This is a genomic window from Helicobacter sp. T3_23-1056, assembly GCF_053654535.1.
On record NZ_JBSIUU010000016.1, the window covers coordinates 1 to 57671 of the forward strand.

Annotated in this window: 55 protein-coding genes and 1 pseudogene (1 of these 56 running past the window's edge); 22 read left to right on the forward strand and 34 right to left on the reverse strand. The window is 39.2% G+C overall.

The window, feature by feature from the left end:
• Nucleotides 1-109 precede the first annotated feature (109 nt).
• The 10 genes from ACWIUO_RS08970 to ACWIUO_RS09015 form a co-directional block, all read right to left on the reverse strand.
• Nucleotides 110-3529 (reverse strand): hypothetical protein, encoded by a 3420-nt coding sequence (locus tag ACWIUO_RS08970; RefSeq protein ID WP_454177561.1) that lies wholly within the window; start codon nt 3527-3529, stop codon nt 110-112.
• Between the two features lie 393 nt (nt 3530-3922).
• Nucleotides 3923-5482 (reverse strand): amidophosphoribosyltransferase, encoded by a 1560-nt coding sequence (gene purF / locus ACWIUO_RS08975; protein ID WP_454177562.1) that lies wholly within the window; start codon nt 5480-5482, stop codon nt 3923-3925.
• Between the two features lie 28 nt (nt 5483-5510).
• Nucleotides 5511-6968 (reverse strand): ArsS family sensor histidine kinase, encoded by a 1458-nt coding sequence (locus ACWIUO_RS08980; protein WP_454177563.1) that lies wholly within the window; start codon nt 6966-6968, stop codon nt 5511-5513.
• 297 nt (nt 6969-7265) lie between these two features.
• The gene (gene arsR / locus ACWIUO_RS08985) at nt 7266-7931 is read right to left on the reverse strand and encodes an acid response regulator transcription factor ArsR (protein WP_454177615.1); all 666 of its coding nucleotides are present in this window, start codon (nt 7929-7931) and stop codon (nt 7266-7268) included.
• A gap of 1007 nt (nt 7932-8938) precedes the next feature.
• Entirely contained in the window at nt 8939-9472 is a 534-nt protein-coding gene (locus ACWIUO_RS08990) for a CiaD-like domain-containing protein (RefSeq protein WP_454177564.1), read from the reverse strand.
• The gene (locus ACWIUO_RS08995) at nt 9463-9714 is read right to left on the reverse strand and encodes a hypothetical protein (protein WP_454177565.1); all 252 of its coding nucleotides are present in this window, start codon (nt 9712-9714) and stop codon (nt 9463-9465) included. The genes ACWIUO_RS08990 and ACWIUO_RS08995 overlap by 10 nt, the downstream gene beginning before the upstream one ends.
• An 85-nt stretch (nt 9715-9799) precedes the next feature.
• A complete protein-coding gene (leuB, locus tag ACWIUO_RS09000) occupies nt 9800-10879 on the reverse strand; it encodes a 3-isopropylmalate dehydrogenase (protein ID WP_454177566.1) in 1080 nt (359 codons plus the stop codon).
• Nucleotides 10880-10924: 45 nt separating this feature from the next.
• Complete coding sequence (locus ACWIUO_RS09005; RefSeq protein WP_454177567.1) at nt 10925-11551, reverse strand: 3-isopropylmalate dehydratase small subunit; 627 nt, start codon at nt 11549-11551, stop codon at nt 10925-10927.
• Between the two features lie 97 nt (nt 11552-11648).
• Nucleotides 11649-12683, reverse strand: coding sequence for a hypothetical protein (locus ACWIUO_RS09010; RefSeq protein WP_454177568.1), 1035 nt, complete (start codon nt 12681-12683; stop codon nt 11649-11651).
• A 36-nt stretch (nt 12684-12719) separates the two neighbouring features.
• The gene (locus ACWIUO_RS09015) at nt 12720-13568 is read right to left on the reverse strand and encodes an HDOD domain-containing protein (protein ID WP_454177569.1); all 849 of its coding nucleotides are present in this window, start codon (nt 13566-13568) and stop codon (nt 12720-12722) included.
• Between the two features lie 684 nt (nt 13569-14252).
• On the opposite strand from ACWIUO_RS09015, the pseudogene ACWIUO_RS09020 reads away from it, so the two are divergent.
• Nucleotides 14253-14468: pseudogene (locus ACWIUO_RS09020) on the forward strand (transcriptional regulator); the annotation flags it as partial.
• 418 nt (nt 14469-14886) lie between these two features.
• Here the strand turns inward: ACWIUO_RS09020 and ACWIUO_RS09025 are convergent.
• The 6 genes from ACWIUO_RS09025 to ACWIUO_RS09050 all read right to left on the reverse strand — a co-directional run bounded on the left by ACWIUO_RS09025 (nt 14887) and on the right by ACWIUO_RS09050 (nt 21127).
• Entirely contained in the window at nt 14887-15465 is a 579-nt protein-coding gene (locus ACWIUO_RS09025; RefSeq protein WP_454177570.1) for an isochorismatase family protein, read from the reverse strand.
• Nucleotides 15466-15691: 226 nt separating this feature from the next.
• Complete coding sequence (locus ACWIUO_RS09030; RefSeq protein WP_454177571.1) at nt 15692-16888, reverse strand: acetate kinase; 1197 nt, start codon at nt 16886-16888, stop codon at nt 15692-15694.
• 371 nt (nt 16889-17259) lie between these two features.
• Complete coding sequence (locus ACWIUO_RS09035) at nt 17260-18342, reverse strand: glycosyl transferase family 90 (RefSeq protein ID WP_454177572.1); 1083 nt, start codon at nt 18340-18342, stop codon at nt 17260-17262.
• 112 nt (nt 18343-18454) lie between these two features.
• Nucleotides 18455-19531 (reverse strand): LptF/LptG family permease, encoded by a 1077-nt coding sequence (locus ACWIUO_RS09040; protein WP_454177573.1) that lies wholly within the window; start codon nt 19529-19531, stop codon nt 18455-18457.
• 3 nt (nt 19532-19534) lie between these two features.
• Entirely contained in the window at nt 19535-20530 is a 996-nt protein-coding gene (gene pth / locus ACWIUO_RS09045; protein ID WP_454177574.1) for an aminoacyl-tRNA hydrolase, read from the reverse strand.
• A 60-nt stretch (nt 20531-20590) separates the two neighbouring features.
• Nucleotides 20591-21127: a 50S ribosomal protein L25/general stress protein Ctc gene (locus ACWIUO_RS09050; protein ID WP_454177575.1), complete on the reverse strand. Its 537-nt coding sequence runs from the start codon at nt 21125-21127 to the stop codon at nt 20591-20593.
• Nucleotides 21128-21463: 336 nt separating this feature from the next.
• On the opposite strand from ACWIUO_RS09050, the gene ACWIUO_RS09055 reads away from it, so the two are divergent.
• The 5 genes from ACWIUO_RS09055 to ACWIUO_RS09075 all read left to right on the forward strand — a co-directional run bounded on the left by ACWIUO_RS09055 (nt 21464) and on the right by ACWIUO_RS09075 (nt 25383).
• Nucleotides 21464-21985 carry a hypothetical protein gene (locus ACWIUO_RS09055; RefSeq protein ID WP_454177576.1) on the forward strand — a complete coding sequence of 174 codons (522 nt, stop codon included), beginning with the start codon at nt 21464-21466 and terminating at the stop codon, nt 21983-21985.
• Nucleotides 21982-22620, forward strand: coding sequence for a tetratricopeptide repeat protein (locus ACWIUO_RS09060; RefSeq protein WP_454177577.1), 639 nt, complete (start codon nt 21982-21984; stop codon nt 22618-22620). The genes ACWIUO_RS09055 and ACWIUO_RS09060 overlap by 4 nt, the downstream gene beginning before the upstream one ends.
• Nucleotides 22620-23984 (forward strand): pentapeptide repeat-containing protein, encoded by a 1365-nt coding sequence (locus tag ACWIUO_RS09065; RefSeq protein WP_454177578.1) that lies wholly within the window; start codon nt 22620-22622, stop codon nt 23982-23984. The genes ACWIUO_RS09060 and ACWIUO_RS09065 overlap by 1 nt, the downstream gene beginning before the upstream one ends.
• A 12-nt stretch (nt 23985-23996) precedes the next feature.
• Nucleotides 23997-24677 carry a tetratricopeptide repeat protein gene (locus ACWIUO_RS09070; RefSeq protein ID WP_454177579.1) on the forward strand — a complete coding sequence of 227 codons (681 nt, stop codon included), beginning with the start codon at nt 23997-23999 and terminating at the stop codon, nt 24675-24677.
• A gap of 262 nt (nt 24678-24939) precedes the next feature.
• Nucleotides 24940-25383 (forward strand): DUF1104 domain-containing protein, encoded by a 444-nt coding sequence (locus ACWIUO_RS09075; protein ID WP_454177580.1) that lies wholly within the window; start codon nt 24940-24942, stop codon nt 25381-25383.
• A gap of 560 nt (nt 25384-25943) precedes the next feature.
• Here the strand turns inward: ACWIUO_RS09075 and ACWIUO_RS09080 are convergent.
• From ACWIUO_RS09080 to ACWIUO_RS09140, 13 genes are all read right to left on the reverse strand, one after another.
• Nucleotides 25944-26486 (reverse strand): ankyrin repeat domain-containing protein, encoded by a 543-nt coding sequence (locus ACWIUO_RS09080; RefSeq protein ID WP_454177581.1) that lies wholly within the window; start codon nt 26484-26486, stop codon nt 25944-25946.
• Nucleotides 26487-26596: 110 nt separating this feature from the next.
• Nucleotides 26597-27346, reverse strand: a complete 750-nt coding sequence (locus ACWIUO_RS09085) for an ankyrin repeat domain-containing protein (RefSeq protein WP_454177582.1) — start codon at nt 27344-27346, stop codon at nt 26597-26599.
• A 131-nt stretch (nt 27347-27477) separates the two neighbouring features.
• Nucleotides 27478-28227, reverse strand: coding sequence for an ankyrin repeat domain-containing protein (locus ACWIUO_RS09090; RefSeq protein WP_454177583.1), 750 nt, complete (start codon nt 28225-28227; stop codon nt 27478-27480).
• A 121-nt stretch (nt 28228-28348) separates the two neighbouring features.
• On the reverse strand, nt 28349-28999 hold the full coding sequence (locus ACWIUO_RS09095; protein ID WP_454177584.1) for an ankyrin repeat domain-containing protein: 651 nt from the start codon (nt 28997-28999) through the stop codon (nt 28349-28351).
• Nucleotides 29000-29039: 40 nt separating this feature from the next.
• Nucleotides 29040-30512 carry an Asp-tRNA(Asn)/Glu-tRNA(Gln) amidotransferase subunit GatB gene (gene gatB, locus ACWIUO_RS09100; RefSeq protein WP_454177585.1) on the reverse strand — a complete coding sequence of 491 codons (1473 nt, stop codon included), beginning with the start codon at nt 30510-30512 and terminating at the stop codon, nt 29040-29042.
• Nucleotides 30513-30555: 43 nt separating this feature from the next.
• On the reverse strand, nt 30556-32244 hold the full coding sequence (locus tag ACWIUO_RS09105) for a glycosyltransferase family 8 protein (RefSeq protein WP_454177586.1): 1689 nt from the start codon (nt 32242-32244) through the stop codon (nt 30556-30558).
• Between the two features lie 44 nt (nt 32245-32288).
• Nucleotides 32289-32474 (reverse strand): hypothetical protein, encoded by a 186-nt coding sequence (locus ACWIUO_RS09110; RefSeq protein ID WP_454177587.1) that lies wholly within the window; start codon nt 32472-32474, stop codon nt 32289-32291.
• A gap of 20 nt (nt 32475-32494) precedes the next feature.
• A complete protein-coding gene (locus ACWIUO_RS09115; protein WP_454177588.1) occupies nt 32495-33967 on the reverse strand; it encodes an insulinase family protein in 1473 nt (490 codons plus the stop codon).
• Nucleotides 33968-33969: 2 nt separating this feature from the next.
• Nucleotides 33970-35016 (reverse strand): dehypoxanthine futalosine cyclase, encoded by a 1047-nt coding sequence (locus ACWIUO_RS09120; RefSeq protein ID WP_454177589.1) that lies wholly within the window; start codon nt 35014-35016, stop codon nt 33970-33972.
• Nucleotides 35017-35102: 86 nt separating this feature from the next.
• A complete protein-coding gene (locus ACWIUO_RS09125) occupies nt 35103-35498 on the reverse strand; it encodes a hypothetical protein (RefSeq protein WP_454177590.1) in 396 nt (131 codons plus the stop codon).
• Between the two features lie 2 nt (nt 35499-35500).
• Entirely contained in the window at nt 35501-38095 is a 2595-nt protein-coding gene (gene bamA, locus ACWIUO_RS09130) for an outer membrane protein assembly factor BamA (protein ID WP_454177591.1), read from the reverse strand.
• A gap of 396 nt (nt 38096-38491) precedes the next feature.
• Nucleotides 38492-38629 (reverse strand): hypothetical protein, encoded by a 138-nt coding sequence (locus tag ACWIUO_RS09135; protein ID WP_454177592.1) that lies wholly within the window; start codon nt 38627-38629, stop codon nt 38492-38494.
• Between the two features lie 41 nt (nt 38630-38670).
• Complete coding sequence (locus ACWIUO_RS09140) at nt 38671-38883, reverse strand: hypothetical protein (RefSeq protein ID WP_454177593.1); 213 nt, start codon at nt 38881-38883, stop codon at nt 38671-38673.
• Here ACWIUO_RS09140 and ACWIUO_RS09145 point away from each other — a divergent pair.
• Entirely contained in the window at nt 38883-39098 is a 216-nt protein-coding gene (locus ACWIUO_RS09145; RefSeq protein WP_454177594.1) for a hypothetical protein, read from the forward strand. The genes ACWIUO_RS09140 and ACWIUO_RS09145 overlap by 1 nt on opposite strands.
• Nucleotides 39099-39207: 109 nt before the next feature.
• Here the strand turns inward: ACWIUO_RS09145 and purN are convergent, their stop codons facing one another.
• From purN to argF, 5 genes are all read right to left on the reverse strand, one after another.
• Nucleotides 39208-39855, reverse strand: coding sequence for a phosphoribosylglycinamide formyltransferase (gene purN / locus ACWIUO_RS09150; RefSeq protein ID WP_454177595.1), 648 nt, complete (start codon nt 39853-39855; stop codon nt 39208-39210).
• 32 nt (nt 39856-39887) lie between these two features.
• The gene (locus tag ACWIUO_RS09155) at nt 39888-41375 is read right to left on the reverse strand and encodes a (Fe-S)-binding protein (RefSeq protein WP_454177596.1); all 1488 of its coding nucleotides are present in this window, start codon (nt 41373-41375) and stop codon (nt 39888-39890) included.
• Complete coding sequence (hemN, locus tag ACWIUO_RS09160; protein ID WP_454177597.1) at nt 41372-42787, reverse strand: oxygen-independent coproporphyrinogen III oxidase; 1416 nt, start codon at nt 42785-42787, stop codon at nt 41372-41374. The genes ACWIUO_RS09155 and hemN overlap by 4 nt, the downstream gene beginning before the upstream one ends.
• Nucleotides 42788-42903: 116 nt before the next feature.
• Nucleotides 42904-43419 (reverse strand): DUF2603 domain-containing protein, encoded by a 516-nt coding sequence (locus ACWIUO_RS09165; RefSeq protein WP_454177598.1) that lies wholly within the window; start codon nt 43417-43419, stop codon nt 42904-42906.
• A complete protein-coding gene (gene argF, locus ACWIUO_RS09170; RefSeq protein WP_454177599.1) occupies nt 43392-44507 on the reverse strand; it encodes an ornithine carbamoyltransferase in 1116 nt (371 codons plus the stop codon). Before argF ends, ACWIUO_RS09165 begins: the two co-directional genes overlap by 28 nt.
• 300 nt (nt 44508-44807) lie before the next feature.
• On the opposite strand from argF, the gene ACWIUO_RS09175 reads away from it, so the two are divergent.
• The 15 genes from ACWIUO_RS09175 to ACWIUO_RS09245 form a co-directional block, all read left to right on the forward strand.
• Nucleotides 44808-45407, forward strand: coding sequence for a DUF502 domain-containing protein (locus ACWIUO_RS09175; RefSeq protein ID WP_454177600.1), 600 nt, complete (start codon nt 44808-44810; stop codon nt 45405-45407).
• A gap of 104 nt (nt 45408-45511) precedes the next feature.
• The gene (gene mqnP / locus ACWIUO_RS09180; RefSeq protein WP_454177601.1) at nt 45512-46510 is read left to right on the forward strand and encodes a menaquinone biosynthesis prenyltransferase MqnP; all 999 of its coding nucleotides are present in this window, start codon (nt 45512-45514) and stop codon (nt 46508-46510) included.
• Nucleotides 46511-46614: 104 nt separating this feature from the next.
• The gene (locus ACWIUO_RS09185) at nt 46615-47577 is read left to right on the forward strand and encodes a hypothetical protein (RefSeq protein ID WP_454177602.1); all 963 of its coding nucleotides are present in this window, start codon (nt 46615-46617) and stop codon (nt 47575-47577) included.
• A 38-nt stretch (nt 47578-47615) separates the two neighbouring features.
• Nucleotides 47616-48473 (forward strand): hypothetical protein, encoded by an 858-nt coding sequence (locus ACWIUO_RS09190; protein WP_454177603.1) that lies wholly within the window; start codon nt 47616-47618, stop codon nt 48471-48473.
• 128 nt (nt 48474-48601) lie between these two features.
• Nucleotides 48602-49273, forward strand: coding sequence for a hypothetical protein (locus tag ACWIUO_RS09195; protein WP_454177604.1), 672 nt, complete (start codon nt 48602-48604; stop codon nt 49271-49273).
• Nucleotides 49274-49344: 71 nt separating this feature from the next.
• Nucleotides 49345-49854, forward strand: a complete 510-nt coding sequence (locus tag ACWIUO_RS09200; RefSeq protein WP_454177605.1) for a hypothetical protein — start codon at nt 49345-49347, stop codon at nt 49852-49854.
• A gap of 26 nt (nt 49855-49880) precedes the next feature.
• Nucleotides 49881-50564, forward strand: coding sequence for a tetratricopeptide repeat protein (locus ACWIUO_RS09205; protein ID WP_454177606.1), 684 nt, complete (start codon nt 49881-49883; stop codon nt 50562-50564).
• A gap of 130 nt (nt 50565-50694) precedes the next feature.
• Nucleotides 50695-51903, forward strand: a complete 1209-nt coding sequence (locus ACWIUO_RS09210; protein ID WP_454177607.1) for a restriction endonuclease subunit M — start codon at nt 50695-50697, stop codon at nt 51901-51903.
• A complete protein-coding gene (locus tag ACWIUO_RS09215) occupies nt 51903-52460 on the forward strand; it encodes a hypothetical protein (RefSeq protein WP_454177608.1) in 558 nt (185 codons plus the stop codon). Before ACWIUO_RS09210 ends, ACWIUO_RS09215 begins: the two co-directional genes overlap by 1 nt.
• A gap of 13 nt (nt 52461-52473) precedes the next feature.
• Nucleotides 52474-53220, forward strand: a complete 747-nt coding sequence (locus ACWIUO_RS09220) for a phosphoribosylanthranilate isomerase (RefSeq protein WP_454177609.1) — start codon at nt 52474-52476, stop codon at nt 53218-53220.
• Between the two features lie 151 nt (nt 53221-53371).
• Entirely contained in the window at nt 53372-54037 is a 666-nt protein-coding gene (locus tag ACWIUO_RS09225; protein WP_454177610.1) for a hypothetical protein, read from the forward strand.
• Nucleotides 54038-54056: 19 nt separating this feature from the next.
• A complete protein-coding gene (locus tag ACWIUO_RS09230; RefSeq protein WP_454177611.1) occupies nt 54057-55292 on the forward strand; it encodes a tetratricopeptide repeat protein in 1236 nt (411 codons plus the stop codon).
• A gap of 210 nt (nt 55293-55502) precedes the next feature.
• Nucleotides 55503-56216, forward strand: coding sequence for a hypothetical protein (locus ACWIUO_RS09235; RefSeq protein ID WP_454177612.1), 714 nt, complete (start codon nt 55503-55505; stop codon nt 56214-56216).
• Between the two features lie 98 nt (nt 56217-56314).
• Nucleotides 56315-56821: a hypothetical protein gene (locus tag ACWIUO_RS09240; RefSeq protein WP_454177613.1), complete on the forward strand. Its 507-nt coding sequence runs from the start codon at nt 56315-56317 to the stop codon at nt 56819-56821.
• Between the two features lies 1 nt (nt 56822).
• Nucleotides 56823-57671 carry part of the coding region annotated (locus tag ACWIUO_RS09245; RefSeq protein WP_454177614.1) for an alpha/beta fold hydrolase on the forward strand (this coding region is incomplete at its 3' end). 2634 nt of the annotated region lie beyond the right edge of the window, so 849 of the 3483 annotated nt are shown.

The following is a 57671-nucleotide window of genomic DNA, read 5'->3' on the forward strand; positions in this document are numbered from 1 at the left end:
CCAAAATAAGCCCTAAACCAAATCTAAGCCTAATCGGTCAACAATCCTAAGCCCCTCTCTAAAAAAGCCCAAGATTTACCCCCCATAAAATCAAGCCCAAACCAAAGTTTTACCCATCAATGTAATAAACCTTTTTCTTAGACTTCTTTTCTTTCTTTTTCTTTGATTTTTTGGACTTAGATTTTTTCTTGCCACCTTCGACTATAGAGCGTGCTACGGCGTTGCCATCTTTGTCGGTTACATAGTCGCTCCCGCCAAACCAATACGCGTATTTGAAGTTCAAAGTCGTAGTTACGCCATTAAACCAGCCTTGATATTTTAGCTGTTCGTCTGGGGTGTTGTTTTTGGCAAATGTGCTTGCGTAGAAAAGCCCATCATAGCCGAAACTTAGTTCGTGGTTTTTCTTTATCATCCAGATAAAGTCAAACGCAAAATTCCCATACACCGCAGGGAGCGTAATGATACGATTTTCATCAGGTGGGGTTGCTATTTGCCCGCTACCATCTAGCTTTGTTTCCGTGTGGAGTGGCAAAGTCTGCTTGTTTAGGACATTATATTTTATGCCTAGTTTTAGGTTTGTGCGAAATTTATTCCCCCACATTTTGTAGTAGCGCATACTAGCAGAGATAGCAGGCAAATGCCAATAAGTATTTGTCGTTCTCTCGTGCGGTCCAAAGGCTAAGTGTCCATTATTACCCTCTGGTTTATTGATACCCGTAGGCAAAGCAGCTAGCATATCATAGCTTAGTCCTACTGCGGGGCTTAGGTAGCTATTTCGCTTGTATTGATAAAAAGTAACCCCACCATTTACTTCTGCTCCCACATTCCATATTAGCGGTGTTTCTACGCCTTTTGCGGTTGAGACTAGCTTTAGGTCAAAGATACTATCCGCAGCAGACATTAGCATAGGCAAATCAACCCCGCCCCGAATATTTACTTTGATAAACCCTTCCCACACTTTCGCAGGCACAGAGAATGTTTTGAAATAGTTTAGCCCTGCTTGGAGGCTATGGGTTTGCAATCTAGTATCATTGGTAAGCATTTTTGTATCGATATTTGCAAACTCATATCCCACATACCCGCCAAATATACCATTTGCCCTCAAATTTCTTTGTGTGCCAAAGAGTGCGCCACCTGCATATTCCATAGCCTGTGAGCTACCAAAATCTACATAGCTATGTGTCGCATAAGGCAATGCAAAAAATCGCCAATCCCTACGCCCAGTGTATGGGATAAATATCGCATCTAGTTGGTCTATCAATTCAAAATTATTGTAGCCCTTATCTAGATTTTGCCCTTTAGACTGCTCTAGGGTTAGCTTTGCTAGCTTTTCGCGCACTTTATCGACTTTTTTGGTATTTTTGCGCGTGGTTTTGGAGAATTTAGAGCTACGATTTGTAAGGCGGCTCATATCGTATTGAAGCAAGCGAAGTTCTACTTCTTGGTTGTAATACCTATCGCTATGGAAAGTCTTTGTCGTCATCGTATCTAGGATATTTTGCGTCATAGCATTACGGCGCATATTTGATAGAGCGATGGCACGATAAGCATTTGAAGTGTAGCTATTTCTAGCATCTGCGCGTAGGTAAAATGTCTTATTATCTTTCCATATTATCTCTGTGTCGGTTGAAGAGATGATATTTGCACGAGTTAGATTCTGTCCTTTTGCAGTGCTACCTGATACGACTAGATTTTCTAGTTTGTATTCATTGCCGTCATTTTGGGCTTGATTGCCACCTACGCTTATGGAAAATTTTGCATTGTTATTAAAAGACACAGTAGTTGCGCTTTTAAAATACATTCTCTGTCCGTCATTTGTCTTGCTATTCCAACTATTAGCGTCCTTAGATATGGTTATAGTGTTTTGACTCATATCGCCTATGGTGGCATTGGCGATGGTTGGGGTTATATTTAAAAATAGCTCATTACCCAGCCTAGCACCATCTAGCGTGAGGTTTGTGATAGTGCCTGCATTTAGGCTAGATAGTTGCCCACCTCTTAGGCTAAAATTTGAAATCGTGCCACTAGATGAAATGCTAGAAATCGTAGAATTTGATAAATTGACATTTTGCCAATTATTAAGCACAAGGTTATTTATTCTTGTGTTGGTTGCGTTTAGGGTTTTGCTACTAGCAGAGCCTCCTAGTGTTAGGTTAAGATTGCTAGCATTTACATTATTCATATCTAGCCTATTGCGTTGATTATTAAAATTTGCCATCGTAAGTGAATTACCACCAGTGATGGTTAGATTGCTAAACTCGATGGTGTAAATTGGCGAATTAGCATCAGTCCAACCCCACCAAGTATTACCTGTATAGTTTGTCAGCATACCCACACTCTCAGAGCCATTACAAAGCAGGGTATGGCTAGTATAAAAAGTCCCACTTTTTGTCCCACACCACGCCGCCGCGGTATCTATGCTAAGGCTAGCTAGAATCGCACTTGTGGCTAGGGACAACGCTAGGCGTTTTTTGGGCTTGGTGGTTTGAAAAGCCCCCTCCCTTGCGGAGGGGGTTTGGGGGTGGGTGTCATTGCGAGATTCTGCGCGTAGCGTAGAATCGTGGCAATCTATTTTGCTTATTCTGCATTGTGGATTGCCACGCAAAAATTCGCTTACGCTCTTTTTGCTCGCAATGACGGAAGCAGAATCATTGCCTATAATGTCAGCGGTGGAATCTAAAGAAACCCACCCCCTAGCCCCCTCCGCAAGGGAGGGGGTTTTTGCTTCGGCTAACGCCTCGCAACCCGTTGGGTGAGGGTGGGTGTCATTGCGAGATTCTGCAACTTTGTCAAAAGTTGCAGAATCGTGGCAATCTATTTTGTCTATATTGCATTGTAGATTGCCACGCTCACTGCGTTCGCTCGCAATGACGGAAGCAGAATCATTGCCTATAATGTCAGCGGTGGAATCCAAAGATACCCACCCCCTAGCCCCCTCCGCAAGGGAGGAGGAAACAATGCCATTGCAAGATTTTACATTGTCGTCATTGCGAGCGCAACTTGTTGCGCGTGGCAATCCAAAATAAGCCACCTCCCTTGCGGAGGGGGTTTTTGCTTCGGCTAACGCCTCGCAACCCGTTGGGTGAGGGTGGGTAGATTTTGCATTAGCAAAATTTGCAATCTTGTCATTGAAAGAATTTGCATTGCCGTCATTGCGAGAATTTGCGCTAGCAAATTCGTGGCAATCTATTTTGCTTATATTACATTGTGGATTGCCACCCTCACTGCGTTCGCTCGCAATGACGGAAGTGGAATCCTTACCAACAATGACGGAAGTAGAATCGTTGTCCACAATGTCGGCGGTGGAATCTAAAGATACCCACCCCCTAGCCCCCTCCGCAAGGGAGGGGGGACAAGAAGTGTGCAAATCCGCAATGGAAGCGGAAATCTTGTCATTGCGAGATTTTGCAACTTTTTCATAAGTTGCAAAATCGTGGCAATCTATTTTGTTTATATTACATTGTAGATTGCCACCTATGTTTTTTGTCGTGGATTGCCACGCGTTGCGTTGCAACGCTCGCAATGACAATGCGGAGCTAAAAAGATTTAGCGCGGAGTTACTCTCTCTCTCTCTCTCTCGTTAAGAGATTGTTTGAGACATTCATTTTTGGGGTTAAACATCATTGTGTTCTCCTTATTTTGGCATTTGTTTCATTTTGTAAAAAAACAAAACAAGCAAATGATAGACTAATAAACATTAAACAAACCTTAAACGAAACCCAAAAAATGCCAAAAAATCAAAAAAAAAAAAAACGGCGAAAATTTGTGGGGTTTTTTGGGATTTTTTAGGATTTTCAATAATTTAAGATAGATTTTTGCAATATTTTTTTGGTTTTTAATAAAAAATAAAAAAAGATTTTTATGAAAAATTGTAAAAATCTATGATTTGAAACTAGAAAAAATTAGATTTTGCTAGTTGATTTTATGGATTGCTAGAATGCACAGAATCGATATATTTGCCATCAAAGCAGGCTTGGCAGTAGCTATTTTTGCTACTTGTATGTGGTTTGTCATCATTTAGGCATTGGGTATCATCGATACTTCTTGCCAAACCATCAAGCGATAAAAATCCCAAATAATCCGCCCCGATAAATTGCCTCACTTCCTCTATGGAGTGATTGGCACAGATTAGCTGGGTGATTTGTGGCGTATCTACGCCGTAGTAGCAGGGGCTTATCGTGGGGGGAGAGGATATGAGCATATAGATTTTGTTTGCCCCGCTTTGTCGCAAAATCTGCACGATTTGCTTGCTAGTCGTCCCGCGAACGATAGAATCATCTATCACAATAATATTTTTTCCTTTGATAAGGCTTGCATTTGGGTTTAGTTTTAGCTTGACTTTTAGCTCGCGCGCGCTTTGCGTAGGCTCGATAAAAGTGCGCCCCACATAGTGATTACGGATAATGCCTAGCTCAAAATCTATGCCACTTTGTTTGGCATAGCCTAGTGCTGCTGCCACGCCAGAATCAGGCACGGGGATAACCATATCCGCTTTTAAGCTATGCTCTTTGGCAAGCTCTATGCCTAGCTTTTTGCGCACGGCATAGACATTTCTCCCAAACACATTGCTATCAGGGCGGGCAAAATAAATGTATTCAAATACGCAGGGAGCGGGCTTGGCAGTGGCAAATCGGTAGGATTTGTAAGTGGGGGTTTGGCGTGTTTTGTTTTGTTTTTGTTTGGTAGAATCTACGCTAGATTTTGCATTTTTGTCGTTTTTTTCGCGCTCAAATACAAGCATTTCCCCCGCTTCTATATCGCGGATAAATTCCGCTCCGACTAAGTCAAACGCGCTACTCTCACTAGCTATGATATAGCTTAGTGTGCCGTCTTTGTTGTTGATTTGCCCTAGACTTAGCGGTCGCAAGCCATAGGGGTCGCGTATGGCAAACATTTTTGTGCGAGAGAGAATCACAAGCGCATACGCACCATCAATCTTGCAGATGGATTCTATGATACGCTCTTGTAAAGTGGGCTTGCTAGATTTTGCGATAAGGTGGATAAGCACTTCGGTATCAAGATGGCTTTGGAAAATCGCCCCGCCTTGCGTTAGATTTTCGCGCAGAGAATCTGCGTTTGTTAAGTTGCCATTGTGCGCTATGGCAATCGCGCCTAATGAATATCGCGCATAGATTGGCTGGCATTCGTTTATGCTATCTTCGCCTGCGGTGGAGTAGCGATTGTGTCCTATGGCATTGTGTCCTTTGAGTGAGGATAAAATCTCTGGGGTAAAAACACGCGTAACAAGCCCATCTCGTTTGTGCAGTGAAATTTTTTCATCATCGCTTACGGCGATTCCGCTTGCTTCTTGTCCTCTGTGCTGCAAAGCAAAAAGGCTATAATACGCCAAAATCGGCGCATTTGGCGCGCCAAAGATTCCAACTACGGCGCATTTTTCGTTTAATTTTTGGGGTTCGTTTATGGGGTGGGTTGTAAGGTGGTTTATAGATTTTGTGTTTTGTGGATTTTGTTTGCGTGGCATTGAATGTCCTTAAGTTTTTTGGTTTGATTTAAGAGGATTTTTTGGCTTTGTCTGCGGTGGTGGAATCGCTTGTAGAATCTTTTGCAGAATCTTTTGTGGATTTTTTTGCAAAATCATTTGTAGAATCTGTGGATTTTTGAGGGGTTGTATCTGCTTGGTTTGCAGTATTTGCGGTATTTGCGGTGTTTGTGTGGCTTGGGGGATTTATAGGGCTTGAGGGATTTATAGGGAGGTTGCAAAAGCTCTCTACTATGCAGTTTTTTATGGTGAAATAATTTGTCTTTGTGCCTTTTTCATCTTCCTCGTGGTGATAAGAAATGCTAAAATTTTGCGCATCTAGCGTGTTTTTGATGATATACATTCCTAGCCCAAATCCTTGTGAATTTGGCTTGGCGGAATCTTTAAAATACGGCTTAAAATATTCCTCAAATTCCATTTTTAAGGCGTTTCCGTGATTGGAAATAATCAAATCTAGCCCGTTAGATTCTACCTCTACTTTGCCATCAAAGCTGTATTTGATTCCATTGTCGATTAGATTTTTTACCGTTAGGCAAAATAGCTCAAAATCCGCTTTTATGATTTCATTTGGTGCTTTGTTGTGGATAGGGTTGTTTTCGGCATTGTCGATGAGTAGCATTTTTTGGACGGCTTGCATTAAGTCGTTTAAGAAAAATTCGCTTTTTTTGAGGTTGTAATTTTTGGAGGATAGTTGTTCGATTTTGGCAAACTCATCAATCAATGCGTTTAATCGCTCAAATACGGAGGTGAGGCGGAGTTTTTGGGTTTTGTTGCGCACCATTTCTGCGGTGATTCGCCCCTTTGTGATAGGCGTTTTTAGTTCGTGCATTATGGAGCGCAAAAACAGCGTGCGCGAAGAATTTAGCGCGCTAATGCGCTTGATAGCTTTGTCAAATTCGCTTGCAAGCTCGCCTATCTCATCTTTTTGCGGGATTTCACACTCTACGCTAGAATCCCCTTTGGCAAATCTGCGAATCTGCCTGCGCAAATGAATCATAGGCAACAGGCTTTTTATCACAAGCACAAAGAGAAAGATTAAAACCATTGAGCCAAAAAGTATGATTAGGTAGTAATTTACATAAAAATTTCGCAACGAATCTTTGTAGAGAAAGACTTCATTTTCGCTCGTAAGCAAGATATACATATCGTTGTTTAGCTCGATAGATTTGAGGTATATGCCTTGCGTGTCATAGAGGATTTTGGTGGTGTTTAGTAGATTTTTTTTGAGGCTGTTGTCATTTACTTGTATAAATCCCATTTCTTTTAGGTAGATTTGGATAGCGTCTAGATTTGTCTCTTTGGAAATAATGTGGTTAAAGATGATACTTACGCGCTCATACCGTTGTCTTTCGTTGTCTATGGCGTATCGCTCGGCTTGAAATCGCAAAAAATAAAACGAAAAGGCAAAAAAACTCCCCAGCGCAAACAAAAACAAAATGGTGATTTTAAAAAAGATTGAATGCTTCATAGCATTACGCTCCATTTGTCATTTTTGTCGCTTTAGGGATTGTCGTTGGCTTGGCGTCTTGCTTGTTGTAAATCTTGCAAACATACAAGAATGGTAGGCAAGACGGGCGGGCAAGTCGGTCAAGATGTAGGGTAGGGCGACAAAAAAGCCACAAATAACAACGGCATAAAAAACCGCCATAAAATCTAGCTAAATCTAGCAGAATCCAAAAATGCAGAATCCGACAATATAGAATCAAAAAGCGAGATTTTATGCTTTGCATTTTGCGTTTGGCTTTTTGTGGATTTTTGTCTGTGATTAAAATTCTAGCTTGTAGCCCACACCGCGCACAGATATGATATGTCTTGGCTTTTTGGGGTCGTCTTCGATTTTGGCACGCAATCGCCCGATGATGACATCTATGCTTTTATTTGAGCTTTCGGGGTTGATTGATTCAGACTCGATGGCAATCGCTTCGCGTGAAAAAACATTGCCTTTTTTGCTAATGAGTAGCGTCAAAATCTCATATTCTGCACGCGTGAGTTCTAGCTTTTTGTCGTGGTAGTAGATTTCACGGCTATTTTTTTCTATGTGGAATATTGGATTTGGTTCTTTTGCTTCATCGCGCCCAGCTTTTGAGTGGTATCTGCGGAGTAGGGATTGGATTCTAGCGAGCAGTTCTTTTGGGTCATAGGGCTTTGGCAAGTAGTCATCTGCGCCGTTTTCTAGGGCTTTGACTTTGTCATCGACATCGCTTCTTGCAGAAGAAATGATGATTGGCATATTTTTTTGCTTGGCTACGCGCTTGCAGACTTCAAGCCCATCTAGATTTGGCAATGTCAAATCTAGCAACAGCAAGTCAAAATGCTTCGCGCTTATCGCGCTCATTCCCGTGTATGGCTCATCATAGCTTGTTACCTTGATATTGTGTGATTGTAGGTATTCGCTTAGGATTTCGGATAATTCTACATCATCTTCTATCATCAGCACTTCAAGCGTCCTATCAGGGTAGTTTAGAAGTTCGTCATTTTCTTCGCCATTTTCTGCAATATCATTTGCCTCAATGCCATTTGCTACAACGCCCTCTGCTACAATGCCTTGTGCCACTATATCTTGCGTGGTGTTTTGTGTGTTGTTTTCTTCAGTTTTCATTTGATACCTCTTGTGAGAGAAAATTTGCTAAGCAATCGTAGCAAAATCTAGCTTAAATAATAGCTAGCTTGCAATAAAATAATGAAAAATATGTCAAAAATAAGACAAAAATCCACGCAAAATGCAAAAAACGCCAAAAAAACACATAAAAAAAGAAAAAATGTAGCAAAAAGAAGTCAAAGAGAATCTAAAAATTAAGCAAAAGAAAAGCCTCCCAAATCTTAATCTAAGATTTTAGGAGGCTTCTAAATCAAGGAGTTTTATGAAAAAATCATTTCAAAAGCGTATCTCTAAGCAATTCAAACACTCTAATCAAAATCTTAGATTCCAAAAAAAGAGTTTTGCTAAGATTGCTTAAAAAAGGCTCTTGCTGGAGGGGGAGCAAGAGCCAAAGTAACGGCTGGCGTGGAGGGGGTTAAGCCAACCGCTACTGCCATAAAGGCAAGGGGAATTTTATCGCAAAATTAGTAAATAAGATTAAAAAAAATACATTAAAAGTAAAAAATGTAAAAACAAATGAGCATAAAATAATCCGCACAAACAAAGCCAAAAAAAACCACAAAAACATTTTGCAAACGATTCAACGATTCTAAAAAAAAAGCACGCTATGTCGCGCTTGTCAATGTGCTACCACAAACAAACATACAAAACATACAAAACACGCAAAACACAAAAATCAACGAGCGCAAAATCACGCCAAACCTCACGCAAAGGCATTTTTTTGAAAGTGTTTGATTTTGGAGGTTGTTTCTGTTTTGATTACATTTTGATTCCACTTTGATTTTGTTTTGTTTTTTTTTACAGATTAGCAGATTTAGCGGATTTTGATTTTGCAAAATCTATTTTTTATTGCTTTTTAGAAAATCATCAAGCAAGCATAATTCATATTGCAAAAAATTCACTACCAAGTCAAGTTTTTCTTTAGAATCCTGCATTTGTGGCATTTTTAGCCCCTCAAATAGCACGAGCAATTTTTCCCTTAGCATTTCCAAAAATTCTATATTTGACGGGCTAAATACCGCATCTTGTGGCGCAATCACTTTGCCTGAAGTCGTCTTGCTAGATTGTATTTTTAGCAGTGGTTTTGCCAAATCTTTGCTAAGTCTTGTTGGATTTGTGCTATTTGTCGCATTTGATGATGCCAAGCTAGATTCTTTTACTTCCTTAGATTCTAGCTCATTGCTTGCGTTTAGATTGTCTTTTAGCGCGTTTAGATTCTCGCTTAGCCTAGCATTTAGGCTGATTTCATTATCGCTTGTTTGCTCGCTATTTTCCGCAGAATCTTTTTTGGGTAGATTTTGCGTTGCATTGTCGTGCGCTGCGCCATTTTCCACTTCATCAAGGGCTTGTAAGATGAGATCTTTTAGTTCCATTGTAACAACCACTTTTCAAGTTTTTGATAATCGCTAGCCGTTCTTGCATTTACAAAAAGTTCTAGCTTGTCGCGATTTAGCCCGCTAAAATTGTGCTTTTGTGTCTTTAGTCGCACAAGGGCTGCGCTTGCTTCCATATTGTTTGGGTCTTTTGCCAAAACCCCCTCATATATCATCATCGCTTCTTCTTTGTGTCCCTGTATCTCATAGATACTTGCCAAAGTGTTGGTTTTAAATCCCATCTCAAACTCCTTACAATAGCATTAAATTTTGGTTATTTTACAAAAAATTACGCTTTTTGGATTGTGCTATTTTGCAAATTTTGCGTTATTTTGCAAGTATTTCTGCGATTTTATCGCCCATTTCTTGCGTGCTACATATTTTTTTTGCACCAAATTGGGCTATGTCTTTGGTGCGGTATCCTGCTTTTAGCACCTCTTGTATGGCTTCTTTTATCGCGTTTGCAGGCTGTGGCAACCCTAGCGAAATCTCTAGCATCATCGCCGCGCTTAAAATCGTGGCGATAGGATTTGCGATATTTTGCCCAGCTATATCTGGCGCAGAGCCGTGAATTGGCTCGTATAGCCCGATAGATTCTCCCACACTAGCACTTGGGAGTAGCCCTATTGAGCCTGTGATTTGGCTAGCTTCATCGCTCAAAATATCGCCAAAAAGATTGCTTGTGAGGATAACATCAAATTGCTTTGGCTCGCGCACAAGCTGCATACTTGCGTTATCGACATATTGATGGGTTAGCTCCACGCTTGGATAGGATTTTGCCACTTCATTTACCACTTCACGCCATAGCTCGCTTACTTCAAGCACATTTGCTTTGTCGATTGAGCAGAGTTTGTTGCGCCTAGATTTTGCTAGGGCAAATGCCTTGTGGGCTATACGCTCTATCTCATCGCGTGTGTAAATCATCGTATTATACGCTTTGTTTGCTTCTTTTGCTCGTGGCTTGCCAAAATAGATTCCGCTGATTAGCTCGCGCACGATTAGCAAATCTACGCCTTTGATGATTTCAGGCTTTAGCGGACTAGAATCTAGCAATTCATCAAACACCATCGCAGGGCGCAAATTTGCAAACACCGCTAGTTCTTTTCGCAATGCCAAAAGCCCTGCTTCTGGGCGTTTTGGCTTTGGTAAGTTTTCCCATTTTGCCCCGCCTACCGCGCCAAAAAGAACCGCACTAGAATCTAAACAACCCTTTATCGTCTCTTGTGGCAATGGCTCTCCACACTCATCATACGCTACGCCACCCATCAAATACTCGCCATATTCTAGGGTAAAATCAAATTTTTTTTGCGCGACTTCTAGGACTTTGATTGCTTCCGTGATGATTTCATCGCCTATGCCATCGCCCCTTATCACAGCGATTTTGTGGATTTTAGATTCTGCTTTCACTTTGTTTTCCTTAGTTTAGATTTTAGTTTGTAGCTTTTTTTAGCTTTAGCCATTTTTTCTTAGCCAATCTTTTGCAAACGCCATAAGCCCACCACTTTGCAATAATGCGTGCATAAATTCTGGGATTTCTTTGTAGGCAAATGATTGGTTTGTGGTTAGATTTTGTATTATGCCTTTTTGCGTGTCTATGCGGATTTTATCGCCCTCGTTTATGTGATTTACTTCGTTAGATTCTAGGATTAAAAGCCCCATATTAAAGGCATTTCGATAAAAGATTCTAGCAAAGCTAGGGGCTATCACGCAGGCAATCCCTGCGGCTTTTAGCGCGATAGGTGCGTGCTCCCTGCTACTGCCACAGCCAAAATTCTCCCCCGCGACTATAATGTCGCCTTTTGAAATTTCGCTAAAAAAATCTGGGCGCGCATCTTCCATAATATGTCTTGCTAGGATATTTTCATCGCTTGTGTTTAGGTAGCGAGCGGCGATTATGACATCTGTGTCGATATTATCGCCAAATTTCCACGCCTTACCCTCGATGATTTTTTGGATTTGCTGATTTTGGATTTTTTGGATTTGCGAATCGCTAACAGAATCTATCTTATTAAAATCTGCTTTTTTAGAGTCGCTGATAAAATCTTTTTTTGCTTTTTTTGTAGAATCTTGGCTAGACATTTACTTTTCCTTTTTTGTGTTGTTGCGATTTGTTGCGGTGCATTTGTTGCGTTGTGAAAAATGCTGAAATTATATCATTTTGTGGCTAGAATCTTGGCTAGATTCTGCGCTTTATCTCGCCTTTTTTGGCAAGTGAGTAGAGCATTTTTTTGTGTGATTTTTGGGCTAGATTGAAATCAAAATCAAACACAGGCTCTTTTTTGATAGGCAATTTATTGTCTTTAAAAATTTTGCCATAGCCTAGCGAAACGCCGACAAATAGGTTTGTCCCCGTGCTTTTTATATATTTGCCCTGCAAGATATATAGACTTAAAAATGGCGAAATGCTAAGGTTATTAAACAGCACCGTGTCAAGTCGCAAGTTTAGCTCCATTTCAAAATTTGGGTCGCGCACTCTTGGGTAGTTGCTAAGCAAGTATTGGCGATAATATAGCCCGCTAGCAAAATCTACCCCATCTCTAAAGCTGTATTTTAGCTGGATTCCACTCTCTAGCCCCATACTTTGCACTTGGTTTTTTATGTCGCTAAAATCATCTTCGCCAAAAAGACTTAAATGCAGGTTTTGGATATATTTGCTATCAAAAAGTCGCGCCCCTAGCGATAGTCGCAGGTATTTTTTGCGATAGGGGAGATTTGGGCTGGGGGTAAATTCACTTTGCAGGCTAAGGCTTGCAAAAGGTCCTATTTCCCCGCCTAGTTTTTCGCCTCCGCGTATGTTTTCTAGCTTCCAAATGCGCTGGGTGTAGCCTGTGGATAGTAGGATTTTATCATTGGTTTTGTTGCTTACTCTTGGGGTGTTTTTGGTGGCAAAGACTACGGTTTGTCCGTATTCTGCGAGAAGTGAGCTAAACCATACAAAAGATTGCGAGTAATAATCCGCTAAAAGTTTGCTATATGATTGGAGGACTAGTTGAGAACTACCGCTTAAACGGCTATTTGCAAAGCTAGCGTATTGCTCTTTGTTGCCTACTTGGGTGGTGGTAAAGTTTAGTGAGATTCTGCTTAGCTCGATTTTCCAGCCTATGCGCTCGGTATCGACATCTAGATTTTCGTAGTCTTTTTTGCTAAGCTCCGCGCTAGCGCAAAATGCGACTTCTAGCGCAAAAAGAGATAATAAAAAAAGAAAGCGCAAAAGAATTTACCTAAAATATTGTGCTAAAAAGATAGGCTATTTGTTTGGTGTTTTATCTTTTGGGGCGGGGATATGGGCTACTAGATTGTCCATATCAAAATTTACCCCTTGTTGTTTTGCTTCTTTTGCTAGGGCTATGGCTTCATTTATGTTGTATTCATTGCCACCTTCATAGGGCTCAAATATGCGATTTGTGATGGCTAGCGCGTAGGCACTTTTTTGGATATTTTGCGTGGCAGAATGCGGGCTTGTCGCATATAGCACGGTCTGTATAATCTCATCATCAAACTTCCACAAATCAAAGCAGTAAGCCAAAAACGAAATATGGTCAGTCCCAAAAAATTCCTGCTCTACAAGGGCGATATTCATAAATTCATTATCCTCTAGCATTTTGCGAAATTCTTTGTCCTGCCTAGTCTTAATAAGCGCGATAGAAAACAAAATCATACCAAGTCGCAAAAGCATAGCGCAGGGGACTAGCGTTTGGGCTAGCTTTTTGTCCTCATTGCCTAGCCACGAAGAGATGAAATTGACTTCTTTTGAGCAATTTCCCATAAACAAATCCGTATCAAGCCCGTAGGGAGAGACATTTACTTTAAGATGAGAGCGGATAGAATCTGTCATAACAAGGTTTTTGACATTATCGATTCCAAGCAGGGTAACAACTTGGTTAATCGTAGAGATTTTGCTAGAAAATCCATAATATGCAGAATTTGCAATTTTTAACAAATTTGTCGTAACCATAGGGTCTTTGGAGAGGATATTTACAACCTCGCTTATTTCCATATTTTCGCCATTCTCTGCGATATAATCACGCAGTTTGACAACGGTATCAGACAATGGAGGGAGTTTTTCCTCGATGATGTTGAGAAGAGACTCATTCATTTTAGACTTCCTTATTTTTTGTTTTTGCAAGTTCTTTTTGCAAAAGTCGCAAACCAAATTAGTAGCAATTTTTGCTAACTTTCGCTAGTTTTCGCTAATTTAGTTTTTAGCTAGCTTTGGTTTTTTAACTTTTGGTTTTTAATGTTTGTTTTATTTGCCACAAAAAGCTAAGTTATTTTTTTGATAAACGCCTAGTTTTTTGTGGCTTTGTTTTTGGGATTGCCCCTTTGTGCGAAACTAGTGTAAAACGCCCTAAGTCTTGGATTTATTCAAAATATAGTGCAAGATTTTACCTTATAATCGCTAAACTTACGACAAGATTTTGCACATTTTTGCAAAAATATTGTTGTAATTATTCGTTAGATTGATATAAAAATATGGATTTTTTGGCAAGATTTTGGATATTTTTGTGGTTTTTGTGTGAAATTTTGTTGATTTTTTGTTTATTTTATGCAGATTTTTTAGGGGGTTTGTGTGTTTTTTGGGCGATTGTTTGAAAATCTGTTTTTTGCGATTTTGTTAAATATTCCAAGTTATTTTTATAAAAGATAGATAATTTACAATAACACGCGCAACGATATTTTAGGATTGTGCCAAAATCCATTTTTGTGTATTTTTTGGCAAAAATCTTGTATAATTGCTTTTTGATTTCGGTAAAAAAATACTAAACCTTAAAGGCATTTTATGAAGACTCAATTTAAAACGACAAAACGAGATATGGCAAAACATATTGATGTTGATGTTAGCACTTTGTATAATTGGAGGCGATTTAAGCCAGATTTGTTTCGTATCGTAATGTTAGGATTTAAGTTTGATGAGCTAATCAACGCTTCAAAAGCGCATTATGATGAGTTGAAAGAGTTTGATTGCGTTATCCAAGAGGAAATAAAAAAATATAAACTTCCTAAAAAGAGGGGCGTTTCCACCCCCCCCCCCCCCCCGTTAAACGCACCAAAAACGGACAAAAATCTACGAATTGAGAAAAAAGATAAATAAAAATCACAAATAGCGATGGGCAAAAAACTCGTTTTTTGATTTTGTTGTTTTTGTTGGTTTTTTTTGTTTTGTAGATTTTTTGTTTGCCAGATTGTAGATATTTGTTAAGAGAATGTGTGGATTTTGTTGTGGTAGATTTTGCAAAAATTAAGATTTTGGGATTTTTTAGATTTTGCAAAATTTTTCGTGGCAATTTTTACTTGGCAATCTTTTTCGTGGCTACTTCACAAATTTGCAACTTAGCAAAATTTAACAAAATCAAGCTAGATTTTTAGTCAAAATGTGGTTTCAAGCAAAATCTAGCTTGAAATAAGTTTGATTTTTATTTGATTAGTGCGCTGATTTGCTTAAAATGCTCGTTTTTAGATTCTAGCATCGCGCCAAAGAGGAGTGATTCTACGCACGAGATTTTCGCTCCCTTGCTTCGCATTAGCTCTATGGCGTTTGTATGATTTTCCTTTTTGCGCGAGTTTAGCGCGTCTTGTGCCACCCACACGCTAAGCCCCAAATCTAGCGCGTGAAGCACGCTTTGAAGCACGCAGATATGGCTTTCAATCCCGCAGATTATGAGATTTTTTGCCCCGCCTTGTGTGTTAAGTTGCGCGATAAAGTCCATAATATTCCCATTGCCAAAAATGCTAAAACTTGTCTTTTCTAGCACGCAGATTTTAGAATCTCCCCTATCAAATTCCACGCGTTTATCGGTATTCCCAAGCCCTTTTGGATACTGCTCGGTGATAAGCGTGGGAATGCCTAAAATCTCCGCCCCGCGCAAAAGCGTGTTGGTATTTTTGATAAGATTTTGCCAATCAAACATTAGCGGGATTAGCCTCTCTTGCACATCGATGACTACTAAAAGGCTTTCATTTGGCTTGTATAGCCCGTATTCAAATGGTTTCATTTCTTTGCCTTGTTTAAAAAATGCCTTAAAAAAAGTTGCAAAACGCTAAATGATTTTTTTGTCATACTAAGGCTTAAACAGCAGAAAGTATCCAAAGGTGCTAGAATCATAGCTTTTTTTGGTGGCTTCTGTCGCGTTGTTTGCGACTACTTTTGGATATTTCGGGCTTCGCTCTCAATATGACAATATGCGTGGCATAAATACCCTGTGCTTTAAATTTTAAAATTTAAAGTTTTGAGACAATCGCCTTTGTGTCGCGTGCGATGACAAGCTCCTCATTTGTGGGGATTACACACACTTTGACTTTAGAATCTTTGGTAGAGATTATCGCTTCTTTGCCGCACGCGTTGTTTGCTTCCTCATCAAGTTTCACGCCCAAAAACTCCAAATGCTCCACAATCATACCGCGTATAAATTTCGCATTCTCCCCCACACCCGCGCAAAAGGCAATCGCATCAACGCCTATCATCACCGCGCAATAGCTCCCAATGTATTTTAGCACGCGATACGCAAAGGCAGCGCGAGCGAGCTTCGCCCTCTCATCGCCTTTTAGCTCCGCATCGAGCAAATCCCTAAAATCACTTGAAACGCCAGAGATTCCGAGCACGCCAGATTTTTTGTTTAGGATATTTACGATTGCTTTGGTGTTTAGCCCCTCTCTATCGGCGATATAGTCCAAAATCGCAGGGTCTAAATCCCCGCTTCTAGTCCCCATTATAAGCCCCTCTAGCGGCGTTAGCCCCATACTTGTATCCACGCATTTGCCGTTTTTTACCGCAGAGATGGACGCGCCATTGCCAAGGTGGCAGACAATGATTTTAGAATTTTTATAATCAAGTCCCAAAAACTCCGCCGTGCGCTGTGAGACATATTTGTGGCTAGTCCCGTGAAAGCCATATCTGCGCACTTTGTGCTTCTCATACCATTCATAAGGCACGCCATACATATACGCGCGTGCTTCCATAGACTGATGAAACGCCGTGTCAAAAACCGCTACCATAGGCGTTTTTGGCATTTGCTCGCTACAAGCCTTGATACCCATTAAATGCGCGGGATTATGCAATGGCGCAAGAGCAGAGCAATCCTCAATATGCTTTATCACAATCTCATCAATCAGCACAGATTCTTTGAAATATTCGCCCCCGTGCACCACGCGATGCCCGATAGCAGCGATTTCATCTAGGGATTTGATTGTGCCGACTTTTTTGTCGGTTAGGATTTCTAGCACGGCAGAGATGGCGTTTGAGTGATTGACTAGGTTTAGCGTCTTGCTTACTTTTTCTTCGCCTTTTTTGTAGTTTAGCACGCTTCCTTCAAGCCCGATTCTATCGCAGATTCCAGAGGCTAGGACTTTTTCGCTATCGACATTTATGAGCTGAAATTTTAGCGATGAGCTCCCGCAATTTACCACTAATACATTCATTTTTTCTCCTTTAGTTGTGAAGTAGTTGTCTAGGTGGTTTTAGATTCTTTAAGATTCTTTTAAGACTCCAAAGAATGCCTAAAAAGCAACATAGCAAAATCAAATTGCCAAAACAAATTGCCAAAACAAATTGTTAGGTAATATATTAAAAAATTCCTTTTAACAATGCAAATATTTTGCTTATTTTTTAGAGTAATGTTTTTAAAATGTGTAAAATCTACGCGTTTTTGTAAAAATTTTGCTTACCTTTTTAGAATCTTTTGTTTGAAATCTTTTAGAAAATTTGCAAGATTTTTGCAAGATTTTGATTTTTCCAAAGTTTCTGCCAAATGCTTTTTTGCCAAACGCTTTTTAACAAAATGTTGATTTTGCTAGATTCCAAATAATTCGCGCTCTTCCTTGCTTATATCAAGCTGTCCGCTTAGGGCAAAATATTTTCGCAAAACTAGCAAACAGCAGGCTTCTTCGTAGCGTGGATTTTGAAAATCTTTGCAAAAATTTTGCGCGTTTTTGATAATGTCTAATGCTTCTTTTTCGTGGCTTAGATAGTAGTCTAGCGTGGATTCTACATCGCTGTATTCATCATCTATTTGCGCGTAATGCACCCCTGCGATTAGCCTCCCTTCCATAAACCAGCTTTCAAATTTTGGTTTTGGCATTATGCAAAGTGAGTTTGAGTTCATCGCCCATTTTAGATTGCTTGCTACATCATTTCCCTCCAAACTCAAGATAAATTTGTATTCGCAATGTTTTTGCTTAGAGATTTTGCGTCCTATGAAATCCGCGTTATGTTTTTTGTCGCTTGTGTCGGCTATGTCGCATAGCGGGTGGCTAAAATACATTGACAAAAATTTATTTCTATGGCTCTGATAGCACGCACCGCGAAAGATTAGCTTATCTTTTTTGTCTTTATAAGGGATTTTATCTGCAAAAAAGCACAAATGTCGGCTTTTATCAAGTGGCAATAAAATGCTTTTTGTATTAGAATCCCCCCCCCCCTTAATGATTTTAGAATCTGATTTTGGTAAATCTAATGGGCGAGTTTTGGTTATGGCAGGGGTGTCTAGGTAATAATTTACATCGCCAAATTGATAAGCCCATACAAAGTTATCATTAAAATACCTGCTCCATTGATAAGAATCATAATAATACACGGTTGAGTGCGCGCTAGTGGGGTTGTTGCGTGATAGAAAATCTATATTTGGGGTTTGCAGGCTTAGGGGAGTTTTTGGATTTTGGTTAGATTTGTTTGTGGCAAAAGCATTTGGGGTAGGGAGTGTAAATGGGGTATTTATTTTGTGATAATAATTAACCCGTTTGGCAATATTTTGCAATGTCACATCATCAAAATCTTTGAAAATCTGCTTTATTTTGTGCGATAGATTTGCTTGGCAAAATGCGCGAGGCAGGAGCATTCTTGCGATACCTTGTAGATTGTAGATAAGTTTAGACATAGATTTTTCCTATTTTTAAATTTAAGATTTTGCAAAATCTGTTTTTGCAAAATCGACTTATTTTTGCTTGCAAAATGTTATTTAAAAAATATTTACAAAAAGCAAAATCACGCTACAAAACCACTTTATTTATCCGCGCATAATACCAGCACGCAACGCACGCCAAAATCCCAAGTGGCGCAGGCACAGCAACTTCAGGGTAGATAATATCTGTGATGGCAAATTGACTAAGCGCAAAAAACAATCCCCACACAAGAAGCGCGAAAATAATAAAACAAAAACCAAGCAAGTAAAGATTGACATATCGCCCAAGAGAAGGGGTGTAATAACAAATAATAATTGCCACAAATGGCACAAAAAGCGGGACTAAAATAAGAGAATACAAAATCGCCCTAGCTTTGTCGGTGGAGATATTTTGCGCGCGCAAAAGATGAAAAGAATCTAGCGCGTCTAAAATCGAAATAGAGGGCTTTGCCTGCGCGAAAGAATCTAGCACTTTTGGGTTAAAGTTTTCCAAAATCGGCAGGCGTGGTTGCGTGCTAGAAACAATCCCTAAACCACCTAGATTCCATTTTTTTGGCAAAATCTGCGTCTGTGCGTCTTGTAATACCCAAAAATTATTTTCAAAAAATGCCTTTTTTGCTTGAATAAAGCTTACTAACCTTTTGTCATCATCTAGCGTGAAAACGCGCAGGGAGCTAGCTTGGGCTAGGGAATTTATCGTCCCAAAAAACACATAGTTTTGATGATTTTTGACAAATAAATCTTTTGTCGGCACACTTGAAGAATCTTTGAAAAAAGTCTCTACTTCCTCTTTGGCATACGCAAAAGGCGTGGCATTTAGCCCGATATAGAGGCAAGTAAGTGCGATACTTAGCAGTAGCACGGGGCGCAAAAGAGCGCGCTTAGAGTAGCCGAGTGCTAGTAGGGCGGTGTATTGGTTGGATTTGATAAGCGAGAGGTAGCAAATCGCCATAGACAAAAGCAGTGAAATAGGAAGCGTGAAATTGATAGCATAGGCAAAATCATAAGCAAAAAATAGCACCACAAGGTTTGCGGATTCTGCGAAATTATCGGCGTATTGGAGGCTATCGATGCTGACAAAAAATAATTCTAGCGCGATAAAAATCACCAAAAAATAGCGCAAATAATATCGCCCTATGAAAAAAAATAATCTTAGTCGTGGCATATTTTATCCTTTTTGGTGCTGGTTTGGCACACTAGGTGCGTGGGGTGGATTTTGGGATTTTGCTTCTTTATCTTTATCTTGGGCTTGGGCTTGGCTTGCGTTTATTGCTTTTTTGGGATTATTTTTCGCAGGATTTAGCGTAAATAGATTTTGTGTTTTGGCAAAATCCCTAGTGATTAAAAAATACAGAATGCTAAGTGCGGAATGCAGCACTAAACTATCTAGTTTTTTTGCCTGCGATATATCAAAATCCCCTAGCACATAGGAAATGACTTGATGATTTTTTAGCTTTTTGTTTTGGGGATTTTGCAGGGTAAAATCTACGCTAGATTTTGCAAAATCCGCAGAATCTGTGCTAGATTTTGCCTCAACCCCCCTCCCTATGCCAAATCGTAGTCGCATATAATTATTGCCCATTTTCTCATCAATCGATTTTAGCCCATTATGCCCGCCACTGCTTCCCCCCACTTTGTAGCACACATAGCCAAAATCAATATCTAGCTCATCGTGCAAGACTACAAAATCATTGATTTTATAAAATTTTAGCGCGTTTTGCAGTGGCACGCCTGATAGATTCATAAAAGATTGTGGCTTTAGTAGGTGTATATTTGTGGTGGCGTTTTTTATCGTGGCGATTTGTGCTTCAAATTTATTGGCATTTTCCCATTCTAGTTCTAGCATTTGAGCGATTTTATCGACTATCATAAAACCTGCATTGTGGCGATTTTTGGCGTATTTTGGAGTTGGGTTGCCAAGCCCTGCGATTATGATGGGGGATTGCAAATGTGGCGGTAAAAAATCTTTTAGTAGCGTAAAAAATTCGTTTTTGCAAAAAGTATAAGAATCATCAAAAGTAGATTTTGGCAAATCGCTAGAATCTATTTTGGGATATTCTTTTGAATGGTTTTTGGGGTAGTTTTTGGCAGAATCGTTAGAAAAATGAAAGGGCGATGAGCAAAGATTTGCTACTTTTTTAAGCAATTCATTATTTTTGCCCATCGTTTTTTTTATGTTTTTTCTTGCAAGTTTTATAAAAGTCAAAAGTTTTAAAACTAGATTTTATTTGGCTTTTACGACACTTACTACGGCATTTGCGGGATTTTCAGTGATTTTCACGCCATCTTTTTGTGGCAAATCCCGCACCAAAATGCTATGCCCCACATCAAGCGGAGATACATCTAGCTCATAGGCATTTGGCAGATTTTCAGCTTTTGCTTGGACGCTTATGCGTTTTTTTGCTAGCAAAAGCACGCCTTTATTTTTTAGCCCTACGGGCGTTCCTTTGGTTTTGACAGGGATTTTGTATTTTGCAAGCACGCCTTTTTGGGCTATCATCAAATCAATATGCAAAATCGTCCCATACACAGGGTCTTTTTGATACTCTTGGATAACGACTTCTAGCGTCTTATCCCCGACTTTCACAGGGAAAACAAGCGTGTTTTTGGTTTTGATAGTCCTAATAAAATCATTTATTTTAAAAGCGCAATGGATATTTTCCACGCCTTTTGCATAAATATTGGCAATTAGATAACCATCATTCCTTAGGGCTTTTGCATTCGCCTTTGAAATACTCTCTCTAATCTTTCCTTCTAGCATAAGCTATCCTTTCTTTTTGTTTGAGATAAAAGCGTGGATTTTAGCGATTTTTTGCTTTAAAAAACATAAACCCACATAAAAATTTTTACAAAACTTACGCATTTACGGATTTTCCCATTTTTAAACTTGCGTTTGTGCAAAAAACAAACTTAGATATGCTTGCGCAAAACAAAATGGGCAGGGTTTGTGAAAATGTAAAAAAACTATTTTTCTTGCAAAATCTATTTTTTGTCAAACCGCTACCCTTAAAATCCATATTAACAATCTGTTTTTTTTTTTTTTTGTAGAGTTGCTTTTTTGTAAAAAACACAACAAAACTACAAAATGGAGCAAGCAATGAAAAAACAAGATTGGGATAAAATCATAGACAAACACATTTTAGCAATTATTACAAAATGTGTAACTCAAGGCAATTTTGATACACAAACAATCTTAGAGTGTTTGTCGCTCATATCCACTCGTGCTAACGACATAAAGCAAAGATTTTTGGAGAACAATTCAGCAGATTTGAGTGATGAGGATAAAAAAGCAATAAATCAAATAAAATGCAGAGCACCGCTATGGTTTGCCAAGCCAAATAAAAAAGTCAGCATTATTTTGCTTACATTTTTGCAACTATCCAATGCTAATCAAAAAGAAATACCATTAGATATACTCATAGATGAATGCTATAAGAATCCTAATTTTGATTCTAAACAAAATGTCAAAAACAACTATGCAAAAATGAAAAGTGCTAAAGGTAATCCAAATGGCAGAATTTTTGACGAGCAAAATGGCAAAGTAGTGCTTTGGGATAAAGCTAAACATATCATATTGCGAGAATATGAAACATATCTACAAAAAGGAATGAGACAATGAAAAAATTGGTATTCGTGTTTGGAATCTTGGTAAATGCTGTAAGCGTGGGAATGGGTGCGATGAGTGATGATGAATGGGAAAGAGCTAGTTATAATTGTGATAAAGGTGATAAAAGTGCGTGTCAAGCATTGATTGATAATGGTTTGCCAAGCGTGGAACAATGCGATAAAAATACTTGTGCCATTGTAGGTGCAGTTTATAGCTATGCGGGGCATTATAGAGATGCGATACCATACTTTGAAAAAGCCATCGCTTTGGGGGATAATCGTTGGTATTATATGTTGGGATTCGCTTACTATAATTTAAATGATTATTTTAACGCAAAGAGATATTATGAAAACGGGTGTAACAAAGTTGGCGATACGCAATCAAAATCTTGCTACAACTTAGGGTTAATGTATACATATGGCGAAGGTGTGCGCCAAGACTACCACAAAGCACACGAACTCTACAAAAAAGCTTGTGATATGAAAAATGCTATGGCGTGTAATAATCTAGGTGTTCTCTATACCAATGGGCTAGGCGTGAAGCAAAATCGCTACATCGCTAAGCAATATTTTGGTAAGGCGTGTGATTTGGGCTACCAAATCGGCTGTGATAATTATAAAGAATACAACGAAGCAGGCGTGCAGTGATGGCACAAAATCAACATTTCTATTTAGAATACGATTCACAAGAGAAACTCTATGTTTTGTCTATAAACGACAATGGCTCTAACAAGATTAGTATAAGTGATATATGCAAAGAGTGCAATGACCCAAAAGTCTTTTCTAAAGGCAAAAATGATGAAATCATCATACACGAACCTATAAAAATCAAATACAACAATAAGCACAAAAATATCTATATAAACGATGAGTTATCTTTTAAAAATTGTGTGTTTTGCAATGAAGTGCATTTTAAATACATAACATTTGCTCCGTTAGATTCTCTATCGCAAAATAAATGCAACGCGGAATCTAATAAAATTACACAAAATCCACAATCTTTGCGCATAGATTTTCAGCATTGCGTTTTTAAGGAGCGAGTGTATTTCACCAACTGCACATTTAATGCAAATGTGTTTTTTAACCACGCAGTTTTTTACAAATACGCGGACTTCCACGAAAGTATTTTTAATGGTATCGTATCGTTTTATAACGCTACTTTTAATTCCGCGCCAAATTTTTCTACTTGTGTGTTTAGCAAACTTCAAGGCACAGATTTTATCAATGCCAAAATAGATAAACTAAAATTTGCAACAATCAAAGACTTTATCAACGAATACGAAAATGACAAAACACATAAGGACGAAATAGCAAACACAACAGATTCTAAAGACAAAATCACAAAAAAGCACAAAATCCGCTATGCAAGCAATGCACGCGATTCATTTCGCACGATAAAAAATGTATTGATTGCAAATAATAACTTGCTAGACGCATCAAATTGGCATAAATTAGAACTCTATGCAAAAGAGCAAGAACTTAAACTGCAAAAACCCTGTTTGCTAACAAGTCCTAAAAAATGGTGTGATTTATGGCAACTCAAACTCTATCGCAAGACTTCAGAGCACCACACAGATTTGCTAAAGATTTGGCATACGCTTATGGTGCTAAATGGTGTGTTTGGACTACTTTTTGGGCTTATTTTGCTATTTGGTTATTGTCAAATTGATTTGCTTAAATGTGTAAATCGTTGCTTGCCTTGTGATTATGTATTTTGCAATGTGGGAAAGATTTGCATAAATACTTTGCTAGCGTTTATGTTTATTGTGCTGTTTTTTAGTGTGGTTAAGGGCAAAATCTCAAGGTTTATATTTATTGTGGTTGGTTACATAGCTTCGTTTATCATTCTTACTACAAATCCTAAGTATTTATTCCCCGCTGTAACGCTTTTTGACAAAAGTGCTAACCTTAGCCACGAAGCCACTATAAGTGCGATTTATACAGCACTATTTATTTTAATGATTTTTTCTTTGCAAAAAACCGCGCGCAAAAATTCCATAATCCCAAACTAAAAGGAGCAAAAAATGCGAAAAATGCAAAATCCAACAAGCAAAAAACCAACGCTAAAAAGAGCAATCCTAATATGTGGAATCTTAGCAAGTGTGCTAAGTGTGGGAATGGGTGCGATGAGTGATGATGAATGGGAAAGAGCTAGTTATAATTGCAACAAAGGTGATGAAAATGCGTGTCAAGCATTGATTGATAATGGTTTGCCAAGCGTGGAGCAATGCAATAAAGATGCTTGTATCCTTATAGGTGCAGTTTTTAGCGGAGAAGGGTATTATAGAGAGGCGATACCATATCTTGAAAAAGCCATCGCTTTCGGGGATAATAGAGGATATGGTATGTTGGGAGTTATTTACGAATCGCTACTAAATGATTATTTTAATGCAAAGAAATATTTTGAAATTTCGTGCAATAAAGTTAGCGATTTGCAAGCAGACTCTTGCTACAACTTAGGACTAATGTATAGCGATGGAAAAGGTGTGCGCCAAGACTACCACAAAGCACACGAGCTATGGAAAAAATCCTGTGATATGAAATTAGCTAATGCGTGCAATAATCTAGGTGTTCTCTATACCAATGGGCAAGGTGTGAAGCAAAATCTATCTATCGCTAAGCAATATTTTGGTAAGGCGTGTGATTTGGGCGACCAAATAGGCTGTGATAATTATAAAAAATACAACGAAGCAGGCGTGCAGTGATGGCAATAATCCATAAAAATATAATGAAATGGTGTATAGGCTAGTCGTAGTGTGTCGCAAAATCATCAAATAGCTTGTAGCTTTTTTGTTGCTAGCTTAAAAAAGGGGATTCGTGGCGTTATTTGTTTAGATTTTGCAAGCAAAATTTAAAACAAACTTTAAGGATTTTATTAGATTTTGCCTGCAAAATTTGCATTTTAAGAATCAAATTTACATATTATGTTTATAATGCAAACTTATCTTATTTCATAAGGAGTGCCAGATGAAAACGGCAAAAATGGTAAAAATCGTAATGGCAGGCGTTTTGTGCGTCTTTTTTGGACAGGGCTTGGCTATGGCAGCTGATTATAGCAAGAGTAGCGATGATGAGCTAATCAAGCAAAATAATGGCAAGCTAAAGCCAGTCGATGCGGCGGATTTGAAACTCGAAGTGATGAAGCGCGCAAACAAGCTAGAGGGCGAGGCAAAAAAGGCTTTTTTAGACAAAGTAAAAGCCGCTTATGACAAAGCGACTGAAAACCTCAAAGTCAAAGATTTTCGCGCTTATGAAGAAGCTGTGAAAAAAGAGTTTAAAGCAAAAATCGAAGCACTAAGCGAAGAAGCTAAGGCAGAATTTGGCTTCACAAGTGGTGGTTGCCCTCATCACGGCGGTGGCGAGCACGGTGAGCACAAGCACGATGACAAAGCGGGAGCGCACAAGCATTAGTTTTTTGCTAAACATTTTTTAATCGTGCAAGTTTTTATCGTGCAAGATTGTGGATTGTTGCGAAGTCGTGGCTTGTAGCTATGGCTTTGTGATAATCCACTACTTTTTAGCCTAATTTTAGATTCTATAAATACTTTTTAGATTTTTAGATATGTTTGATTCTGCGTAGTGCAAACATTTTAGTTATCCTCCATAGTATCCTACATAAGTATCTTTCCACACTCTCCCAAACAAGCCAAAATCTACTTTCCAAACAAAATTCATTCTATCTAGCGACCCAAACGAAAATCATTATATCTAACGACTTTTTTTGCAAATTTCACATTTTTTACAAATCCAAACTAAATCTTTCGTATGTTTTATGCTATCGCTTTTTGTTGTTTTTGTTGCTCTAATGATATTTTTCTTATTAGTAGGATTTTAGACAAACTTTGGTTTTTTTTGCGAAAACAAAGCCTTATAATAGGATAGATTCTGCGAGTTTTCGTGCGATTTTATGCAAAAGGCGCACGATTTAGCAAAAACTTGCGCCTAGATTTTGCGAATCCACCGCCAAAACCCTACTCTTTCGCACCCTTGCTTTTTAGGTATTGTTTTATTTCAACGGTTTCTGCTACATTTAAAGCAGTTTCGCCTCTATAATTTTTTATATTTACATCTGCACCATTTACGACTAAATATTGGACAATTTTTAAATGCCCACGGCTTGAAGCCCACGATAGCGCAGTGTGGTCACTTCTATCTTTTACATTTACATCTGCACCATTTTGCACTAAATATTGGACGATTTCTAAAAACCCCCAGAATGAAGCCGACATTAGCGGAGTTTTGTTTTCCTCATCTTTTGCATTTACATTTGCGCCATTTTGCACTAAAATTTTGACGACTTCAAAAAATCCTCTATATGAAGCCCACAATAGTGCAGTATCGCCGTATTCATCTGTCGCATTTACATCTGCACCTAGTTTTATTAGCAATTTGACTTTATTTACATTGCCTTTTTCAGCCGAATTTATCAATTCACTATCTATAATCGCAGACATCACGCAAATAGAAAATGCCCCAAGCACAAAAACCAAAAACAGATTTTTAAGCATTTTCATTTGTTTTGTCCTTTTTAGTTTTTTTGTTTGGATTCTACCGATTTAGCTGTTTCAAAAACCAAAACCTACCAAAATCTTGCGCCCAGATTTTGCGAATCCACCGCCAAATTTCACTCTTTCGCACCTTTGCTTTTTAAGTATTTTGCAACTTCTAAAAACTCATAAGCTAAAGCCCACGATAGCGCAGTGTTGCCGTTTTTATCTTTTGCGTTTATATCTGCACCTTTTTGCACCAAATATTTCACAACTTCTAAAAGACCAAGAACCGAAGCATCCATTAAAAGAGTGTGTCCACCATTATCTTTTGCATTTGCATCAATACCATTTGAGACTAAAAATTTGACGATTTCTAAATGTCCCATAGCCGAAGTCCCCATTAGCGCGTTGCTGCCGTCTTTATCTCTCACATTTACATCTGCACCATTTTGCACTAAATATTTGATAATTTCAAATTGCACCCCCCTTGCAGCCCACCTTAAAGCAGTGCAGTATTCATCGTCTTTTGCATTTATATCTACGCCATTTGAGACTAAAAAATTGACGATTTCTAAATGTCCAATAGCCGAAGCCCGCATTAACGCAGTTCTGCCTTCCTCATCTTTTGCATTTATGTCCGCACCATTTTGCACTAAAAATTTCACTATTTCAAAATGCCCACCGAGCGAAGCCCACATTAGCGCAGTTGTGCCGTATTCATCTTTCGCATTTGCATTAGCACCTTGTTTTATGAGCGATTTGACTTTATCTACATCGCCATTTTTTGCAGATTCTAGCAATTCACTATTTGTATCCGCATACACCGCGCAAACAGCCAACGCCCCAAGCACAAAAACTAAAAGCAGTTTTTTAAGCATTTTCATTTGTTTTGTCCTTTTTAGTTTTTTTGTTTAGATTTTTTTTTGGACACTATCGATTTAGCCGTTTTAAACCAAAATTTGCCAAAACCTGCCAAAATCTTGCGCCTAGATTTTTGCAAATCCACCGCCAAATTTCACTCTTTCGCGCCCTTGCTTTTTAGGTATTTTGCAACTTCTAAACGCTCATAAGATAAAGCCCACGATAGCGCAGTGTCGCCGTTTTTATCTTTTGCGTTTATATCCGCACCTTTTTGCACCAAATATTTCACCGCTTCTAAATGCCCAATAGCCGAAGCCTCCATTAAAAGAGTGTGTCCATCATTATCTTTTGCATTTGCATCAATACCATTTGAGACTAAAAATTTGACGATTTCTAAATGCCCCATAGTCGAAGCCCACATTAGCGCGTTGTTGCCGTCTTTATCTCTCACATTTACATCTGCACCATTTTGCACTAAATATTTGATAATTTCAAATTCCACCTCCCTTGCAGCCCACCTTAAAGCAGTGTAGCCTTCATTGTCCTTTGCATTTATATCTACGCCATTTTCTACTAAAATTTTGACGATTTCAAAATACCCATACATTGAAGCTCGCATTAACGCAGTTCTGCCATTATCATCTCTCGCATTTACATCTGTGCCATTTTCTACTAAAATTTTGACGATTTCAAAATGCCCATCAATCGAAGCCCACATTAGTGCAGTTGCGCCGTATTTATCTTTCGCATTTGCATTAGCACCTTGTTTTATGAGCGATTTGACTTTATCTACATCGCCATTTTTTGCAGATTCTAGCAATTCACTATTTGTATCCGCATACACCGCGCAAACAGCTAACGCCCCAAGCACAAAGGCAAAAAGCAGATTTTTAAGCATTTTCATTTGTCTATCCTTTTTTAGTTTTTTTGTTTAAATTCTACCGATTCAGCCGTTTCAAACCAAAATTTGCCAAAATTTACCAAAATCTTGCACCTAGATTTTTGCAAATCCACCGCCAAAAACCCTACTCTTTCGCGCCTTTGCTTTTTAGATATTTTGCAACTTTTAAATACCCTTTCTTTGAAGCCAACGATAGCACGGTGTTGCCGTTTTTCTCTTTTGCGTTTATATCCGCACCTTTTTGCACCAAATATTTCACTACTTCTAAATTTTCATCATGCAAAGCCCACATTAGCGCAGTTTCGTCTCTTTCGTTTTTTGCATTTATGTCCGCTCCATTTTCTACTAAACATTTGACGATATTTAAAAGTTTTTTGCGCGAAGACGAAAATAAAGCAGTGAAGCCGTTCTCATTTTTTGCATTTACATCGACACCATTTGAAACTAAAAATTTGACGATTTCAAAATATCCCGTAGTTGAAGCCCACGATAGCGCGGTGTCGCCATTTTTATTTTTTGCATTTATGTCCGCGCCATTTTGCACCAAAAATTGGACGATTTCTAAATACCCCCAGAATGAAGCCCACATTAGCGCAGTGAAGCCGTCTTCATCTTTTACATTTATATCTGCCCCCTGTTTTATGAGCGATTTGACTTTATCTACATCGCCTTTTCTTGCAGATTCTAGCAATTCACTATTTGTATCCGCATACACCGCGCAAACAGCCAACGCCCCAAGCACAAAGGCAAAAAGCAGATTTTTAAGCATTTTCATTTGTTTGTCCTTTTAAATTTTAAAAAGCAAAATCGTAGCCTTAGCCCAGCTTCTCTTTTAGTAGATCATTTACCCTCGCAGGATTTGCGCCTTTGGCGTTTTTCATCACTTGCCCTACAAAAAAGCCAAAAAGTTTATCTTTCCCACTTTTATACTCCGCGACTTTATCGGCATTTGCGCTTAGCACGGATTCAATCGCGCCCAAAATCGCGCCATCATCATTTACTTGCGCAAGTCCAAGTGATTGTATAAGACTATCTACTTCTAGCTTTTTGCCACTCTCATCTACGCCACGCTTCTCCACTAGCAAATCCAAAATCTGCTTGCCACTTTTGCCACTTATAGCATTTGATTCTACGCTTTTTACTAGATTTGCCAAAGTCGCGCTATCCACGCCACAAGTCTGCAGAGTATTCTCCCCCCTTAATCGCCCCAAAAGCTCATTGCCAAGCCATACAAACGCTCCCTTGCCACTTGCGCCATTTTCTACCATAGATTCAAAATACTGCGCAAGTTCTAGCTCATTTGTCAGCATTTGCGCATCTTTTGGCTTCAATCCAAAATCATTGATGTATCGCGCTCGCTTCTCATCGGGCATTTCAGCGATTTGCTGTCCTTCACGCATTAGATTTTCATCGATAAACACGGGGAGCAAGTCGGGGTCTGGGAAATAGCGATAATCTGCCGCTTCCTCCTTGCCCCGCATAGAGCGCGTCTGTCCCTTTTGCGTGTCAAAAAGGCGCGTTTCTTGCACCACTTCGGCTTCATACTTGCCATATTCCCACGCCTCTCTTTGCCTCTGCACCTCGTATTCAATCGCTTTTTGGATAAATCTAAAAGAGTTTAGATTCTTAATCTCCACGCGTGTATAGAGATTAGAATCTCCACGCGGACGGATTGAGACATTCGCATCACAGCGGAAACTCCCCTCCTGCATATTCGCATCGCTAATGCCTAAAAATCGCACTATTGAATGGAGTTTCTTTAAATACGCCACCGCTTCATCGCTACTGCGCATATCTGGCTCACTTACGATTTCTAGCAATGGCGTGCAGGCGCGGTTTAAATCGACTTTGGAGTATGTGCTTTCGTGGATATTTTTGCCCGCATCTTCTTCTAAATGTGCGCGAGTTACACCGATAATTTTACGCATTGCGCCATCAGATTCAGAATCTAGCTCAATCTCAATTTCTCCCCGTCCCACGATTGGAATCTCATATTGGCTGATTTGATACGCCTTTGGCAAATCGGGGTAAAAATAATTTTTTCGCGCAAAAATCGAGTTTTGGTTAATAACCGCATTTATCGCCGTGCCAAATTGTATCGCCTTTTTTACCGCCTCGCGGTTAAGCACGGGCAGTGCCCCGGGCAGTGCAAGGCAAGTGGGGCAGACATTTTTATTTGGCTCTTCCCCAAAACTTGTCGCACAACTACAAAAGATTTTGGTTTTGGTATTTAGCTGGACATGGACTTCTAGCCCGATAATCGTTTCAAAGTTGGTTTCAAATTCCATAGCGATTCCTCACATTAAAAAATGCGAAATTATAGCACAGATTTTACGCGTGAATATCGCCTTTTATGACACGAGCGATTCCATATCTTTGATGACGGATTTTTAGTTTGATTGCCTTAAAAGGCAAGATTAACAAATCGCCTTTTTTGCGTCTTTGCCACGATTTTTGGGCTAATGCGTAAAGCTCAAAAGCAAAATTATAATCACTAGGGGAAAAATCACTAAAATCTAATTTGGCAAAATCTAGCCCTTGTGATTCTAAAATCTTATGCAAATTTTTGTTAATATTTTTAGAATCTAGATTCTTAACATTGCTTGTTTTTGGGATTTCCTGCTTAAAATTGCCAAAGATTTTTGCCACGATAAATGGCAAAGTAAAAAAGCTCAAAAATCCCAAAAATCCCAAAAAGCCACTATTTTTGCGCGTGTGATTTAGCAAATAAATCGCGCTTTTGTCCTCGAAAATCTTTTGTAGATTTTGCTTTAATGCTTCAAAATCCTCTTGCAAAATCTCACAAAAATAAGGCGTTTTTAACGCAATATCCCACCATATATCGCTTAAAACTATCCCTTTCTCGTTTTTAATCCAAAAATTACTCCACGACTTATACCCGCCCGCAAAATGCAAAATCACGGGATTTTTTAGTGCTAGATTCATCTGCTTTCGCGCAAAATCAAACTTATAGCGCAATGCCTCGTCCCTGCAACTCGCAAAAACATACGAACACACTAGCAGATTAAAACCAAAAGGCAAATATAGCCTTTGACAATCCGTAATCGTGGCATTTAGCGCATCTTGATCGTGTGCGCTTAAATGAAAATTTGCCATAACTTCAAAGCATTTTTGCGTTATGTTTTGTCGCTCCCACGCATTTAGATTGATTAGCAAAAAGCCTGCGTTAAAATAAGATTTCGCAAAATAAATATCCTTTGCGTTTGCAGTCTTGGAGCGCAATTTTTTGGCATTATTTTTATTTAGTCTATCTTTTACTATGCCAACGCAAGATTCCCCCATATCAAGCGCAAAAAGCGCGCGCAAATCGCCCAAAACTAGCATATCAATATCCAAATACAAGCAAACTTCGCAATCCTTTGGCATAAAGCGCGGGATAAAAAATCGAAAATATGTCAAATAATTGCCATTTAGCGTGGGCAATCCTGCGAAAAGCTCATCATTGCAAATATGAATGCGAATCTCACAAGGATAGATTTTGCTTAAATCATTGGCTAGATTTTGCAGTTTGGTGAGAGAAGTTTGGCTAACAAAGTCGCTAAAAATGTGGAAAATGTAGCCTTCTTTTTTCTCACCCTCGCTTAAAAGCCTAAAATCTCGCTTAGGAAAAGAATCTAGCATTTTTCTCATTGCGAGCGGATTTTGTATAAAACCCGCGTGGCAATCTACAAAATTTTCCTTGACAGATTGAGATTTTGTAGAAATAGAAGCATCTTTTTTGTTGTCATATTGAGCAAAACGCGTAGCGTGAAGCGAAATATCTCTGTTTTTAGTGGATTTTTGAGATACTTCGCTATGCTTATTATGACAAGATACCCACCCCCTAGCCCCCTCCGCAAGGGAGGGGGACACTCTGTCATTGCGAGAATTTGCGCTAGCAAATTTGTGGCAATCTATATTGAGATACTTAGTTTGCTTTGCAACCTTAGTATGACAAGAGGATAGATTGCCACGCTCACTGCATTCGCTCGCAATGACGGAGGTAGAGTTATTGCTCACAACGACAGAAGCAAAATCATTGCTTGTAATGACATTAGAAAAACTTAGCGCGGAGTTACTCTCTCTCTCTCTCTCTCTCTCTCGTTTTTATCGCTCAAATTCTGCGCAAAATCCACACCAAAATAATCGCTAAAACGCCTTGAAGTATCCGTAGATTTTATGATACTAGCAATCAGCACGGCGGTGTATTTGATATATGCTTCATTGGCACAAAAGCAGATATGAAACATTTTGTTTTCCTTTGCTTTTTTTATTTAGTGCTATTTGTTTTAGATTCTTGCGTGATTATGCCAAAGGTTAGCTCGGCGATTTCGGGGTGGGATTTGATATAGTCATTTAGCGTTTTTAGCTCTAGGTTTTTGATTTTTTCTAGCTCTTGTTTATAAAATCCGATTTCAAGTCCCAAAAAATATTCATTAAAACTTCGGCTTAGTCGTTGTGAAAGCGTCTCATTGCCCAGTGGCTCGCTCCCTAGCAAAAATTGTTTTGCGCTATCTAGTTCCTTTTGTGTCGCGCCATTTTTGACAAAATCGCTGATGATTTCGCGCACGACTTTTATGGCTTCATCTTGGGATTCTAGCTTGGTTTGTAGCTGTCCTATGCCATAAGAGATAAGTGGGCTAGCACTATAGCGAAAATACGCCCCATAGGCTAGTCCGCGCTTTACGCGCACTTCCTCCATAAGCCTAGAGCCAAACCCACTAGCCCCCAAAATAAACCCCGCAACCCTAGCCAAATATCGTTCCTCTTGTAGATTTTGCATTTTGAGCGGTGAGCCAAAGTAGATATATGCCTGCTGTGTGGGTGCATTTTGGCTTACAAAGCTAGTCTTGGTGCTTATTTCAAAGTGTTTTTTGGTATAAGGCGTGCCCTGTGGCAAATCTTTTAAAACTACTTCTAGCATTTGCAATGTAGATTCTAGCTCTAAATCGCCTCCGATTATGATTATGGCGTTGCTAAGGTGTAGGCTAGATTCTAGGCTTTGTTGTATATCTTTTTTGCTTAGGGCTTTGACATCTTGTTGCGTGCCTAGACTTGGTTTTGCAAATGGTGTGCCTGCAAAAAGTTGCTTGTTTAGCAATTCTTGTGCTAGGTAGTCAAAATCGCTTTTGTTGCTTAGGATTCTCGCATTTAGCGCAGTTTTGGCTTTGTTGATTTCGTTTAGGTTAGGGTAGTGGATTAGCTCTCCTAGCAGTTCTATGGCGTCTTTTTCGTATTCTTTTAAGAAAGATAGATGAAAATTTAGCGTTTGAGTGCCGCTACTAGCAGATAGTGAGATAGCTTTTTCCTCAAGCGCGTTTGCAAAGCCTATATTGCCTTTTTTGCTTGTGCCTAGTGAGAGAATCTCATCTTTTAGCGCGGTTAGGGCGATTTTGTCGGTATTTATACTGCCTCCGCCTTGAAATACTAGCTGGATATTGCCCGCTGGGATAAGCGCAGAATACTCATAAATCACGGGGATTTTTACGCCATTTATTTGCGTGTGGGTTAGGGTGGCGGTGGATTTTGCGCTGTTTTTTGCTATTTTGGTGGATTTTGTTTCTTGCGTTGTGGGTGCATTTGCTTGCGTGCTTGCGCGTGTAGTTTGGCTTGCAGTTTTGCTTGTGTCTTGTTTTGCGTCTTGGTTTGTAGTTTGGTTTGCATAAGTTGTCATTGTGATAACTCCTGTTAGTAAGATTAGGATTTTTAGGGTTGATTTTGCTTGCTTTGTGATTGATTTCATTTTTAATACCTCTCTAATATTTGATACGCTGTGTTGCGCTTGGCGGGATTTTCGCCCACATCTCTTATGAGGGCTATCATTTCTTCTTGGTTCATAGAGTTTCTTGCTCCTGCGGCTGCGACTACATTTTCCTCCATCATTGTGCTTCCTAAGTCATTTGCCCCAAATAGCAATGCCAACTGCCCGATATGACTCCCCTGCGTAACCCAACTACTTTGGATATTTTTGATATTATCTAAGTAGAGGCGTGAGCACGCTAGCAAGCGCAAGTAGCGATTTGAGCTAGCTTTTTGCAAATGTGGAAATTCTTCTTGCAAAGGCGTATTATCAGGCTGGAAGCTCCACAAAATAAATGCGCGAAATCCTCCCGTCTCATCTTGCAAATCCCGCAATCTACGCCAATGCTCGATAATATCATCATCATTATCCACACTGCCAAACATCATAGTCGCGCTAGATTTTATATCTAGCTTGTGTGCCTGCCTATGCACTTCTATCCACTCGCTAGAATCCAGCTTGCGCGGTGCGATGATGTCGCGCACCCTATCACTTAGGATTTCAGCTCCAGCGCCCGGGATTGAGCTAAGTCCAGCTTTTTTTAGCCTCTCTAGCACTTGCGGGATAGTGAGATGAGAAACCTTAGCGATATAATTCACTTCAATCGCTGAAAATCCGTGAATGGTAATCGTGGGGAATTTTTGCGCGATATGCGCAACAAGATTTTCATAATAATCAATTTTTAGCTTTGGGTGCACGCCCCCTTGAAAGAGAATCTGCGTGCCACCTATGGCTAGTAGCTCTTCGATTTTTTTATCGATTTCCTCAAAGCTAAGGATATATTCGCCCTCTTGCCCTAGCTTTCTTTTAAACGCGCAAAATTTGCAATCAACCCAGCAAATATTGGTATAGTTGATATTTCTATCCACGATAAAAGTCGTTGTTTTTTCGGGGTGTAGCTTAGATTTGACTTTGCTAGCTTCTTGCCCTAGCTCGCGCAAGGTGGCGTTTTGGAGTAGGTCTTTGATTTCGGTATCGCTATATCGTTTCATTGGTTTCCTTTTTTTTTTTTTTTTTGGATTTTGAGTTTTTCCGTCATTGCGAGCGAGCGTGAGTGTGGCAATCTATTTTCTTGTCATTACGCGCGAATGCTAGTTAAGAGTGGCAATCCACAGAGTAATACAGAGGCAATAGATTGCCACGCTATGACGGAGTAAGTGGATTGCCACGCGTGGCGTAGCCACGCTCGCAATGACGGGTTTAATCCCCCCTCCCTTGCGGAGGGGGCTAGGGGGAGGGTATAAAACCGCAAAATCTGCTGAAAAAAACACCCACCCCCAAACCCCCTCCGCAAGGGAGGGGGCTTTAAGAAAAAGCAACTCCGCAAGGGAGTCGGCTTTAAGATTGCCACGCGTGGCGTAGCCACGCTCGCAATGACGGGATAAAATAGATTACTACACAATGACAAGGAAATAGATTGCCACGAATCTGCTGCGCAGATTCTCGCAATGACGGGAGAAACGCAACTAGACATTATCAAAACCTAGTTCCCATTGAAAATTCAAATTGCGAAGTGTAGTCCCCCTCTTTTTTGTTAAATAGCTTAAATGGGAAAATCAGCACAATGGGACCCATAGGGCTTATCCACTCGATAGCCGCTCCGATACTAGCCCGCCACTCCATACCATAGTTTCCAACGCCCGGGATTCCATACCCTGCAAAATCCGCTAAACCACCTCCCAAACTTTTAAAAGTCAAAAATCCATAATCCCCATAAAGAGCCACGCGCATCTTTGCTGCTTCTAGCAGTCCATAGCTTAGCTCCACAGAGTTTGTAAACATACCATCGCCACCTATCCAAGATAATGGCGTAGAGCCATTTGGCGCGACACCCACAGGCGAAACCGTGCCAGAGCGAAATCCACGAATAGTAGTAACCCCACCCATATAAAAGGTATTATTAAGTGGCAAAAAGTCATTTCTATCAAAGCGGAAAAGATAGCCGCCTTGTGCTTTGTAGCGGGCGATTAAGTCGATTTTTAGATGTTTTTTTAGATGATAGTAAAAGGCGGCTTTGCCATATAGTTTGATATTGCGCACATCGCCACCGATACCGTTAAACTGCGCGTAGGCTGAAGCGATGATACCATTTCTAGGGAAGTAGTAGTCATCGGTATTGTCAAAGCTGATACTTGGGCTAAGCGATGAAGTCATAGCCCACACTTTTGTGTAGTCTTTGCCCCCCCAATTATTATAAAACGCCTCATAATTTGCGCTTAGAAAATCAAAAGTATTTACCCAATTTATATCATAGCTAAGCGAGGTGCGAAGCGTGGGGGTAAGCATACGCCCTACGCTAAGACTTAGCCCAAAACTTTGCTCAATATAGACATAATTTACATAATAGTTTCCATACAAACTAGCTGAAGTAGAATACCTAGAATCAAAAATGCGTGGATTGCTTAGAGAGATATTGCCTGAAAACTGCCTCCCTGTAATCGTTCGTGGCGTGCCATAATAGCTGATATTATAAGGCGTGCCACCTGTGGCGATATTTGCATAAATGCTCCCTGTTTGCCCCGTGCCAAATAGATTTCGCTCGCTTATTGAGCCATTTATCATTAGCCCTCCGTAGCTTCCATATCCTAGCCCAAATTGTAGCTGCCCTGTGCGACCCTCTGTAACGGTGATAAGCAAATCCATAGAATCCGCACTTACCCTGCGCTCATCGATTTTGACATTTTCAAAAAATCCTAGTCTTTGGAGGGCGTTTTGGGATTCTGCGATTTTGGATAGGCTGTATTCATCGCCCGGGGCTAGCAAAATCTCACGGCGAATGATTCTGTCATTGGTGCGGTTATTGCCAGAGATAAGCACATCGCTGATATAGACTTTTTCCCCTGCTTCGATATGGTAAAGCACTTTTACCGTGCCTTTGCCTGCTAGCTTTTCTTGCTCTTTGCGGAGATTTTGGGCTTCTTTTTGCTCTATTTCATCTTCTTTATCTTTGTTGTCGGCTAGTTTATGGTGCTTTTTTGTGCCTTTTTTAGAAGTTTTTAAATCAGAGGCTTTCAAATCCTGCGCATTTTCGCCCTCTTCTTTGTCCAAATCAGGTCGCACCTGCGCAAACGCATAGCCTTTGTCCGCGATAAGTCGTTTTAGCGTCTGTGCATCGGAGCGCAAATCCTCGATATTAAACACTTGCCCTTTTTTGACTTGCACGGCTTTTTGTAGCTTTTCTTTGTCGATTATCCCCTCTTTGTCAATGTCTATGATAATGTCGCTTACGGAGTATTGCTTGCCCTCATCGACTTTGTAATGCAATTCTGCGGTAAGGTTGTTGAAATTGGCACTTAAAAATGGCGAAGAGACTTTGGCGTCTAAAAATCCGTTTCGCATATAGACATCTTGGATTCTCATCGAGTCGTATTCTAGCTCTTGGAGGTGGAGTTTGCCATCATTTAGCCCCCACATCCAGCCCATAAAATCGCGCTGTTTATTGGCACTTAGGGATTCGATTTTGCCTCTTTTTAGGCGTTGGCTACCTTCATAATGCGCTTTTTTGATTAGGATATTTTCCCCGCGATTTACATTAAATACGATATTATACGCGCCCTCATTTACTTTTGTGAGTTCTTCTTTGACTAGAGAGCCGTAGTAGCCTTGATATTCAAGGACGGTTTTTAAAATCGTCTTGGCGCGCTCGATTTTTTGTTCATCGAAAGTCTCGCCTTTTTTGATTCCCATTTGGGTTTGGAGGGTTTGTTTTTCGTTGTCGCTTCCATAGCCTTTGATTTCGATACCCGCTACGCGTGGCTTTTCGACAAAATAAAATGTCAAAACACCATTTTCAAACCCCGCCACAATGTCACTAAAATATCCTTGGTCATAAAAATCCGTAATCGCAGAATCGATTTTGTCCTCATCTAGCTCTTCGCCTACTTTTATGTCTGCGATTTCGCTCGCTAGGTGGGCTGATAGGGACTGCAAGCCCTCGTAATGAATGGAGGTGATTTTTTTGCTCTGTGAATCCGCATTTGCCAGCGAAAAAAACGCGCTAAAAAAAGTAAAAAATACGGCAAATAATGAGAATCTGGCAATGATTTTGATGAGATAAAAAACATTTGGCATATAAAATCCTAGCAACATAAGTCCTAACAAGCCCTAACAAACTATGTTAAGCAAAATAAAAGTCGCTATTATACACGGCTAAGGTATGATTTTAGATTATATTTATAAGATTTTGTTGATTTTTATTGCTGTGCTGTTTTTGGTGTTTTGTCATATTTGTTGTGGTTTTGCTGTTATGTTGTTTTGTCTTGCTTGGTTTTTTTTTTTTGTTTTGAGTTTTTGTGGCTTTTCGTAGTTTTTGGGTTTTTTTTGTGTTTTTTGGGTGTTTTGTGGTTGTTGTGTTTTTGTTTTTGGTTTTAGATTTTTTTTGGGGTTTGTGTTTTTTGTTTTTGCGTTTTTATCATACTGCTTGTTATGCAATTTGTTATATGGAGTTTTTCGCTTCGATTTTTTTGCTTAGTTTTTTCGCTTAGTTTTTCGCAAAAAAAATCGAAGTATTCCGTCATTAGTATCCCCGTCATTGAGAGAAAGTGTCCTGTCATTGCGAGCGGATTTTTCAAAATTCGCGTGGCAATCTATCGCTATAAAAAGCAAAAATACTCATTTGAGAAAAACTAATAAATAGATTGCCACGCTCACTTCGTTCGCTCGCAATGACGAATAAACGCCTTGAGATAATTCTGCTTTTTTAACGCCTTAGTATGACAGATTACTTTGTCATTGCGAGAATTTGCGACTTTGCCAAAAGTTGCAAATTCGTGGCAATCTATAACTAAAAAACCACAAAAGAGTATTATTTGGCAATTTGTGATTCTAGATTGCCACGCGTGGCGTAGCCACGCTCGCAATGACGGAAGTAGAATCCTTGTCTATAATGACGGTGGCGAAAACTAAAAAAACCCACCCCCTAGCCCCCTCCGCAAGGGAGGGGGGACAAAAAGAAAATTCTCACAATGACGATAAGAGTGTGGATTGCCACGAATTTGCTACGCAAATTCTCGCAATGACGGAATCAATAAGTGCGAATCGCCACACGCGGATTTTGATAAAACAGCTCGATTGATAAAATCCGCTCGCTTGATAAAAATAAACTCGCCTAATAAAAACAGCTCGCCTGATAAAATCCGCTTGTTAAAAAAACCGCTTGCAATGACAAAATGCAATGACGAAAATTAGCCTTTATCGACAAAAATAGATTTTATCGCTTGGGTGATTGCTTGCGGGTAGAGGGTGTATTCTAGGGCGTGGATTCTAGCTTCAAAGGATTCTAGGCTCTCCCCCTTTATTTTGGGGAGTTTTTGCTGCATAATGATTTGCCCAGAATCTAGCTTCTCATTTACCCAATGCACGCTAACCCCGCCAAAATTCTCATTTGCATAGTAGCTATCTTTGATAGCATTTGCGCCTTTGTGGAGAGGCAAAAATGAAGGGTGGATATTTATAGCGCGAAATTCACGCACAAAATCCTCCCCCAAAATCCGCATAAACCCAGCCAAAACCACCAAATCGATTTTTTCTTGTCGCAAAAGATTTGCCAACGCCTTGTCAAAATCCGCTCTTTTTTCAAAATCTTTGTGGGGCAAAATCTCACATTTTAGCCCTAGATGTTCACAGCGCGTGATTCCATACGCGCTATCTTTGTTGCAAATAGCTATGGCAAAATCAATCTTTAAATCCAAATCATCAAAATCATTAGCGCGAAAATGCGTAACGATATTTTCTAAATTGCTACCATTTCCGCTAAATAAAATCGCTACGCGGATTTTGCCTTCGCTGTGTTTGGTTTTGTTTATTTTGTTTGTGTTATTTATTTGTCGCATTTTTTGACTTTGCTTAAAAATTTAGCCCAAAATCAATATGGATTTTGTGGCAATTTTTGTGCGATTAGCTCTAGGGGGTGGGCAAAGCGGGCTTTGACATTATTTTGCGACATTGCATTTGTGATTTGCATTCTGCACGCGGAGCATTCCGCGCTAATGATTTGTGCGCCACTTTTTTCTATCATATCTGCTTTTGGTTTGCCTGCTTCTAAGGTCAGCGCGTATCTATCTAGCTGCATACTCACCCCGCCAAATCCACAGCATCTATCAGGCTCGCTCATTTCTTTTATCTCATAGTTTGGGCTTAAAAGTGCGCGGGGTTCTTTATGGACTTTTAGGACTTTTTTTGCGTGGCAGGGGTCGTGATAAGTCAGCGTTTGTGGCGCAAAATCTTTGTTGCTAGCGATATTTTTTGCGCTAGATTTTAAAATAGATTCTAATTTGGTGTGATTTTGTAGCCATTTGCTTGCCATTGCCATTTTGGGCGTGAGTTTGGCTAGTCTTTTTTGCCATTTTGCTCGCTCATTTTCGTCTTTTTGGGCATTTAGCGCGTGCGACCAATCCACCATAAGCATAGCCGCACAAGTAGCCTCTGGGATAAGAATCGCATCTACTTCATCGATAAACCCCTCAAAAAGCTCGATATTGCGCTTGATAAGAAAAAGCACCGTGTCAATATCACCTGTGAAATACGCAGGCGCACCGCAACATTCCTGCTTAGGCACAAGGACTTTGATATGAAGAGAATCTAGGATTTTTAGTAGGCTTTCACCTACTTCTATGTAGTTGTAGTTTGCAAGGCAACCGATAAAAATGGCGACTTTGTTGTGGGGCAAAGATGGATTTTGGGCAAAATTTTGTGGCGGATTTTGGGCTAGATTTTGCGTTTGTTGTGGGTTTTGCACAAAATCTTGTTTTGCAAAATCTTGTTTTAAATATTGATTTGGATTTTGGGCAAGATTTTGGTGTAGATTTTGGCAATTTGGATTTTGCGAAGTTTTTTGTGAATTTTGATGATTACTTGCGGGATTATGCGTAGGCAAAATCTCTCCACGATATTTTTGCAAAAAGCTTTTTTTGACAAATGGAAACACCACGCGCTTGCTAAAAAAGATTTTATTCCCTCCATCTACTTTCTTAAACGCGCAAGGTGCGACAAAATACGCAAAACTAAACACAAAATCCATAAGTTTTCTATGCCGAAGCAAGAAAAAATATAGCCTTTTATACCACGCGATTCCGTATTTTTGGGCGATGTCGATGCGGATTTTTTCGATAGCAGAGTCGATAGGCAAATGCGATGGGCACAAATCCACGCAAGTCGTGCATAAAAAGCAGGATTCTACAAGGTTTTTTAAATCTTTTTGCAATGGCAGTTCGCCTCTTTTATACGCACCGATTAAGTCCAAATATCCGCGTGGAGAAGTCGTCTCATCGCGCTTTAGCCGATAAATCGTGCAGTAGGGGATACATTTGCCACATTTTACGCAGGCATTTGAAGTTTGGCTAAAATCTATCATATCGTCTTGCTAAACACTCTCTTTTCTTGGGGTAGGGCGTGTAGATATGTATCAAACACCATTGCGATATTGCGGATAAGTAGCCCCCCTGTGGGCGTGGTATAAAGCCCTTTGTCGCTTATGTCTAGCACGCCTATTTTTTCGTATTCTTTTAGCTTTTCTAGCTCGCTTGCAAAATGCGCTCTAAAATCAATTTTATGCGCTTTTTGGATACTAGCAAAATCTAGTTTTAGGTTGTTCATAAGCCCCATAATGACATCTTTTCGCAATATATCTTCTTTGCTTAGTTTTATGCCCCGCTCGATAGGGATTTTGCCAGAATCTAGCGCGGCTTCATAGCTTGATAAATCTTTGACATTTTGGGCGTAGTAGTCTTTGCCCTCGCCTATGGAGGTAAGCCCTATGCCGATAGTTTGGGAAAATCCACGCGTAGTGTAGCCCTGAAAATTGCGCCGTAATTCGCCTTTTTGCTTGGCGATGTATAGCTCATCGCTTTTTTTGGCAAAATGGTCCATTCCTATCATTTCATAGCCATTGTTGCCCAAAAAATCAATGGTGTTTTTTAAAATCTCTAGCTTTTCTTGCGGGCTTGGCAAGTCGTTTTCATCGATTTTGCGCATCGTTTTTTTTAGCCACGGGATATGTGCGTAGTTAAAAATCGCTAATCTATCGGGGCTAAGGGATATGACTTTTTTTAGCGTGGATAAAAAGCTAGCTAGATTTTGCTTTGGCAAGCCATAGATTAAATCAAAATTTATCGATTCTATCCCGCTTTTTCTAGCGATATTTACGGCATTTGCGACTAGCTCTATGCTTTGAAATCTATGCACGGCTTTTTGGACATTTTCATCAAAATCTTGCACGCCAAAACTAAGGCGATTAAACCCGCCATTTTTTAGCGTATCCATTTGGGAGGGTTCAAAATGTCTAGGGTCGATTTCACAGCTCACTTCAGCATTTTTAGCGAAGTTTGGGAAAGTAGATTTTACTAGGTTGATGATTTTTTGTAATTGCGCAGAATCAAAAAAAGTAGGCGTCCCACCACCGAAGTGAAACTGCACCACTTCGCGCGAAGTATCCATAAGGGTAGATAAAATCGCTAGCTCTTTTTGGAGGTAGGAAATGTAGCGGTCTTTTTTGTCCTGCTTGCTTGTGTAGATGACATTGCACCCGCAAAAATAACACGCACTTTGACAAAAAGGCAAATGCACATAAAGCGACAAAGGTAGCCTAAAATCTTTCGTATCAAAGCTATCGTTGCGTTTTAGGGATTTTTTTAGCTCTTCATAGTCAAAATCCGTGCGAAACTCCACAGCCGTAGGATAGCTCGTATAGCGCGGGGCGGATTTGGAGTATTTGGCAAATTTGGCAAAATCTATTTGGCTAGATTGTGGATTTTGTGTGGTTTTCATTTTTTAGATTCCAAGTTGTTGTGTTTTGGTTTTTTGATTTTATTTTTTGCGTAGTTTTAGGGCTTTATGGGGCTTTTTATCTTAGTGATTTGTAGCGATTTGCAACGGATTTGTGCCTAAAAATGCTTGCGCAAAAAATTTGCATCAAAGTTAAAAAACAAATTTGGGTGGGATTTTTTGATTTCGCTAATGATAGATTTTGTGTTGATATGCGGTGGCAAAGAGCCGTCATTTCGCCGTTTGGATTCGATTCTATCGATAGCTACTGCCATCACATCATCAAAATCAATCGGCGCGCTTTGTATCACATCTCGCCCTAGCTCTAAAAGTAGCTTTTCTTCGTTGATTCCCTCTAAGGCGGATAGGACTTTTTTTAGCACGGAGTGGGGTAGCAAGAGGTATTGCTCGCCTTCCTCATCTTGTATCCACCACGGTTCTTTATTGTTAAATACAGCCTTTTGCTCATCTTCTGGCTCGCTAGGATTTGTAGATTTTGCCTGCGTGGATTTTGCGCTTGTTTGCGCGCTTTTTTGGATATTTAGCAAAATCTGCGTGTTGGATATTTTTGACGCTTTGATAAAATTTTCGCTATCAAAAAAATCTGCTAATGTGATTTTGTTGCTAGTAGCCATAGCATTATTCCTTTTTGAATGTGTAGGCGATTGTTTGCTTCTTGCCATACGCGTGATTGCGCGCCTTCGATGACTTCTTCGCTCACTTCATAGCCTCGATATGCAGGCAGGCAGTGCAAAAAGATTGCATTACTATGTGCTTTTTGCATTAACGCTTGGTTAATGCAAAATCCCTCAAAAGCGCGGATTCTATCTTGCTTTTCTTCTTCTTGCCCCATAGAAATCCAAGTATCAGTCGTAAGCACATTTGCGCTAGTGGCTAGATTTGCTAGCGTGTCTTGGACTTCTTTTTGGCTCACACTTTGTGGCAAAATCTCTATGTGGATTTTGGCATTTGAAGTGTTTGCTAGATTTTGGGCTAGGGCTATGATTTTTTTATCTGGGGCGTATTTTTGCGGACATAGCACGCGCAACTCAAATCCCAAAATCCCCGCTAGCTTTAGCCACGAATGCGCCATATTATTGCCATCGCCTATGTAGGTTACGATTGGATTTTTTGTATCGCAAATGCGTCTTGGCAGTGGATTTTGGGTGCTTATCAAATCTAGGGCATTTTGTTGCAAATATTTTTTTGCAAACAAATCAAAATGTAAGGCAAAATCCTCCGCATAGATTCCGCATTCTATCATCGTAAGCATATCTGCCATCACTTGCAGGGGGTGGGATAAATCTGTGAGGGCGTTTATCACAGGTGCTATTGAATAGCGGGCAAACTCCTCTAAGCCATCGTGTGAAAAAGTTCGTATAGCGATAATATCCACCATCGAGCTAATCACTCTTGCGCTATCTTTTATGGGTTCTCCTCTGCTTATTTGCGTGTCTTTGCCCATAAGGATTATCGCTTTGCCACCTAGCTCATACGCCCCCGCTTCAAAGCTAACGCGTGTGCGAGTGGAGGGCTTCTCTAAAATCAACGCTAGTGTAGGGGAGGGCAAAAAATCTATATTTTTAAATCCTAGATTTTGTGGGGTAGGGGATTTGCCTAGATTTTTGGCATTTTGAGAGAGGGATTTTAGCGTTAGGCTAAGGCATAGCATATCATAAAGTTCAGCTTTGCTAAAATCTTTTAAGCTAAGAAAATGTCGCATTTTATGCCTTTTATCAAAAAATTTGCAAAATATGGGCAAAAATAAAAAGCGTAAATATACTTGAATCTGCCTAAAAATATTCTAAAATCTAGCAAATTTTTGCGTGATTTTTGGATTTTGCTAGATTTTGGATTTTTGTGATTTTGGAATTGAGAATTTTGGAATAATTTTGGAAGTGGGATTTGAAAATCAAATAGATAGCAAGCAATACGCCAAAAACATAAAATAATATAGCAAAAATGCGATATACCAAAATCTAAAACCACAACCCCCAAAATCTTAACGCAAAAAAGGAACAAAATGCAAAAAGATTCTGCACCACGCAACAATATATTTTCACATTGCATAAGCGCGTTTTTCACGCTTGTTGGCAAAGGATTGCTAGCGTTAGCACCTATCATTATTTTGCTTTGGCTACTAAAATTTGCCTATGATTTTATAGCCCATATCATCGGTGCGATATTTGATACTACCGAGCATAATATGTTTGCTACGATTATGATTTTGGCGATTTTGCTAGGGGTTTTGCTTTATAGCGGGCATTTGCTAGAAAAGAAAAAAGATTTTATTTTGCTAAAAATTTCAGAGTTTTTCATCGGCAAAATCCCCTTTATCGCTTCTATCTACAATGTCATCAAAGATATGGTAAAAATGTTTTCTGGTGGCAATGATAAACAATATTTGGGCGTGGGCTACATAAGGCTAGGGGACCAAGAAGTAGTGGGATTTATCACAAAAGAGGAGCAAAATGATGAGGGCGAATTTTTGTGGGTATTTGTCCCTACCACGCCAAATCCCACTTCAGGCTTTCTTTTTCGCGTGCCTAAAGACAAAGTAAAAAGAAGTGATTTATCCGTAGCGGAGGGCTTCAAAAAAGTCGTTTCATTAGGCATAAAATAATACAATTTTTGTTTTTTAAATAATCACAAGCTATTATGCTGTGCAAAAAAGCGCAAAAATACAAAATCTAAATGCAACAATCCAATGCAACATAAGGCAAGATAATGAATACAAACACCACAGAATCTACAAAATCTATGGAATCCACAAAATCTAACATAGATTCCACTACCAAATCAAAAACCACAAAACCCCCCCCCGCAAAACTATCTTTTTTCCAAAATCTTATCGCTCAAATATCGAATTTTAGCGAGCTAGTAGCCTTTAAACATACGATTTTTAGCGCGTCTTTTATATTGATTGCGATGTGTGTGGCTAGCGTGCAGCGCAATTCTAGCATTTGGGTAGGGTGGGGGACATTTTTTTTATGCGCTCTAGCCCTTATCACAGCGCGAAACTTCGCAATGGCGTTTAATCGCTTTTGCGATAGGCATATCGATGCGCGAAATCCGCGCACCACTTCTCGCCCAAGCGTAGATGGCAGAATCTCTAGCGTGTATGTGGCGATTTTTTGTGCGATAAATGCGCTCGGTTTTATAGCCACAAGCTATTTTATCAATGACTTAGCATTAGCGTTAAGCGTGCCATTTTTGGTGGTTTTGGGTGGATATAGCTTGATGAAACGATTTAGCTCTTTAGCGCATTTGGTGCTTGGCATCTCGCTAGGACTAGCCCCCATAGCAGGCGTAATCGCCGTATCTGGGCAAATCACTGCGTGGAGTGTGGTTTTGGCGTGCGGAGTGGCGTTTTGGGTGGCTGGATTTGATATTTTGTATTCTTTGCAAGATATTGAGATGGATAAAAAAGAGGGGCTTTTTTCCGTGCCTTCGCGCTTTGGGGTAAAAGGCGCGCTTATGTTTTCAAGGGGTTTTCATCTGCTTGCCGTTATGCTTTGGGTGTGGTTTGGCGTGCTAGCAGGGCTTGGCGTGCTAGGCTTTGTGGGGATTGCCATAAGCGCACTTATGCTGTGCTATGAGCAGTATTTGGTAGGCAAAGATTTTGCAAATATCCCAAAAGCATTTTTTGTAACAAATGGTTATTTGGGATTTATTTTGCTAGCTTTTGTGGTGGTGGATTCTCTTATTAACGCCAATGCATTATAAAAAAATGTGGCAAAACAAGCTGTGCGTGGTAAGATTTTGCATTCCACATTTTACTATATTCGCTACAATGGCATTTTAAATTTTAAACATTAAGGATAACGCAAATGAAAGGCACATTATCAAGGATTGTAGTTTTTATGGCGGTGGGATTTTGCGGGGGTGGCGTGTTTTTTAGCGGTTGCGCGAAAGATAGCGAGGCTACGCAAAATATCATAGCACAGATACAAGCACAAGAAGCACAGGCAGAATCTATCCCAAATGATGAACGACCGATTTTTGTGGATTCTAAGGGCAGGGAAGATTGCAAACTCGCACTTATATTTGAGTTAGATTGGGGGAGAGATGAGGAGGGGTTTTCGCAGCGAGTGGAAAAACCGCTAAAAGAAAAGCTAAAAATCGCCAAAAATAAATCAAAAACTTACTGGGACGGAGAATGCAAAAATGGCTATGCAGATGGCATAGGCGCGGAAATCTCTCCAAATGGCGAAGTGCTAATCGCTGAGTATAAAGACAAAATCCCGCTCTATGTCTATGCCTATATGCCAAAGGGTGTATTTAAGCACGACTATGAAGTCTTTATCGCGCAGTATGAGGAGAAATATAAGGACATATATGATGACCATAGATATGGTTTGCGCTCCAAAAATAAGGGGCAACACATTAGCATAAAAAACAAATGGATAGAATTTACCATAGAGGATAACAAAGATAACAAAGCAAAGGATAAAAAAGATAACTGCGAAAGCCAAACTTGCGACCCAGCCAAAGAATGTGAGCGCGAGAATCACAAGGCGCAAGATGATGAATGCGGTTGGCTTTGCGATGAGGATAGCTTAAAGCAACTAAGTAAGTATAAAATCGATTTAGAGGATACTTTTCATAGGCTTAAGCAATCCATTTCTATCATAGAGCATTATAAACAAAAAACCTGTGAGAATCCTAATGCGACAAACGCCACAAAGCGCAATAGCCATTATGAAATATGCAATATTGTGATAAATTACGAAGACGGAATGAAGTCTTTAGAAAACATACTTGCTAAAATTCCAAACGAAGTCCAAAAATAGCGGGGGTTTAAGGCATTAAAGCAAGAAAGGGGACAAAAATGAAAAATGTAGGCAAAATCTTTGCGCTAATCGCGCTTTTGGCGTTTGGGAATCTCATCTCACTCAATGCTTTTCCTAGCGAAATGGCGACTAGCGGGTGCTTTATGACTGACACACCGCTTAAGGAATTTTATGAAAATGGGCTTACTCCACAGCTCGCATCGCAAAAAATGTGCGTTGATAGGGAGTTTCGCAAAAAGGTGGGTAGAAAATACGCGCTTATTTTAATGCAATCCCTTGATACAATCCTCGCTGATAAATCGCGTATATTGCGCACAGAATGGGATAATGGAAGCAAAATCATCTCTTATGCTACAAGCGAGATTTTCCCCAAAGAAGTGGTGCTTTTGAGTGAATACTATAAAAAATACGGATATATAGACGCCATTGTATCAGCGACAATATATCCGCGCACTACCATTGACAAAGTGTATGCAAAGTTGCGTAAAGAGATTATACATTATGTGGATTTTCCTGGTTTTTTAGTGCATTATCATTTTGTCCCTTTAGATGCTGCAAACAAAATATTCCCCCCTATAATGCCTCGCAAGGATTATTCCGCGTTTATCGACTATGATGATGGGGCAAAAATAACATTTGCAATAAGCAAAAGTGAGCGAGAAAAACTAAAAAAAGAAGCTGGCGATGACTATGATAAAGTGATAAAGTCATTTAGCACATTTGAGATGGGAGAATCAAATGGCGGAGGTGGAAAGATATATGTGTGGAATTATGGGCGTATCACTTGGGCAGATTCTAGCCGAATGCTTTTTGAATATGATGAATGCTATGGCTATTATTTCAAGCAAGTAGGCAATGATGTGTGGCTTATCAAGCTACACTATCAATGCGTCTAGGGGTTGTGTGAAAGTTTTTTTGTAAGCGCGAGAATCTAAATGCTAGATTTCGCTACAATATCGCTTTTAAAATTATAAAATCAAATCTGCTACAATAGCAAATCTTTAAAATTTAAAAGGGGTAACAAATGAAAAATGTAGGTAAATTTTTTGCGCTAATCGCGCTTTTGGCGTTTGGGGCGGTAAATGCAAAGGCAGATTCAAAGGCAGTTTGCAATGAGGTTTGCGCTATGGATAAAGTCATAGAATATCTAAGAAATCAAACCATAGAATTGGTAGATTATGAGGTGGATTATCAAACGCTCACACTCGTTGCTGAAGACAAAAAATTCTCAGGCAAAAAATATGGCTTTGCCCTTGTAGAAGCGTATGAGATGAATTATGGCAAGGAATATAGGGCGAAAGACAAGGCCCATTGTGCCGCTATATTTGAATACTTGCCAAACAGAGCCGATACAAATGTGATTTGTAGCAAAGGCATCAACGAGGAAGCGCGTATAGACTTTAAGGGCGCGTATTTTACCATAGTCTTTGACCATTTTAGGGATAGAAATGTGAATAAAACCTACACCACCTATAAATTCATCGATGATGATTTTTATCTCTATCAGTATAGCAGGGAGTATTTTAAGGAGGGTGATGGAGCAGGGCAGTTTGTGCTTGATAAAACGGATATTTTTTATCGCCAACCACGCGATGACAAAAACAAATCCGTGCTTATCCCTATAAGTGCGGTAAATCAGTCCTTTAGAGAAAATCTTGAAAAGCAATGCTATAAAAATGGCAAGTGCAAGGAATAAACGCTAAATTTTAAGCGATTTTGGGCTACAATATCGCTTTTAAAATTTAAAAAACGCAAAGGAACAAAACAATGGGATTTAGCACAAAATGCGAAGCGTGCGGAGAGAATCTAAACAAATTTGAGACACTCTCTGTGTATCAAAGTGTGATTAATGGCGGGATTATCGAGTGTAAAAAATGCAAAACACGATATAAATCCAAATTTAAAACGGCGTGGTGCAATGGGGTAGTGGGGTTAGAGAGCATTGTATTTTTATGTGCTGTGGTGGTGGCAATCGCTATTGAGCCAATATGGCGGTGGATTTCTAAGCTCACTGCAAAAGAACCAAACTTCGCAGAAAAAATGTATATGCAATACAAAGCGCAATCTCGTTCTTTTGGAGACACAGTAGAGCAGATAAACTCGCAACTTTTGCAAACAATCAATGCAATAGATAGTAGAGAAAACTTTTTTTGGTATTGTCTTTTTGGCGTGTTTATTTTTATAATACTTTTTCGCGTTGCGATGACTTATTATATCCCGCTACGCAAGATTGAGAGCAAAGATGAGGACTTTTTTGACATTCGGCAAAAAGATTGATTTTTAAATTTTAAAGGATAAAGCAAATGAAATTTTTACTCATCATTTTAGCAACATTAGCGTGCGTATCGCTTAGTGCCGAGCAGTTAGATTCAATGCAAGAATACATTATGACAAAAAATTGCCGAAATCACGATAAAGATTCTTGTCAAAAGCTCATTGACAACGGCTTGCCAAGCGTGGCGGAATGTGGCAAAGACGAAAGTTGCTCGTGGATAGGGGCTATATATCACCTTGCAGGGCATAGCGACAAAGCGGCGCAGTATTGGGCTAAATCGTGTGATTCACAATCACCAAATATAAAAGAAGTGGCTAGAGGCTGTTATAATTTAGGGGCATATTATGCGCAAAATAAGCAGTTTGACAAGTCATTTGCGCTTCATCAAAAAGTCTGCGATAATTTTGAAGATTCCCCAAGTAGTATTTCAGCTTGCAATAGTGTTGCAAGTTTTTATAAGCGTGGCGATGGCACAAAACAGGATTTTGCATTAGCGGTGAAATATTATCAAAAAGCGATTGATTTAAGCGAAGATTTTGAATTAGACGACCCTAGACCATTTTATAATCTAGCCGAGCTACAAGAAAGCGGTAAAGGCACACCAAAAAACCTCACACAAGCAAAGGAAAATTATAAAAGAGTCTGCAAGCCTTATAGAAATTTTAAGGATAGTTGTCAAAAATATGAATCACTTCAAAAGCAATCAAAGTAAGCTGTTTCACAGGCGCGAATGCAACATAAAAGGCAATAAATGAAAATCAAATTTTGTGGGTTGTTTATTTTTTCTGAAAAAATTTTTGGCTATAATTTTTGATTAAAATTTATCACACAAAAGGCACAAAATGAGCGCAACTGCGACTAGCCAGACTAACATAAATACTACAAATCCTACAAACCCTCCAACGCCTGCGATGAGTGCCACAAGCGTGTATAACGAACTTCGCTCATCACATTCGCTAAAATCTATCGCTGATAAATTATACTTGCACACAGGCACTCTCAAACGCTGGGAGGCAACACAAAAAATCCCAAATGAATATCTCTATGATTTAAACTTTTTGCTTGGCAACAAATACAACTTGCAAAAGGTGGATTTTCGCTCACACAATGAATTTTTTACCAAAAAAGAAGTGGCAAAATATTGCTTTGAATCATTTTTGAAATTCTTAAATTTTCACAAATTAAATTCTAGCAAATACACATTTATAGAGCCTAGCTGTGGGGATTTGAGCTTTTTTAATCTAATGCCAAAAGATAGGCGAATCGGCATTGATTTGGAGGACAAAAAAGAGTATGAAAACAAAGGCATTTTGTGTGAGAATTTTTTAGGATTTACCCCAAAAGATTCACGCCAAAAATATATCGTGCTTGGCAATCCACCTTTTGGACTGCGTGGGAATCTCGCACTAAGATTTATCAATCACGCAGGGGATTTTGGGGATTATAAGGATTTGCAAAATGGTGCGGATTTTGTGGCGTTTATACTGCCTCCGCTTTTTGATAGCGATGGCAAGGGAAGCCCAAAAAAGCGCGTGAAAAACTATGAGCTAGTCCATAGCGAAAAACTCCCGCTAAATAGCTTTGTGTATCCAAACGGCAAGGAAGTCGAAGTGGCGACACTTTTTCAAATTTGGGCGCATAAAAAATTGCTTGACAATAAAACGCTAAATATACAATCTAACGCGCATAAAACCTGCAAAGACTTTATCAAAATCTACTCACTAAGCGATGGCGGGAGTAGCTCTAGCACACGCAACAAGGCAATGCTGTATAAATGCGATTTGTATTTGCCTAGCACTTGCTTTCACTCTGCTGGCAAACCACAGATGAAAATCTACTATGACTTTGAATCGCTCCCACATAGGCGCGGTTATGGCATTGTGATTTTGCGTGAAAATCCACAAGATAGGGCGCGTGTAAAATCCGCACTAGAATCAATCGATTGGGTGCAAACTAGCTTTTTAGGGACAAATTCTAGCCTAAATTTGCGCACTTCGCTTATCGAAAAGGCGTTGATTGAAAAGGGATTTTATGATAAGGGCTTAATGTAATGGATATTTTAGAGATTGCAAATGCCGTATTTAGCGAGATTGAGCGCGAAGTAAATGCGACTTCAAAATGGAAAAGCACGAGCAAATACGCACGGATTCGCCACTTGCAAATCGATAAGCGCGGGAGTTTTGGCGAAAGGCTTTTGCGCGATATTTTTAGCAAAGAGCGCAATATTTCACTTGCCTATCAAGACGGCGACCAAGGCGATTGGGATATAAAAATCAACGATATTCGCGTGGAAGTAAAAACTTCAAGCCTTGATGTGAATGATAAATTTCAAAACGAACATATCAAAAACACGCCAAATTGCGATTTTATCTGCTTTATCGGTGTTGCACCTGATAATCTTTATATGCGGTTAGAAAAAATTAGCGAGATTGATTTTAGCAAGTTGCACAATCGCGGGGAGCGTGGCACAGGCGCGGGATATAAATGGGATTTTAAAAAAGAGCAAATGATAGAGGTAAAAACCCGCGAGGAAGTTGTCGCACTATTTTATGCCAAAATGGGACTTGATAAAAAGAGCATTAAGAAAAGTTTGAAGTCAAAGCAATGATTCAAGGCAATAAATGAAAATCAAATTTTGCGGGTTGTTTAGGGAGTGTGATATTGAGTTTGCAAACGCGCTAATGCCCGATTTTGTGGGCTTTGTGTTTGCGAGGCAATCCAAGCGATTTGTGGATTTTGCTTTGGCAGGGGAGCTAAAAGCGCGACTAAATTCGCAAATCAAAGCGGTGGGAGTGTTTGTAGATAGCCCTGTGGAGCGCGTTTGCGAAGCGGTGCAAAGTAAAATCATCGACATAGTGCAACTTCACGGCAATGAAAATAACGCCTATATTAGCGCATTGCGCGAATCGTTGCAAAAAGATTGTGGCACAATCACGCCCATTATCAAAGCTATCAAAATGCGCGACTTGCATTCGTTAAATTTGGCGTTAAAATCAAGCGCGGATTTTATCCTACTAGATAGCGCAAAGGCGGGTAGTGGAGTGGCGTTTGAGTGGGAGATTTTGGAGGGGAAATTGCACGATTCGCGCAATTTGCAAGGCGCGAAATCAAACAATACAGATTCGCGCGATTTGGATTTGCAGGATTCGCAGGGTTTGGATTCGCGGGATTTGCGTGATTTTACGCATAATTTTGCTTCGCGCTTTTTTCTCGCGGGTGGGATAAACGCGGACAATCTGCCCCGCGCAATGTCGCTCAATCCTTATGCGATTGACATTTCAAGCGGGATTGAAAGCGAAGGCAAAAAAAATTTTAAAAAAATGCAGCAAATCATCAAAACCCTCCGCGCTAGTGGCGAATCTAAATAAGATTCATAGTGGATTCATAGCGGATTTATAGCGACAAAGCGCGGATTTTATTTGGCGTGATTTTGGATTCTCCATAGATTACGATTCGCATAAATCCATTAAATTTTCGCTACAATCGCGTTTTTAAATTTACAAAACAAAGGAAGTCCTTATGAATCTTATCCCAAATCTTAAAATCCTAAAAATCGAAATTTGCGTTAGTTTGGCGTGTTTTATTGCATTTGTAATTTTGCGTTCAATAAATGGCTTCCCTATTCCATTATACGACAATGCGGTAATATTAGCTGTTTTTAGAATTATACAGCTAATATGTGCGCTAGTTATTTTGATTGTGCCATTTCATATCATTTTTGCATTGCATAAAATCTCGCAAAGCACCACGCTATTTAAGCGATATATATTGCTTTTTGTGATGAGTGTCGTATATAGCATAGGTAGTTTTGTTATAATTCCGTTTTCGATACTAGTAGTATTTATACTACCTATCGGGCTTGTGATGTCGCTTGCAGGATTTATCGGGTGCGTTTATTTTGCGCAAAAATTGCTTAAAGAAATCGCATTTATTTGCAATGAAAAGCTCTTTTTGTGGGCGTTTTATGTGTATGTGGTTGAGATGATATTTAATTTTTTGTTGTCAACTTTGCTATTTTTTGACATTCCACTAACTATTGAAAATGCAATAAAATTGATAGCAATCTTTATCTTTCTAAAAGCAATAATTGCGGTAGCATTATCTGTGCTATTATTTATCGCTACGATTCGCACAAAGGCGATTCGCACTTCAAACACAGCGCGGATTGAAGTGTCGGATTCATAAAATGATTTAAGGGGCAAAAATGAAAAAATTAGCATTTATGATTTTGGTGGTGTTTTTGGGATACACAATCGCACAAGATTCAAAAGATTCGCACCAAACTTCAAGCGAATGGGAAATGATGGATTTTATGCAAGGCGATGAGGTTGAGCACAAAAAACAAGCATTAGATTCTTGCTATACAACGCAAAATAGCACACAAAATTGCGCCAAAATTTTGGCAGATTGGGAGAGTTTATGCGCTTATGGCGGGTCAAAATACTGCATTGCGCTTTATAGGATTTATGAATCACTTCGCGATAAAAAAGCGTTAGATAAAATCATAGCGACATTAAGACAGCAATGCGATAGCAACCAATCAGAAGCTTGTCTAGCACTTGGCGAATTTTACGAAATACAAGCGGGAGCAAAAAAGTCATTGCCATATTTTCAAAAAGCCTGTGATTTAGGCTTTTCGTCAAGTTGCGGTATTATCGTTTCGCGCTATTTTTATGGCGAATTTCAGCATTTAGACAAAAAGCAAATAAAACTCTATTTTGACAAAGCCCTGCAAACCGCCACAAGAGACTGCCAAAGGGGAGAAAAGACAGCTTGTGAGATGATTCGCTATCGGTATGAGCCATTGCGCATCGACATAGATTCAAAGTATCTGCCAAAAATCGCGGATGATTGGGAATATTTAGCGTATAGTTTTAGTTGGGAGTTGGAGTATTTTAATGATTGTATGAAAAAATATGCCAAGCATTGCGATGAGATTTTGCTAACTATTAGCAATTTGTGCAATGAAGGCGAAGGCAAATACTGCGTAGCAAAGGGTGTAATCATTTTTATTGCAGAGAATGAGGATAAAGGCATAAAGATTTTACAAAAAAGCTGCGATAGTGGTTATGCAACAGCGTGTGCGGTGCTAGGGCGAAAATTGACACCAATCCCAAACCCAAATAAACAGCCCAAAAAAGTCGATGCAGACAAAAGAGAAAAAAGAAAAAAAGGCATAGCATACGCCAAAAAAGCCTGTGATTTGGGTAGCTATTTGGGCTGTGCGCAGTTAGCAGAATTGCATTATTTTGGGTTAGGTAATGAATTATCAAAAGATAAGCAAAAGGCGCAACTTTATTTTGACAAAGCCTTGCAAATCGCCACTAGAGATTGCCAAAGAAAAGATGGATGGGAATCACCATTTAATTGGCAAAACGAAGCCTGCAAAGCCCTTAAAGATTTAGATAAAATAAAAGACAGAATTGATTCGATGAAATAAACAATAACGAAGTGCAAAAATGATTCGCCTAAATCTACAAATTTTTCGCTACAATCGCGCTTTTAAATTTTGCGATTCTAAAAGGGGGCAAATTGGCAAGATAAATAGCCACACTAGGGGAGAGCGGATTTTTAAAATACTATATTTTTTTGGCGTTATTGGTGTTTATGTTTTATGTATTAGTCGCCACCAAATAAAAAGGAAAAATAAATGCTACGAACATTAAAATCAAAAATTACATTTAAGCGAATCTTGGCATTTTTTGCGTTGGTGTTTATTTTGTGGATAATTTGTGATTATTATTTATTTGGGTATTTGGTGGCAAGTAAAAGCGGTTGGTATGTCTATGACAAAAAATTATATGATGAAATTTTAGCAATCAACCAAAATCGCGCAAATGTCAGCCAAGAAATGGACGATGAAATCAAAAGAGGCGAAAATAAAAAATGGGAAAAAGAAAAAGAAAAATATATTGATTTCATAGTAAGCACCGAAGAATTTTTTATAACGCATACAAAATGGGGAAACGCCGACAAAGATTTTTTTAAAGAAAGGGCACTAAATGGGGCGCGATTTAATTTTATCAGCGATGAGTTAGATAGGCAATTCCCACACAAACTCTCTAATGGCTATGAATATGTGTGCGTTAATGTGCTTTATTACAAATGCGTTAGCGATGAGATTCACTATAAGCGCGTAAGTTTAGGGATACATTCTTTCATAAATGAGAAATATTACTATAAGGATTCTAATCTAAATACGCATATTATCGCAGAGAGAAAAGGATTTAGATTCGAGCAATTAGGAATATGGGTAGGTGGCGATGAGGGTGCTGGATTTTGGATAGATTTTAGGAAGTTTATCAAAAGAATTGGCGATAATGTTTTTTATGTAGATAATATGCAAGATGAAGCAATACAATGAGCAATGCAAATAAAAAGCTAATTGATAACATTAAAGATTATGCAAATTGCGCAGATGCTAGTTATGATATGTTGGATTATTGTGTTTAAGGATAGAATATGGTTAAAATAAAAAATACGATAAAGATTGCATTATCTATTTTAAGCTCACTATTTTTGATAATATTTTTAGCAGGTGGTTGCTCATTTAAACTTATTGACCCGCAGTATTATGAGTTTAGGAAATTGTGTAGTAGGGTAGATAGTGAAATAGTGATTCATAATAAATATTTTTTTGAAATTGAAAAAAATAAAACATTCATCGAAACAGATGATAATGGATGTTTTTATGATGAAACATTAAAAGAAAAAATTTGTTTTGGATATTTTAAAAGAAAATCAAATGAAGTATATAATAAATGGGGTTTAATCAAAACTATTTCAGAGGATTATTATAAAAACACACACTATTCAACTTCAACATATTATAAATATACTTATAGCGGATTATTTTTGAAGGGTGATGAGGGTGCAGGATTTTGGATAGACACCAAAGATTTAAGAACCTGTGAATATTGGGATAATTTTCTATATGAACAACACAGCGTAAAACAAAGAGGATTTTAAGATGAAACACGACATACGCACGCACGAAGCGGATTTAAGTTTAGTAATTAAATTTTTGGATTACGCAAATTGCGCAGATGCGAGTTATGCGATGCTGAATTATGTATTTTACGGCAAATTGCAAGATGCACAAAAACTAGGCGATACATTTAATGGACAAAACTCTACTTACGCAAGGGCTATTGAAGCACGATTTAATAATGATAAAGTAGATGATTGGTGTATGCCTTTTACAGATACTTGCTTTAGCACCAAAGACAAAATCGCAAATAATGACATTTCTGCTGTTACGCTTGATTTTAAACTATCAAAACGCACAATCGATTTTGTAAATCGTTTTAAGATTCTAGCCCACCAGCCAAATACCACCAACGGATTTTCGGCTACTTTGTTTGAGGATACAAACAATGCTAATCAAAAGATTTTGGCGATTCGTGGGACAGAAATAGGGATAAAAGACATAATAACAGATATAGTTTTGGCTAAAAATGATATTCCATTGCAATGTTATGAACTCGCACAATTTTATGAGGAAATTATTAAACAAAAAATAGGTGATAAAAAATTGGTTGTTGTGGGGCATTCTTTAGGTGGATATTTAGCACAAGCCTTTTGCTTTATGTATCCTAATATAGTAAAAGAAGCCTATACTTACAATGCGGTGGGTTTATTGGCGGATTTTATAAAATTTCTAATAAAGTATAATATAAATCCTGTTGTATCAGTAGCTATTGATAACTTACCAAATAAATTACATAAATATGATAGTGTGATAAATGTCTTAAAAACAAACATTAAAAACTATGGAGATAAATTACCTCCCCCACTTGTTATTGATAACATTCACCAC

Excerpts from the sequence above, each read along its gene's own strand:
- purF (WP_454177562.1), bottom strand. The coding sequence starts at position 5,482 with ATGCCACGCAAACAAAATCCACAAAACACAAAATCTATAAACCACCTT.
- ACWIUO_RS08980 (WP_454177563.1), bottom strand. The coding sequence starts at position 6,968 with ATGAAGCATTCAATCTTTTTTAAAATCACCATTTTGTTTTTGTTTGCG.
- arsR (WP_454177615.1), bottom strand. The coding sequence starts at position 7,931 with ATGATAGAAGATGATGTAGAATTATCCGAAATCCTAAGCGAATACCTA.
- ACWIUO_RS08990 (WP_454177564.1), bottom strand. The coding sequence starts at position 9,472 with ATGGAACTAAAAGATCTCATCTTACAAGCCCTTGATGAAGTGGAAAAT.
- ACWIUO_RS08995 (WP_454177565.1), bottom strand. The coding sequence starts at position 9,714 with ATGGGATTTAAAACCAACACTTTGGCAAGTATCTATGAGATACAGGGA.
- ACWIUO_RS09005 (WP_454177567.1), bottom strand. The coding sequence starts at position 11,551 with ATGTCTAGCCAAGATTCTACAAAAAAAGCAAAAAAAGATTTTATCAGC.
- ACWIUO_RS09015 (WP_454177569.1), bottom strand. The coding sequence starts at position 13,568 with ATGAATGAGTCTCTTCTCAACATCATCGAGGAAAAACTCCCTCCATTG.
- ACWIUO_RS09025 (WP_454177570.1), bottom strand. The coding sequence starts at position 15,465 with ATGAAACCATTTGAATACGGGCTATACAAGCCAAATGAAAGCCTTTTA.
- ACWIUO_RS09030 (WP_454177571.1), bottom strand. The coding sequence starts at position 16,888 with ATGAATGTATTAGTGGTAAATTGCGGGAGCTCATCGCTAAAATTTCAG.
- ACWIUO_RS09035 (WP_454177572.1), bottom strand. The coding sequence starts at position 18,342 with ATGTCTAAACTTATCTACAATCTACAAGGTATCGCAAGAATGCTCCTG.
- ACWIUO_RS09040 (WP_454177573.1), bottom strand. The coding sequence starts at position 19,531 with ATGCCACGACTAAGATTATTTTTTTTCATAGGGCGATATTATTTGCGC.
- pth (WP_454177574.1), bottom strand. The coding sequence starts at position 20,530 with ATGGGCAAAAATAATGAATTGCTTAAAAAAGTAGCAAATCTTTGCTCA.
- ACWIUO_RS09050 (WP_454177575.1), bottom strand. The coding sequence starts at position 21,127 with ATGCTAGAAGGAAAGATTAGAGAGAGTATTTCAAAGGCGAATGCAAAA.
- ACWIUO_RS09055 (WP_454177576.1), top strand. The coding sequence starts at position 21,464 with ATGAAAAAACAAGATTGGGATAAAATCATAGACAAACACATTTTAGCA.
- ACWIUO_RS09060 (WP_454177577.1), top strand. The coding sequence starts at position 21,982 with ATGAAAAAATTGGTATTCGTGTTTGGAATCTTGGTAAATGCTGTAAGC.
- ACWIUO_RS09065 (WP_454177578.1), top strand. The coding sequence starts at position 22,620 with ATGGCACAAAATCAACATTTCTATTTAGAATACGATTCACAAGAGAAA.
- ACWIUO_RS09070 (WP_454177579.1), top strand. The coding sequence starts at position 23,997 with ATGCGAAAAATGCAAAATCCAACAAGCAAAAAACCAACGCTAAAAAGA.
- ACWIUO_RS09075 (WP_454177580.1), top strand. The coding sequence starts at position 24,940 with ATGAAAACGGCAAAAATGGTAAAAATCGTAATGGCAGGCGTTTTGTGC.
- ACWIUO_RS09080 (WP_454177581.1), bottom strand. The coding sequence starts at position 26,486 with ATGAAAATGCTTAAAAATCTGTTTTTGGTTTTTGTGCTTGGGGCATTT.
- ACWIUO_RS09085 (WP_454177582.1), bottom strand. The coding sequence starts at position 27,346 with ATGAAAATGCTTAAAAAACTGCTTTTAGTTTTTGTGCTTGGGGCGTTG.
- ACWIUO_RS09090 (WP_454177583.1), bottom strand. The coding sequence starts at position 28,227 with ATGAAAATGCTTAAAAATCTGCTTTTTGCCTTTGTGCTTGGGGCGTTA.
- ACWIUO_RS09095 (WP_454177584.1), bottom strand. The coding sequence starts at position 28,999 with ATGAAAATGCTTAAAAATCTGCTTTTTGCCTTTGTGCTTGGGGCGTTG.
- gatB (WP_454177585.1), bottom strand. The coding sequence starts at position 30,512 with ATGGAATTTGAAACCAACTTTGAAACGATTATCGGGCTAGAAGTCCAT.
- ACWIUO_RS09110 (WP_454177587.1), bottom strand. The coding sequence starts at position 32,474 with ATGTTTCATATCTGCTTTTGTGCCAATGAAGCATATATCAAATACACC.
- ACWIUO_RS09115 (WP_454177588.1), bottom strand. The coding sequence starts at position 33,967 with ATGAAATCAATCACAAAGCAAGCAAAATCAACCCTAAAAATCCTAATC.
- ACWIUO_RS09120 (WP_454177589.1), bottom strand. The coding sequence starts at position 35,016 with ATGAAACGATATAGCGATACCGAAATCAAAGACCTACTCCAAAACGCC.
- ACWIUO_RS09125 (WP_454177590.1), bottom strand. The coding sequence starts at position 35,498 with ATGTCTAGTTGCGTTTCTCCCGTCATTGCGAGAATCTGCGCAGCAGAT.
- bamA (WP_454177591.1), bottom strand. The coding sequence starts at position 38,095 with ATGCCAAATGTTTTTTATCTCATCAAAATCATTGCCAGATTCTCATTA.
- ACWIUO_RS09145 (WP_454177594.1), top strand. The coding sequence starts at position 38,883 with ATGACGGAAGTAGAATCCTTGTCTATAATGACGGTGGCGAAAACTAAA.
- purN (WP_454177595.1), bottom strand. The coding sequence starts at position 39,855 with ATGCGACAAATAAATAACACAAACAAAATAAACAAAACCAAACACAGC.
- ACWIUO_RS09155 (WP_454177596.1), bottom strand. The coding sequence starts at position 41,375 with ATGATAGATTTTAGCCAAACTTCAAATGCCTGCGTAAAATGTGGCAAA.
- hemN (WP_454177597.1), bottom strand. The coding sequence starts at position 42,787 with ATGAAAACCACACAAAATCCACAATCTAGCCAAATAGATTTTGCCAAA.
- ACWIUO_RS09165 (WP_454177598.1), bottom strand. The coding sequence starts at position 43,419 with ATGGCTACTAGCAACAAAATCACATTAGCAGATTTTTTTGATAGCGAA.
- argF (WP_454177599.1), bottom strand. The coding sequence starts at position 44,507 with ATGCGACATTTTCTTAGCTTAAAAGATTTTAGCAAAGCTGAACTTTAT.
- ACWIUO_RS09175 (WP_454177600.1), top strand. The coding sequence starts at position 44,808 with ATGCAAAAAGATTCTGCACCACGCAACAATATATTTTCACATTGCATA.
- mqnP (WP_454177601.1), top strand. The coding sequence starts at position 45,512 with ATGAATACAAACACCACAGAATCTACAAAATCTATGGAATCCACAAAA.
- ACWIUO_RS09185 (WP_454177602.1), top strand. The coding sequence starts at position 46,615 with ATGAAAGGCACATTATCAAGGATTGTAGTTTTTATGGCGGTGGGATTT.
- ACWIUO_RS09190 (WP_454177603.1), top strand. The coding sequence starts at position 47,616 with ATGAAAAATGTAGGCAAAATCTTTGCGCTAATCGCGCTTTTGGCGTTT.
- ACWIUO_RS09195 (WP_454177604.1), top strand. The coding sequence starts at position 48,602 with ATGAAAAATGTAGGTAAATTTTTTGCGCTAATCGCGCTTTTGGCGTTT.
- ACWIUO_RS09200 (WP_454177605.1), top strand. The coding sequence starts at position 49,345 with ATGGGATTTAGCACAAAATGCGAAGCGTGCGGAGAGAATCTAAACAAA.
- ACWIUO_RS09205 (WP_454177606.1), top strand. The coding sequence starts at position 49,881 with ATGAAATTTTTACTCATCATTTTAGCAACATTAGCGTGCGTATCGCTT.
- ACWIUO_RS09210 (WP_454177607.1), top strand. The coding sequence starts at position 50,695 with ATGAGCGCAACTGCGACTAGCCAGACTAACATAAATACTACAAATCCT.
- ACWIUO_RS09215 (WP_454177608.1), top strand. The coding sequence starts at position 51,903 with ATGGATATTTTAGAGATTGCAAATGCCGTATTTAGCGAGATTGAGCGC.
- ACWIUO_RS09220 (WP_454177609.1), top strand. The coding sequence starts at position 52,474 with ATGAAAATCAAATTTTGCGGGTTGTTTAGGGAGTGTGATATTGAGTTT.
- ACWIUO_RS09225 (WP_454177610.1), top strand. The coding sequence starts at position 53,372 with ATGAATCTTATCCCAAATCTTAAAATCCTAAAAATCGAAATTTGCGTT.
- ACWIUO_RS09230 (WP_454177611.1), top strand. The coding sequence starts at position 54,057 with ATGAAAAAATTAGCATTTATGATTTTGGTGGTGTTTTTGGGATACACA.
- ACWIUO_RS09235 (WP_454177612.1), top strand. The coding sequence starts at position 55,503 with ATGCTACGAACATTAAAATCAAAAATTACATTTAAGCGAATCTTGGCA.
- ACWIUO_RS09240 (WP_454177613.1), top strand. The coding sequence starts at position 56,315 with ATGGTTAAAATAAAAAATACGATAAAGATTGCATTATCTATTTTAAGC.